This window comes from Petrocella sp. FN5, assembly GCF_029210395.1.
In the GTDB taxonomy this organism is placed as follows: Bacteria; Bacillota; Clostridia; order Lachnospirales; family Vallitaleaceae; genus Petrocella.
In genome coordinates, this window is the sequence record NZ_JARGDP010000005.1 from 57,672 (window position 1) to 102,203 (window position 44,532).

Here is a 44,532-nt window from a genome sequence, read left to right on the forward strand (position 1 = left end):
ATTCATGTAGGTGACTATTTTACCGGAATGTTTGTTTTTCAACATCTTTTGTCGCAGCTCTAGGTTCATGGTGTGAATGGATATATTAATTGGAGACAGATGATACTCTATAATTCTGTCCACTTCTCTACTGGTCATATTCGTTAGGGTAATATAATTGCCTTGTAAAAAAGATAGTCTGGCATCATCATCCTTAAAGTATAAAGTTTCACGCATACCTTTTGGCAATTGGTCAATAAAGCAAAAGACACATTTATTTCTACATGAACGGTATTCATCCATTAAATTGTTATCAAAGATCAGTCCAAGATCTTCATCTTCATCTTTTTCTATCTCATAAAGCCAAGGTTCATTGTGTTCTAAGTTATAAATCATCAAATCAATGAACTCATCTTGAACAAACAAATGATAATCCAAGGCGTCTTGAACTTTTTTACCATTAATACTTATCAGTTTGTCTCCCGACTTTATGCCCAGTTCGCCTGCAATACTGCCTTGTACTACGCCAAGAATCTCATGATAATGTGTTTCATCTTTGTTGTAATGCTTTAATTCCAATACTTCACCTTCTTCATCATGACAACTCAATCTTTACTCGGTCTTCGTTTTCAAAGCAATCATAGCCGCAAGACTGCCTCTTTGGTTCCCCATAAATCGATGAGAATAAAAAGTATCACTATGGCACTTTGTACACAAATCCGTTACAACCATATTTTTATCATCAATACCTGCATCTAGCAATAACAACCGGTTGGCTTCCCAAAGATCTAATTTATAGTGTTCATCATTTATTCTTGAGACAATCCGTACAATTATATCATGATTTAGATTTTTTTCAAACTCTTTTATAACATCCGTACCAACTTCATAACAACAAGACCCTATGGAAGGTCCAATCCCAACTAAAATATCTTTGGGTTTGCTGCCATAGGTCTGTTCCATGCGTTCTATTGTTTTTGGTCCAATGCCTTTGACTGTTCCTCTCCATCCTGCATGGGATAAGCCAATAACTTTTTTTATTGGATCCAAAAAAAACAAAGGGACACAATCCGCATAGAAGGTAGTGAGTGTGACACCTACTTGATTGGTTATTAAACCATCCACACTAATAATATCCGATGTTCTATAAAACCCTTTTCCTCGATCCTCTTTCCCAACCACACGTACTTCTACTTCATGGACTTGGTCACTAAAAACCAAAGTATCTGTATCAACACCAAGGGCATCACAAAATCGATTGAAGTTTTCTTCAACGTTATAAGGTGAGTCACCCCTGTTTTTCCCAAGATTCATGGATTCATAAACACCCTTGCTTATACCTCCAAGTTTTGTTGAGAACCCATGGTTCACCAAACCGGTAGCTTCTAAATGGGGTAGTTTTATAACCATAACTTCTTTGTGCCTGTCAATATATAAACTCTTAGAACGTATCATCCTGATTCCTTTCAATAATTCACATATCTTTTATCCATTTCAAAGGCGTTTTTGTAATGAGTAAGGGTTTCATTAAGAATATCAATAATATCAAAGCGCATAGACTGACCAAATAAATTCATAACCTTACAATAGCTTAAACTTGATTTCATTAATCTTTGTCTTTTTGCATAACCGACAGCTTCAAAAGGTTTACCTTTTTTATCTGAGGTTCTATATTTAACTTCAATAAAAATGTAAGTAGATGCTTTATAGGCTATGATGTCAATTTCACCATACCTTGTATAATAGTTTCTTTTAATAATCTTGTAGCCCTTTTTAATCAAATAGCTGACGGCCATTTCTTCATAGTGATGGCCCGTATCTCTTTTGTTCATAAGACCCCCTCGTCAATTGTAAAAATGTCTATTCTATTTTTATATTTTATCACGTAGTTTGTCCAAATCCGTCACAAAAACCAGAATTTCAGCCACTACTTTATAAAGCTCTTCAGGAATGTAATCGCCAATCTCCAGTTTAGTCAGTTCATCGGCTAGTTTAGCGTCCTGATATATAGGTAACGCTTCCTCTTGAGCTTTTTCTATGATTTTATCTGCAATGACGCCTTTTCCTTTTGCCACTAAATTTGGTGCTACTTCACCTTCACTATACTTAATGGCAACTGCTTTTTTTTTCTCTTTCATTATCATCACGCTCTCATATCAAAAGTATACCTGCTGATGTTGGCTTTTATATCCTGCCCATCAAGGAAATCGGTTACAATATCAAAAGATTTTTGCAAAGGTGATACCTTTATTGATAGCACATTAAAGTTCTTTCGATTTAATAGGTTATGAAGTTCATATAGATTTTCACTTACGACGGGAATTTGTTTTTCATCGGTCATAAAAAACTGAATATCCAAATTTTTACCTGTTTTTTTTATATGAATATCTGTATGACCAAGATTTAGGAGATCCAGACGTACAAGTGCGGTTACGGGTTTTTCTTTATCTCTATTTTTCTTTCGATCACCAATAACATAGAGTTCCGAATGCAAGAGTTGATCTTGTAATAGCATGGGTAGATGCATCAAGCTAAAGTCCTTACCAAGTGCATTAAGAAAGGATACTGAAGACTTGATATTTTGAGCTTCTTTTAAGACATTGTTACCATCATCTTTCAAAGCATATTCAGCTGTTTTTATTAATTCAGTCATTTTCTGATTTAAGGTCTTATAATAGTCTTTGACTTGTACCATATCCCCGAGTTCATCTTTTGACATAAGCATACCTTTGACCAGAGTGGCATAAGTGCTGTCCGATTTAAGTTGTATAAGAATATCTCTTAATTGTTCTATTGGTAACAGCTTCTCTTTTCCTATATTAACGAAGTCTAATAAATCCAATTGTTTACCGGATTCTAGTTTTTCAAACAAATGCTTTTGTGTTTCGCTTGGAGGTAGCTTTTCTCCTGAATCATTAAAATGCTCAATCACTTGTTGTCTTAAGTGACTTGTTAGCTTTTCTACATCTTTTATAAGAAGCATATCTCCAATGGGTGTTTTTGATGTTGGCTTAGGCCATGCATCTATGTTTGAGTTCGATGTGGCTTTTATAACTTGGTTTAGATTATTTAGAAAATCACTGCTATTTTTGTCCCTTGTAAGCAAGGTTAATGGCGTTGCGCTTTGTTCCAATGTTGGGGTGTTTTTGACCAGTAATGGGGAGAGCTCCGCCTTAGAGCCCATAGCGGTTGTCATGTCATCAGCTAAGGCCGTTATACTTTTCATCAAAGCATGCTCATTATTTTCTAACATAGTGAGCTGCTGTATGTTTTCCGACGTTACCGGTATGTCATGCTTTACCATGAAAATCAGCTGTTTAACCCTTGCTTCAGGGAATTGCTTGGTTAATTGTATAAAGTTCTTTAAGCTTTTGTCACTGACGGCCATATTATTTTCAATTAATTGACGAACCAAATGATGATTTTCTTCTGTCATAGGTAGTTTGGCATTTTCCAAAATATTTATCAATTTATCTTCCACCAATTGAGGTTCCTGCTGTAAAGTCGTAAGCAGTATTTGTTTTGCAGACGCTTCTTTAACAGCTAAAGCAACTTCATCACCAATAGAAAACATGGCCGGTTGTGCTAACTTTGCATCGAGTATTTGACCGTTTGTGAGCTTGATTTTTACACCGGTTAAGGTCGCATCAAGAACCTCGCCTTTGACAACCTGACCTTCTTTATAGGTTAGCTTCTCACCTTTTAAGGTATTGGTTTCTACTGTATTTTGAACCTGACCATATTTTTTATGAATCATGCTCGAATCTATTTTCAAATTCATCACTCCTTGAAGTGCTTATATGGGTTTATGTAACAAAGTTTTTTATAAAAGATCTACGGTGAATAGAACAAGGTCCTACTTTTTTTATGGCCTCAATATGTCTTGTCGAACCATAACCCTTATTTTTATCAAAATCATAGGCCGGAAAGATTTCATGATAATCCTTCATCATTCTATCCCTTGTCACTTTTGCTATTATACTGGCTGCGGCTATTGATATGCTCTTTTCATCACCTTTAATGATGGGTAGTTGCTTTAGTTTAATATCCGGTATGGTAACCGCATCCACTAGAAGTATATCCGGCTTGGTGTTAAGATTGGTGACCGCTTTTTTCATAGCTTTATAAGTGGCTTGTAATATATTAATCGAATCGATTGTCTCGACACTTTCTAAACCAATACTTACCGCTATGGCTTCATCCATAATCTGATCATAGAGCATTTCCCGCATTTTCTCCGATAGTTTTTTGGAATCATTAATATAAAGTAGCTTCGTGTCTTTCTTCAGAATGACAGCTGCTGTGACTACCGGACCGGCCAAAGGTCCTCGTCCCACTTCATCAATACCACAAATATATTCTAAATGGTCATATTTATATTCATAAGTGCGCATACGTTCCATTCTGTCTAATTCCGTATTATAAGCATGTATTTTTTTTCTTGAACAGTCAACCAAGTGTTTCACACCTGCTCTATCATCCTCTTTAAACCGTTTAATAAAAGCATCCAATCCATAAACGTCGGTTTCTTTGTATATTTTTTTAATGGTATTGATGGGCAAAGTATCCATAGTCCCCCCTGATTTGCTAGTGGTTGCATATATCTGTTTCCATTATAACCTATGACAAGGTTCTGATAAAGGTATTTTCTATTATATGCATAATATGGTTAAGGCGTCTAATCTGACTTTTGTATGTGCGTTTAGTAAAACTTTTTTTGTCCCTTTAACCATAATAAGAAATAGGTACTGGAATCAGCACCTATTTCTTATTTATACTCTAATACAGACTCTAAGGTCATTTTGCCTATTTTTCCATTTCTAAATTCATCTAGAAACATTTTAGCCATTCGTGAAACGTCTGGTTCACCACCTGGTTTTAAAAGATGTCTTGTTATGGTTACCGCTTCAAGTAACTCATGACCTTTTTTACCCGCCACATCTGTCATAGGGTATTTATCCATTAACAAATTCGGATATCGATCTCGCATGAATTCTAACGCTAACATTGCCAGACCTTCAGTGTCTAGTATTTCTTCCCGTATGGAGCCAATCATAGCCAGTTTGATTCCTACATTTTGATCTTCAAACTTAGGCCATAACACACCTGGGGTATCTAGAAGTTCAAACTCATTTTTTAACTTCAGCCATTGCTTGCCTTTTGTTACACCAGGCTTGTTACCTGTTTTGGCGCTGGCTTTACCAACCAGTTTATTGATAAATGTACTTTTCCCAACATTAGGAATCCCCACCACCATAGCGCGCATAGGTCTGTTGAGTAAGCCACGTTTTTTGTTACGTTCAATCTTTTCTTTACATGCTAGATTAATAGCTGCAGATACACTTTTTATACCTTTTCCATTTTGTGAGTTCACCTCAACCACAACGTAGCCTTGACCTAAAAAATACTCTGCCCATTTTTTTGTTTCTTTTCCATCGGCCAAATCTACCTTGTTTAGAACGATAATCCTAGGCTTATTCTGGGCAAGTTTAAGTACCTCCGGATTTTGACTGCTAATGGGCACTCTTGCATCTACCAGTTCAATAACCACATCAACAAGTTTTATGTTTTCTTCCATCATTCTTTTTGCTTTGGTCATATGACCTGGATACCATTGTATGTTCATAAAAAACCTCTTATTTCTCTGCATATATAAAGCATAATGAGTGATTACCCACTATGCTTTCCTAGTATCAATTAATTGAATAACTCCATTTCCCTAGGTGTAGGATTTCCAAATGCCTTGCGGCCAACTTGCTAGCCGAAAGCTTAGAACACATCTTGAAATGGTATCTAACCATCAATGGATCCAACTAGTTTTAGCGGCCAAATCCGTACCACCGCTTTTCCAATGATGTCCTTTTTATGTATGGTTCCAACATCTATATAGCGACTGTCTGAGCTATTATTACGGTTGTCCCCCAGTACGAAATATTCATTGGGTGGCACGACAATCGGTAAATTATTTCCATATTCTGTTATTATATCAAAGTTATATTCAGAATCTATTGCTTCACCATTCACTAAAAGCGTACCATTTTGTATGTCTACAGACTCCCCGGGAAGGGCAATGACCCGTTTAATATAATATAACTTAGGCTCATATGGAAAAACAATAATATCATAGCGTTCGATTTCACTAAAACGATAGCTTAATTTATCAACCACCAACTGATCACCATCATGGAGTGTTGGTTCCATCGATTTTCCAACGACATTCGTTTTTTGTCCCAAAAAATTAAAGATTATAAATACAACCAATAGTGCTATGGTAAGGTCCCTAGCCCAACCTATGAGTTCTTTTCTTAATTTGTTCTCTTCCAAGTTTTTACCTTCTTTCATACATTTAACATCGAACTAAAGAATATCTGCCCCTTGTTATGTCATTGTACACCTTTTTCACCTGACAACTCAAGTTATTTTGAAAAATGTAATAAACTTTTCATACAATATATAAGTTATGAAAAAATAAAAGGGCAGTACCAGATGTTGGCCTTACCCTTTTTACTCTCATATAAGATACTCTTATCGAATTAATTCCTTAACCTTAGCGCTCTTACCGATACGGTTTCTTAAGTAATTTAATTTTGCTCTTCTTACTTTACCGCGTCTGATCACTTCGATTTTTTCAATGTTTGGTGAATGTACAGGCCATGACCTTTCAACACCAACACCGTAAGAAATCCTTCTTACTGTAAAGTTTTCTTTGGAACCACCGTTTTGTCTACTAAGAACTGTTCCTTCGAACATCTGAACTCTTTCACGGTTGCCCTCTTTAACTTTTGCATATACACGTACTGTATCTCCAACGTTAAATGACTCTACATTTTCTTTTAATTGAGCTTGCTCAATACCTCTAATAATGTTATTCATTTGAGTATCCTCCTTCCGTCATAGATGTTCATAATATCCGTTTCATAAAAGCGGAACATCCGTAGTCACAGTAAATTACTATAGCATATTTACATCATAATTGCAATATTTTTTCAAGAATTGTTTGTCACTTTCTGTCAAATTAGCATGTGGTAATAAATCCGGTCTTTTTTTATGAGTTCTTAAAAGAGATTGCTCCCTACGCCAGATTTCTATGTTTTTATGATGCCCTGATAATAAGACTTTCGGTACACGCATACCCTTAAAGACTTCCGGCCTTGAGTATTGAGGGTATTCGAGGAGGTAATCATGGAAGCTTTCATGTTCACTAGAGCTATTGTTCTTTAGGACACCAGGGATTAATCTTGCAACAGCGTCAATAATAAGAACAACGGCCATCTCACCACCTGTCAGAACAAAATCTCCTATTGAGACTTCATCTGTCACAATACTGTCAATGATTCTTTCATCAACGCCTTCATAATGACCACATAGAAAAGTCAACTGATCCGCCTGGGCAAATTCTTCGGCCATTGCTTGGTTAAAGGTTTTCCCCTGGGGTGTCAGATAGATTAATCTCGAGGTGCCTTCTTTCTTGACAAGATCTTCATATGCATCTAGGACTGGCTGTGCTTGTATGACCATGCCTGCACCACCACCATATGGATAATCATCCACTGAATTGTGTTTTGAGTCACTAAAGTCTCTAAAGTTAATGGAATTGACTTGAATAATACCTTTTTCCATGGCCTTTCCAATAATGCTATGATTTAAGCTATCCATAACCATGTCTGGGAAAAGCGTCAAGACATTAAACTTCATCACATCAATCCTTCCATGACATAAACCTTCATTTTGTTACTTGCTATGTCCACATCCAGAATACAATCCTTAATGGCAGGTAGTAAGAGTTCTTTGCCGGTTTCAAGGGTAACCACATATACTTCATTACTGCCTGTAAAAAGTACGTCTTTAATAATACCCATATAGACATCTAAGTGGTCATAAACCTTTAAGCCAATTAAATCTTGAACATAATATTCATCTGTCTCCAGTGGCAAAGCTTCTTCTTTGGGAATCTTAATAATGCCTTGTTTTAGACTTTCGGCCATATTCATATCCATTACTTCTTTTAATTCGAGTAAGACGAACTGATGCAAATATTTAACCTTCACCACTGTATAATCAGCCTCTTTACCTCGTGCATCTTCGATCTTAACATTTTTTAACAATTCAAATCGTTTTGGGTCATCTGTGGTTGGAAGCACTTTAATGACACCTTTTACACCATGGGTGTTTGCCACACGACCAATATACATATATTCCATGTTACCACCTTTTTTAACCTTTAGTAAATAAGGCTGTCTCATAAGAAATATCGCTCACAGAACGTATCACTTATAAGACAGCCCATTGATTAGCTTAACTTAATCATTTTTGTAAAAAGTATCAAATGATTAAAGTATTTCTACAACCACACGTTTATCATCTTTGGTTGCAGCTGCTTTGACAACCGTACGAATGGCTTTAGCGATACGACCTTGTTTGCCGATTACTTTACCCATATCATCCGGTGCCACTTTCAATTCCAAAATCGTAGAACGTTCACCTTCAACTTCGTTGACAACAACAGCTTCAGGATGATCCACCAGTGCTTTCGCAATTGCTTCTACTAATTCTTTCATATGCCGACCTCCTACGTAAATGACAGTGCTTATTCGTCCCAAATAGGATCTTTAGACACCTTATTCAACGATACCAGCGATTTTCAAAAGTTTGCTTACAGTTGTCGTAGGTTGAGCGCCTGTGCTAAGCCATTTTTTAGCTATTTCCGCATCGATTTTAAGATCGATTGGATCTTTTGTTGGATCGTAGTAGCCTAATTGCTCAATAAACTTACCATCTCTTGGAGATCTTGAGTCTGCAACTACGATTCTATAAAAAGGAGCTTTCTTTTGTCCTAATCTCTTAAGTCTCATTTTTACCATGTGTTTCACCTCCTTATATTTAATGTTTGATTTTCAATGGCCAACTCATTCTTAGCCTATTTCTATCAATTGTATATAGAAACCACACCTTGGGTATGTACCCGATATGTAGGTATTCATGAATTAAAAGGGCAGATTACCGAACATACCTTTACCGCCACGTCGTCCTTTTTTACCCATCATGCCACTCATTTGTTTCATCATTTTCTTAGATTGTTCAAACTGCTTGATAAAACGGTTCACATCCTGGATTTTGTTCCCTGAACCCGCTGCAATTCTATTTTTCCTGGAAATATTAATTACATTTGGATCATTGCGTTCTTCTACAGTCATTGATAAAATCATAGCTTCCATTTTAGCCATTTCTTTATCATCGATCTGTACGTTTTTCATTTGGGCGCTCATACCCGGAATCATAGCCATCAAATCCGATAAAGAACCCATACTTTTTAGCTGTTGCATCTGTTCTAAAAAATCCTCAAAATTAAATTCTGCTTTTCGAAACTTACGTTCCATTTCAGATGCTTTTTTCTCATCTATATTGCTTTGGGCTTTTTCAATTAAGGTTAATACATCACCCATACCCAATATTCTTGAGGCCATACGCTCTGGATAGAAGACTTCAAGGTCGGACAGCTTTTCTCCCATTCCGGCAAATTTGATGGGCTTTTGCGTAACCGCTTTAACAGATAAAGCCGCACCACCTCTAGTATCACCATCTAATTTTGTAAGGATGACGCCGTCTACACCGATTTTTTCATTAAATAACTCTGCCACATGAACGGCATCTTGTCCTGTCATAGCATCTACAACCAACAATGTCTCTTTTGGTTTCATAACGTCTTTAAGTTCAATCAGCTCATCCATCATGGCTTCATCAATATGGAGTCTTCCGGCTGTATCTAATAGGATTAAATCATGATTGTTTTTATTTCCATGCTCAAGGGCTGCTTTTGCAATGTCAATGGGTTTGTTTTGATTGCCCATAGAAAAAACGGGTATGCCTAACTGTTCACCTACAACCTGAAGTTGTTTAATCGCTGCCGGACGATAAATATCACAAGCAACCAAAAGTGGTTTTTTGCCTTTTTTCTTTAATAAACCGGCCAGTTTTGCTGACGTCGTTGTCTTACCTGCACCTTGCAACCCAACCATCATATAGATTGTTGGTCCACCACCTGTAGTGAATGTGAGTTCAGATTCACCAGAACCCATGAGTGTAACCATTTCTTCATTCACTATTTTTATAACATGCTGTCCGGGTGTTAAGCTTTCCATAACTTCATCCCCGATAGCCCGTTCTTTTACTGTATTAACAAAGTCTTTAACAACTTTAAAGTTGACATCTGCTTCAAGAAGCGCCATTTTTACTTCACGCATAGCGGCTTTGACATCCGCTTCACTTAACTTGCCTTTTTTCTTTAAGTTGTTAAATATATTCTGAAATTTGTCAGATAAACTCTCAAATGCCATGTAAGGCCTCCATTTTTTTACATATCATCCATCATCGCTTGTGTGATGGCCTCAATCTCAGTCAAGCGTTCATCATCCTGACTTACTTTGAGCTTTGAAATGAGCTCATGAATCATCATGGCCCGTTTTTTATTTCTAATGAATCGATGTACAAGCTGTAACTTGCTTTCAAAGTGATGCAGCTGTTGATCGCATCGTTTTAGTGCATCAAACACACCTTGTCTGCTTATATCTAGTTGTTCTGATATTTCACCTAGGGACAAATCATCAAGGTTATAGAGTTGATACAATTGCTTTTGGCGTTCTGTTAGCAATTCTCCATAAAAGTCAAATAATAAAGTTTTTTCGAATACTTGATCCATCATCATCACCACTGTTAAGGTCTTTTCCTTTACAGTGGTATTATAGGACAATATTCATTCTATGTCAAGTTCATTTTTTGATACACTCATAACTATATTTTATGTAAAAGTTCAACTATATAGTTTTTACACTTTACCATGGTTTGTTATACGGTAATTTCCACACAGTTTCCATCCGGGTCCAAAACAAGGCTCTCGTAGTAATTGTCTCCGGTGACTCTTGGTTCACTGGCAATTGTATAGCCATCATATCTTAATTTTTCTGTTATTCTAACCACTTCCATTTCACTTCCGACAGATAAGGCAAAATGTGCCAATCCAAGACATGATAAAAGTTGATGCGCTTCAAGCTCAACAATATCTGGCATGGTCATTAACTCTATTCTGGCACCTTCATCAAAAGAGATAAAATAGGACTCAAATTCTTTTTTCTTATTATGATATTTGTGACCGGCTTTACCCTTAAAATACTGACAATAAAAAGTTTTCATGGCTTCAAGTTGATTGGTCCATATAGCAATATGATTGATTTTCAATTCAACACCTACTTTTCATATGAATACAGGATTAGATTCTTATTCTATCATAACCTAAAGGACTATAAAATTCATCCTTTATATTGAATTTATTTTGGTAAAACTAAGGTATCAAAAACTTAACCCTTATAGGCAATAATAATATCCCTAGTAATGGCTTGAGATACACGATGTACTAAATTGGACATTTCAAGATCTTTCATTACAATATAACCGTGTTCTTCGAATATCTGAATCAGACTCTCTCTTGAATCTGTGTAAGTATTCCAAGAAATGGCCATTGCGCCTCCTTTTTTCAAATAAGGATCCCATGAGGTTAAGCCTTGGTCTAACAGACCACTTAAACCAATTGTTTTTTCTCCTTTTTCTTTGCCACTATGTTGAACGCCATAAGGGAGGTCCGTTACGATTAAGTGGATTGAATTATGACGGAAAGCACCTTCAAAGTTCGTCGTATCGGCTCTTAATACCTTTAATTCCCTTAGTTTCCCTGATTTATATTGATCTTTGTCTTTAGCATATTGTAATTCAAAGGTTTCACCAATGGTCTTACGGTTATGAATTAATTTGCCTCTTTGATTGGTATGTTTAAATCGTGCATCCTTAATATAACGTGTTATGTAAGTACCAAGATCTGCCACGTGTTTTTTATCCTTTTCCACCCCATAGGCATCATAGCCGTTAATCATGGCCTCAAATAACGTTGTTCCCTTGCCACATAAAGGGTCAAGAAGCTTAAGATGAGTTTCATCATAGAAATCCGAATGATATAAGGCTAGATTCATCATCATGCGTGTAATGACCTCATTGGTTTTTCCGTTGTATTTAAGACGTATACTAAGGTCTTCTTCAAAATTCGGTACATACTCAATAAGAATCGGCTTAAATAGATCCTTATCTATAATTTGAAACAAGGCATAGAAAAAGGATAATCTACAGATAGATCTTAGTACATTTGCATTCAATACCATCTCTGACTCAAAGGTCATATAAGTGGCTTTATTAACATTTTGGACCGTCGGTTCACTTTCTAAGAAATTATAGGCCGTTAATAAGGATTTTAATTCAACCTGACACATTTTGACATAAGCATCATGGTAGGCAACATTATAATTGGGGCGCATTAATATGGTATATTTCATAATTCTCCTTAAAGTTACTCTTGTGAAGGCTTACGCCTTACTGTTTAAATAGGGCTTCAATAAATTCTTCAGGATCAAAATCTTGTAAATCATCAATACCTTCTCCTACGCCAATAAATTTAACAGATAGATTCAGTTCCGTCTGTATGGCAATAGCAATACCACCTTTTGCTGTTCCATCCAGTTTAGTCAAAATAATGCCAGTAATATTGGCAACTTCTTTGAATTGTTTGGCTTGTTGTAAGGCATTCTGTCCTGTTGTACTATCAAGAACCAGTAATACTTCTTTATGTGCCTCAGGAAACTCACGATCAATAATCTTATTGATCTTCCCAAGCTCATCCATGAGATTTTTCTTATTATGAAGACGTCCGGCTGTATCACAAATAAGCAGATCAGCTTTTCTGGCTTTAGCTGCAAAAACAGCATCATAAACAATCGCTCCTGGATCTGAATTGGCTTGACCCGCAATAATATCTACATTGGCTCGATTAGACCATTCGGTCAACTGCTCTATTGCAGCCGCTCGAAAAGTATCCGCTGCTGCAAGGACCACCTTCTTGCCTTGAGCTTTATAACGCATAGCCAGTTTACCAATGGTCGTGGTTTTTCCAACACCATTAACACCGATAATCAAAATAACGGATTTTTTCTCTTCGAAACTATAGGCATCATCGGATAAGCACATAATTTCCATTAATTCTTCTTTTAGTAGTTGTTTGACTTCCATTGGATCTTTGATATGCTGTTCTTTTACTTTTATTTTGATATCGGATATGATTCTTAGCGCCGTATGAATACCAAAGTCAGCCATAATCAGTGCTTCTTCCAGTTCTTCATAGAAATCTTCGTCAATATTTGAAAATCCACTTAAAACTTGATCCACACCACCTAGTATATTATCTCTTGTTTTAGTTAGGCCCTCGACCAATTTACCAAAAAAACCTCTTTTTTTATTTTCTGACATAATAACCTTTCTTTCCGGAATACCAATCAATATTTTATTCCAATATATCTTCTAATAATTTAACAGATACCTGTGTTGATATACCTTTTTCCTGCATTGTAATGCCATATAATGCATCACTCACTTCCATAGTGCCTCTCCTATGTGTAATGATGATGAATTGTGTATTGATAGTTAGTTTTTTTAAATACTTAGCAAATCTTTCAACATTAGCATCATCAAGAGCAGCCTCAATCTCGTCAAGTACACAAAAGGGAGATGGCTTAAGACTTTGTATAGCAAAAAGCAGTGCAATGGCTGTAAAAGCACGTTCACCACCTGATAGAAGCATCATACTTTGAAGTTTTTTGCCTGGAGGTTGTACATTAATATGTATCCCTGCATCCAGTACCTGTTCCTCATCAGAAAGTCTTAAAAAAGCCTTACCGCCACCAAAGAGTTCTTTAAAGACTTGTTGAAACTTAAGGTTAATGGCATTAAACTGTTCTCTAAACTGAGATTGCATTTTTTCTTCTAACTCTATAATGACTTTTCTAAGTTCTCTTTCTGCTTCAATTAAGTCTTCTTTTTGTTCGGATAAAAATTGATGCCGTTCATCAACCGCCTTATATTCCGTAATGGCATTGACATTCACATCACCTAGATCCTTAATCTGTGTTTTAAGGGTTTCAATGGATTTCTTGATGGATGACATACTGAGAAGCTGATTTTGTTCTTGCTCTATTATATGATTATAAGTTAACTCGTACTCATCCCACATATATTCCATGAGGCCTTCTTTTTGAGTTTCAAGTTTTGATAAGGTATTTTGAATTCTTACTGCCTCTTTTTCAAGTAATGTTATGTTTTCAGCCAATTCTTCTTGCTTTAGGTACAATTGTTCTTGTTCTTTATTCAGTTGTTGTTTCTCTTCATTTTTTTGCTGAATCTGATTTTGTACGTCATGAATACGCCCATCGAAAGAAGTTATCTCATAACCATAGGTCTTAAGAAGATCTACCTTATTCTTTTGACCGATTGTTGCAGCATGAACATCCGACTCTATTCTTTGGATATCGTCTGTCAATTCACTTATTTCTTCCTTCATTCGTTCTAGATTGCTTTTAGCATTTTGACGTTGTTCATTTAGGGACGCATGTTCAAGACGAATGTTGGTGATGGTTTCAAGTAAGTTTTCTTTTTCCTTCTTTAGATTAAGTGATTTTTCCATCATTTGTTTGACGGTAAATTCTGCTTCATCCTTATTAACCTCATTTTCCATAAGGCTTTTCTCGAGCTCTTTTAACTGAAGGTTCAACTCTTGTTCTTGAACCACAATCTGATCCACTTCAATTCTAAGTTCTTTTAGTTCTTCATCACTTTTAGCTACTTCACTATTTAATTGATGCATTTGAATGTTTTTCCCATTTAATTCAATAGATACTTTTTGGATGCTAGAGAGGATCTCCTCTAATTGTTTATCTAATCCACTTTTTTCTTTTAGCAAATTTTGATAGGTCAAATCCGTTTCCTTAAGTTGCTGGTCCATTTTTTGAATGCGTTCTTTTAAGGTCTCAAGATCCCTTTTTCTAGACAAGAACTGAGTATTATCATTCTTATATGCACCCCCGGTTAAAGAACCACCGGGATTAACCACATCCCCTGTTAAGGTAACAATTCTTAGGGTGTTGTTATATTTTTTGCCCATTGATATTGCGTCATTGATTTCTTCTACAATGATGGTTCGTCCTAGTAAAAAAGATAAAATATCTGAATACTTATCTGATGCTTCTACCAATTCATCCCCATAACCGATAAATCCTTTTTCCATTCGAATTGTTGGATTTTTTTGTACCTTGGGTTTGATATTAGTAATTGGTAAGAAAGTTCCACGACCTGCTTTTTGAGTTTTCAAATATTCTATAAGCCTTTTTGCTGTCGCCTCATCTTCTGTTATAACATTTTGATAATTGCCACCGAGGGCAATTTCAATGGCTTTTTCATATTTTTTTTCTACTTTTAGGATATCAGCAACGACACCACATATCTTATTCTTATAAGAAGGTAAATGTCTTTGTGACATGACTTTTTTAATGCTATGATTGTAACCTTCATATTGATCTGTGATTTCATTTAATGCTTTATGCTTAGACTTTAGATTCTGAAGCTCTGAAACCATAGCATTACGTTTGATTTCTATGCCACTGATTGCCTCCTGCAAACCTATTAAAGAGGCATTTATATCCGTTTTTTCTTCCTCTAGTTTGCGTATTTCAGCTTGATAACCCTCTCTTAAGTCTGTTTCGTCTTTCAAAGTCGTTTTTAATGCTTCTAATGATTTTGCCAATATACTTTGCCTAGCTTCAAGGCTTTCTTTTCTAGACAATGAATTTTCAGTCATTGTATGATACCGTTGCATTTTTGTTTTGATATTGGATATTTCATTAAGCCGCTCTATCATATTGGTTTGAATGATTCCAACAGCATCTTCATCCTTTTGTATAATATCATTAATTTTCTTAAGCTTCATTTCCTGCTCTTTTAAATTACTTTCGCTTTTTTCACTGGTTTCAAAAAGAGAGGCCATATCTTCTTGATATGCTTCAAATGCTTTTTCAATTTTATCTTTTTTTTGCTTTAGAGTACTTATATCCACTTCGAATCTTTTTATATTACTATTTAGATGTGTGATTTGTTCCTGTGTTAATTTAATTTCACTTTCTTTTTTTTCTTTTTGTACCGTCAATTGGGTTGACTGATTCCTTATGACATCAATCTCACTTTCAAGGTTTTCGATTTTTTTTAGAAATTCATTATGCTTTGATTTGTTGAGCTGATAATTTGAACGGACTTGTATGATTTGATCTTCAATGATTTTTACCTTTGCCTCATTTTCACCTAGTTGAACGTTGATTTTTTTTATTTCCATAACAAAACCACCAATCTCATAGGTTTTTAATTCTTCTTTATACTTGAGATAGGCTTTTGCTCTGGTAGCTTGTTCTGTTAAGGTGTCTTTCTGATAGGCTAATTCTGTAATAATATCGTTGATTCTATAGAGATTTTGCTTTTCTTCATCTAATTTTTTTTCTGCATTTTCTTTGCGCTTTTTAAACTTCACAATGCCAACCGCTTCATCAAATAAAGCCCTTCGTTCTTCCGGTTTGTTCGATAGTATTTTTTCAATCTGGCCTTGTCCTATAATAGAATAACCTTCTTGTCCAATACCTGTATCCATAAAAAGCTCTAGTACATCCCGCATCCTACAGGTAGTTCCATTTATTGAATATTCACTTTCACCTGAACGATAGACCCTTCTTGACACGGTTACTTCCGAATAGGCAATAGGAATTTTCATGTCTTGATTATCAATGGTTAAATCAACTTGACAATAGCCTAGGGGCTTTCTAGCTTCGGTACCGGCAAAAATGACATCCTGCATTTTACTGCCACGTAACTGTTTGGCACTTTGTTCACCCAGCACCCACCTAACTGCATCTGCCACATTACTTTTCCCACTGCCATTTGGACCAACAATAGCTGTGATACCTTTTTCAAACTTAAATACCATTTTATTGGCAAAAGACTTAAACCCGTACAACTCTATGCTTTTTAAATGCATGCTGATCTCTCCAAAATGTGATTGCACAGACTTAGCCATTACAATCACGATATTTTAACCATATTTCTTTCATTTAGTTGATTCTTATAATCCATCAATAAAAATTGGACAACTTATAATACGTTTATAAATTGTTCAGAAATTATTGTTAAACAATTTTTTTGATCGCATCAAACGCGGCTTCTTGCTCTGCAGATTTTTTACTTCTTCCAAATCCATGACCAATGGTTTTATCTTCGTGAACGACGATGACTTCAAAAAGCTTGGAATGATCCGGACCTTTTTCACTTACAATAACATATTCAACAGACTGATCACTATTTTTTTGGATGATTTCCTGAAGATGGGTTTTGCTGTCAACAAACAGCTTTCTTTTTTCTACATCCTTTAATAATGTAGATTCAACAAAAATGCGCGCTTCTTCAAGACCACCATCCAAATAAATGGCACCAATTAATGCTTCTACCGCGTCTGACAAAACAGAAGACCTTAATCTACCTCCTGAATTATCTTCACCCTTTCCTAATAGCAAATAATCACCAAGATTGATTTCTCTGGAAAAATTAGCCAGCGTTGGTTCACAAACAATACTGGCTCGAAATTTAGTCAACTCCCCTTCTAACATTTCATCGTACTTCCGAAATAAGAATTCTGATGTAATAATTTCTAGAACTGCATCACCCAAAAACTCCAGTCGTTCATTGTTTTCAAATTTGCTAAGTCGATGTTCATTCGCGTAGGAACTATGGGTTAAGGCTCTTTCAAGAAGTCTTAAATCAACAAATTGATACCCAATAATATCTTGAAATTCTTCAACATCTTTTACTTGGGACATATCTTTTCTCACTTTCTTAAATTGTAATCACAGTTAAATATTATAACATAAACTTATTTCTTTTTCTATTAAATAACAGATTCAAAACCGAATAAGCATCTGCCTATGTGCGGCAGTAATCATATATACTATGTAAGGGTTTTCATGGGACCACCAAATACAATCTACACTACTATAACAAAAAAGAAGCTTCATTAACTGAAACCTCTTTTCTTATATCATCAAATTTCCTTGTTTAAATCTTACCCGTTATTCTTAACCATATTAATTGCATCTCCAACAGTCTGAATACTGTCTAAGGCTTCCTCATCTAATTCAACATCATAGGCATCTTCTACAGCCATAATGATTTGTGCCAAATCAAGAGAATCAATACCAAGGTCATCTGAAAAATTCATATTTTCTTTTAATTCTTCCGGCCCATATGTCGTAAATTCTGCTATGATTTCTAATAATTTACTTTCATCCATAATTAGCTCCTTTCTCATTAAGTTCATCTTTTAGAACCCATCTGAAATGATTAAGATATAAAAACTAAGTTCAATCAAATAATCTTCATTTTAACCATATAATAAAACCATCTTACTATAATTTTTAAACATAATCAACCATAGACTTATAATAATTGTTGTTTAATTTTATCATTCACCTTATGATCTACAAAAGTTTTACATTGTATAATAGCATTTTTAAATGCCTTAGCATTAGAACTTCCATGGGCTTTTACCACTAATGCTTCTAAACCTAATAAGGGTGCCCCTCCATACTCAGTGTAGTCTAACCTTTTCTTCATAGACTTCATGGATTTCTTTATCAGAAGACCACCTATTTTACTCATGGTTGTGGACATAATTGATTCTTTTACCATCCCAAGTAAAGATGCAGCCAAGCCTTCTGTCAACTTTAAAATGACATTGCCTACAAAACCATCACATACAATGACATGGGCCTCACCGGTAGGAATATCTCTGGCCTCTAAATTGCCAATAAAATTCAAAGAAGAATCATTTTTCAACAATGGAAATGTTTCTTTTACTAAAGCATTACCTTTTTTGTCTTCTGAACCATTGTTAACTAAAGCGACTTTAGGGTGCTTAATATCTAGGATGTTCTCATAGTAAATGGACCCCATTTTTGCAAACTGATGTAAGAAATGAGGCTTACTATCCACATTAGCACCACAGTCAATGAGCAAGGTCATACCCTTTTCATTAGGAATCAGCGAACCAAGCGCCGGACGTTCAATGCCTTTCATCCGTCCAATGACCAAAGTTCCACCGGCCAACACAGCACCTGTGCTACCAGCTGATACCAGTGCATCTGCCTTTTTGTCTTTAACAAGATACAAGGCCTTAACTAAAGATGCATCTTTTTTTCTTCGTATGGCAAGGACAGGAGATTCATCATTGGTGATGATTTCTGTTGTATGAATGATTTCCATTCTGTTTTTGTCATAAGACTTATCTTTTAATATTGCACCAATCTTTGTTTCATCACCCGTTAATATCAGATGAATGTCCTCACATGTATTTAGTGCCCAAATAGCACCTTCAACCATGGCATTAGGTGCATCATCACCACCCATGGCGTCAATCACAATCTTCGTTAGTTCCATATTCCGCCTCCTCTTTCCTATGAATTTTCTTAATACTTAAAATAGCGTAACCATTATGGTTACGCTGTTTATATTCATTGGAAAAGTGTAGATTATTTTACCTCTAATACGACTTTGTTCTTATATGTGCCACATTTTTTACAAGCTCTGTGTGACATTACAAGTTCGCCACATTTTGTACACGTGGACAGATTTGGAGCTGTTAATTTCCAATTAGCTCTTCTGCTGTTTCTTCTTGCTTTGGATACTTTACGTTTTGGTACTGCCATGATCTACACCTCCTTAAATCTTTCATTAAATAAATCTTTTAGTCCCGCAAGTCTGGGATCCACATTATCATCTTCGCAATTGCATGCTTCTTGGTTAAGATCAGCACCACATACCTTACAAATGCCTTGACACGATTCATTGCAAAGAACTTTCATAGGCACGTTCATATAGATTTCGTCTAAAGCCAACTTTTTCACATTCAGAATTGAGTTTTTGTAATAATCCTTCATTTCATCGTTTTCAGGATCATCAATATTCTCATTCAATTCTTTTGTAAACCGACCTTCAATCCTAGATATGACTTCATTCATACAACGATTGCAGTACATGACCAACGCTGCTTCAACCTTGCCTTGGGTCAAATATTCGCCTTCACCTAATTGGGTAACTTCAAATTCGATTTTAATGGGCTCACTAATTTCAAAAATCTCTCCACCAAATTCAAGTTGATCCATTTCCAAGGTTCGCCGGATAGTAACATCTTTAACCGTTTGTGAAAACAGTTCCGTTAAATTTATCTGCATGATACCACTCCTTTAGCTGTAAAGCATAATCGCTTTATACCTCGAATAATAACCACATGTAATTATACATATGGCCAAATATTTTGTCAAGGGCAAAATATCATAACAGGAATAAAGCGGCACCTTGAGTTATAATACATAAAGGCAATAACCTAAGCCATTGCCTCTATACAGTATTTTATTTAGAAATACTCAAATTGACACATTAACATTGATATTTAATTTTTTTTGATGAGTTGCTTTGTTTCTCTTGCAATGGCCAGTTCTTCATTCGTAGGTATAACGAGCGATCTTACAGTTGCCCCTTCAGCTGAAAAGTCACGTTCCATAGAACGAACATGATTGAGTTCATCGTCAACCTTAACACCTAAGTAACCTAGGTAATTACATATTTCTTTACGCACTTCATGGTTGTTTTCTCCAAGTCCAGCAGTAAACACAACGGCATCAATGCCATTCATAGCCGCTGCATATGCACCTATATATTTAGCTACTCTAAGATGATAAACATCCATGGACAAAATTGCTTGTTGGTTGCCCTCAGCGATTGCATCTTCAATGTCTCTAAAGTCACTGGAGAACTGTGACAACCCTTTTATACCGGATTCCTTGTTCAGCACATTGATGACTTCATCTAAGGTTAAACCTTCTTTTTCCGCAATAAATTGAACAATAGCCGGATCCAAGTCACCACTACGGGTTCCCATTGCAAGGCCTTCAAGAGGTGTTAAGCCCATACTCGTATCTATTGATTTTCCTTTGTCGATTGCACACACACTTGCACCGTTGCCTAAATGACAAACAACAATTTTCATATCCTCAACATTACGGCCTAAGAACTCCGCTGTTCTATATGCCACATATTTGTGAGAAGTACCATGGAAACCATACTTTCTGATTTTATGCTTAGTATAATACTTATATGGAAGGGCATATAAGTAAGTTTTTGGTTCCATTGTTTGATGGAAGGCTGTGTCAAAAACCGCAACTTGTTTTGTATTTGGCATTAGCACTTCACAAGCATTAATACCAACTAAGTTGGCCGGATTATGTAAAGGCGCCAAGTCACTACATGCTTTAATCGCATCCTTTACTTCTTCCGTAATGATGATAGAAGCTGAGAAAGCTTCTCCTCCATGAACAACCCTGTGACCGACAGCGGCAATCTCATCCATAGAGTCAATAACACCATGTGCTGGATCTGTTAATGTAGCAAGCACAGATTTTACTGCATCCTTATGATCTTTCATTGGTATTTGTAATTTCAACTTATCATGTCCTTTTGGTTTATGCCCAATAAAAGAACCTTCAAAACCAATTCGATCACATATCCCTATTGCTAATACGTCCTCATTTTCCATATTAATCAGTTGGTACTTAACGGATGAACTACCACAATTCAAAACTAAAATATTCATATTTTTGCTCCCTTTTCCTTGGTCATTCTTATTGAGCCTGTACCGCTGTTATAGCAACGACACCGACAATATCTTCAGCTGTACAACCTCTTGATAGATCATTGACAGGTTTTGCGATTCCTTGTGTAATGGGTCCATATGCATCAGCTTTAGCAAGTCGTTCTGTTAACTTGTAACAAATATTCGCCGCATCAAGATCTGGGAATACAAGTACATTGGCTTTACCGGCAATCTCATTACCAGGTGCCTTTGCAGCACCTATACTTGGTACAATGGCTGCATCTGATTGGAATTCTCCATCAATTTTGTATTCCGGGTAAAGTGATTTTGCAATTCTGGTGGCTTCAACAACTTTATCTACATCTGGGTGTGAAGCACTTCCTTTAGTTGAGTGGGATAACATACCTACTATGGGTTCAACACCCACTAGATTTCGAAAAGATTTTGCAGAACTTCCCGCTATGGTAGCAAGTTCTTCTGCATCCGGGTTTTGAACCAATCCACAATCTGAATAAATAAAAGTACCTTGATGTCCAAATTCGCAATTAGGCACTACCATAACAAAGAAAGAAGAAACAAGTTTTGTGTTGGGTGCTGTTTTTAAGATTTGAAGGGATGGTCTTAAAACATTGGCTGTTGAATTAACAGCTCCGGCTACCATGCCGTCTGCATAACCCATTTTAACCATCATGACCCCTAAGTATAGTGCATCCGTCTTTAAGATTTCCCCTGCTTTTTCTAAAGTCATGCCTTTTTGTTCTCGAAGTTCCACCAACTTAGCAATATAGGTATCCATTTGCTCAAAAGAATTCGGATTAATAATCGTTGCGCCTGAAATATCAAGGTTCGTTGCCACGCTATTAATTTCATCCTCATCACCGATTAAAATAACATCACAAATGTCTTCGGTTAATATTTGTGCTGTGGCTTCAAGTGTTCTTATTTCCATACTTTCAGGTAATACGATGGTTTTTCTTGATTGTCTTGCTCTGTCTTTAATTGTTTCAATAAAACTCATTTTTTGCCCCTTTCAGATTGGCTCATTTATTACGTTATAATTGCAAAGACCATTGACTCTAAGCACTTAATCGTTGCTTACAGTTAATGATCATTGTTCACGTTGATGCATTCGTAATTGAATATCGTTTATAAAAGTTCAACTAAATAGTTTTGATGCCTTAACCATATATCTAATTATATACTTTGTGTTCATTGTATACAATCCTTTTTTAGGTTTTTGTTGTTTTTTTTATAAACATTGACAGGTTAATGGGTTAAACTATATAGCCATATAAGTCTGGACTATGATATACTTTTCTAAAGCGTACTTAAAAAGGATGGTAATTATGAATATATGTGGAATTGTCACCGAATACAACCCCCTTCATTTGGGCCATGCATACCAAATTCAAGCAGCTAGAACAACAACTGAAGCTCAAGGCGTTGTTTTGATTATGAGCGGCAATTTTGTCCAACGTGGTGAGCCGGCTATTATTAATAAATATGCAAGAACTCAAGCAGCGCTCCATACGGGTGTGGATTTGGTCATTGAGCTTCCTACTTATTTTGCCACTTCCAGTGCTGAGTATTTTTCACATATGGCAATCAAACTATTACAGGCAACAGGAATCACAACACATTTGAATTTTGGAAGTGAATCCGGGTCCATAGATGCTCTTGTTAAGATAGCAGAAGTTCTCTATAAAGAACCTATTGGATTTCGATTTCTTCTTAATGAATATTTAGGCAAAGGGGATGCTTTTCCTAAAGCAAGAGAAAAAGCCTTACTAAAATATGTTAAGAACCATCATCTGATGTCGACTGATCAGGCTTTATCTATTAAAACGCCGAACAATATTTTGGGTATTGAATACATAAAAGCTTTACTAAGGCAAAACAGCAAAATCATACCAACCACCATTAAACGTATTGGATCTGAGTACCATGATGATGACAGTAAGACAACAATCCCTTCTGCAACTGCTATCAGAAAGTACTTACGTGAGCATGACCATTACAAGCCTTTATCCAAAAAACTTCCTCTATATTCTTATAATACCTTGGAAAATGTTATCATTTCTAGCGAAGGTCCCATCTTCTACGATATGATATTCCCTTTTCTAAAATATAAAATTCTTACAAGTACACCTGAAGTCTTGCGTACTTATCAGGATGTAAATGAGGGTCTTGAAAATAAAATTATTGAAGCGGCTTTGCATGCCTATGATTATGAAAGTTTGGTAGATAGAATCCTATCAAAACGTTATACAAGAACTAAAGTTGCAAGAGCATTATTGCATATTTACCTGGGTCACGAACAAAAAACATTTGAAGTACTAAATACCGAAATGAAGCCCTATCTTAAGGTCTTGGGTTTCAATCCAAAAGGTCAAGAGATGTTGAAAGCTATTAAAAAATATGATGAAAATCTACCGATTATTGTCAACACACGCCAAGGCTGCAAGCAATTAGACGACCTACAACTGCTGTCTTATAAGGCTGATTTAAATAGCACACTGCACTACAATCATCTTATTCATTTTTATTATGGTACAAAAATGGAAAATGAATATGAGACACCCATTATTCGATTACCATAATAATAATGGTCTACCTATTCTTCTCATATGTGATATAATAAGTTGAAACATTAACTCAGATTATGGTATCAGAAATGCGTTTTGCTACCTTAATCAATTATAAGTTTAATTAAGGAGGTAACTAAATGAATCTATTTAAATGTACAGTATGTGGCTTTGTGTATGAAGCGGATGAAGCATTGGATTTTTGTCCAAAATGTGGTGCACCTAAAGAAAAACACGTTGTTTTATCTGAAGAAGATGCTAACAAGATTTACGCTTCTGATGAATCCAATGATCTTCATATGGAATTGGTAAATCTTGCTGCAACTATGATTGACTTAAGCGAAGCCGGAATTGAAATCGGCCTTGACCCAGGTTGTATTGATGTTTTTGAAAAAACCATTAAAATGGCATGGGAAATTAAAGCTCTTGCAAAAGCAGAACTTGGAATCCACATGAGCAAAGGTAAATGGTAGTCTATACTCTATAAAATAAGGCTCTATGTCAAAAAAATATGCGACAAAAAAGTCTCTAAGTGAATAAGCTTAGAGACTTTTTTGACAGCTGAAGTTGGATTCTCTTTTTGAAGACCAAACTAAAACGGACTCAACATCCTGAGCAGAGCTCATAACGAAGCAAAGCTTCTTTTCTTGTATTATACTGTTTTATAACGCCATCCCATCATACCACCAACCATATTATAGGTATCATAACCTTCTTTTCCTAGAAACTTAGAAGCGCTGGTACTTCTTGCGCCACTGGCACAAACTACAATCACTTTCTTATTCTTATCAACCTCATTAATTCGACTTGGTATCGTTGATAACGGAATAAGTTTGGCAGTTTCAATATGACCGGCTGCATACTCATATTGTTCTCTTACATCAATAATCTGTACGTCTTTATCCATCATGATTTTGTTTACTTCGTCTGATGAAATAGTCTGATAATTTTTCTTTAATAAATTCATAATACACCTCTATATTTGTTTACCTGCTTAACAGGTTTATTTTATATCTATATATTACAATATAAAGGTTTATATGTCAATACTATATTTATAATTTGTGATATAAGGTTCTTACTTACTTATTCATTCAATTTGTTTTTGCTCATAATCAATTCTTCTCTGTTGTTAGCCATAACTTTTACTTGCTGACTGATATAATTTTCAAACTTACCATAATGAATATTCGTCTGTTCTACTGTATCTCGCATTGCATATTCCATTTGCTCAACCAATTCTTCCACATACTCATATGCACCAACTTTAATCTCTTTGGCTGTTTGATTGGCTGCCTCAATGATTTCTTGCGCTTTTTTTTCTGCTTTTCTACTTATTTCATGATCATCGATCAACTCATTGACCCTTGCTGAAGCTTTGTTCAGGGCATGATCCGCTTCTTTTCTTGAATCTTCGATAATACGTTCTTTTTCCTCAAGAATTCTTTGTGAGCGTTTGATTTCTTCAGGTAACTTCAACCTTAAATCTGTCATGAATTCATATACCACTTCCATATCCACAATGATTTTATTGGAAAAAGGCATTGTTTTACATTCTTCAAAATAACCTTCCATTTCGTCAATTAAATTAAATACATCACTCATACTCATACCTCCATACTCTCATATTTATCTTTTAAATAGGTGACGGTTATTGGATGAACCATCTGACTAACATCGCCACCATACAAAGCAACCTCTCTTACAACACTGGAACTTAGAAACGAGTACTCATTTTTTGTTACAAAAAAAATGGTTTCAATATTAGGATTTAAACTATGGTTCGTTTGGGCTAACTGTATTTCAAATTCAAAATCAGATACAGCTCTAAATCCTCTTATTATAAGATTTGCTGATACTTTTTCCATAAAATCTACCAACAATCCAGAAAAGGACCTGATTTCTACATTAGGAAGATCCTGAGTCAAGGCTTCTAGTAATTTCACACGTTCATCTATTGTGAATAAACTCGACTTATTGACATTGTTTAACACACCTACTATCAAATGTTCCACTTGACAGGCACTTCTTTTAATGATGTCTAAATGTCCATTGGTGGCCGGATCAAAGCTTCCGGGATATACCGCTGTTTTCACTATGTCACATCCTTACATAATCTATGATTTTCTTATAAAGCTAAACTTACATGTATTATAGATTCGTTCTTTGAAGATTTCATAAGTTTTTAGACCTTCAATGAAAGACATATCCGTTTTCAAACTGCTTTCGCATACCATTATACCATCATCTTTTAACAAATCATATCCATGGATTTGCGAAATCGTAACTTCTTCTAGACCTTGGTCAAAAGGCGGGTCCAAATAGATTAAATCAAACTGGGTACCATGATTGCCTAAATCCATCAAAGCTTTGCTATAATCATACTTCATAATCTCCGCTTTTTCAAATAGTTTTGTGAAATTTAGATTTTTCTCAATACAAATTATGGCTGTTTTATGGTTTTCTACAAACACACAACCGGCTGCACCTCGACTTAGTGCCTCTATTCCTATACTGCCGGTTCCACTAAACAAATCCAATACGTTTGAACCAACTACATAGGGTCGAATGATATTAAAAACTGTTTCTTTGTAACGATCTGTTGTCGGCCTTATATCCTTACCTTCCGGAACACTTAAAGGTAAAGATCTAGCACTTCCTGCTATCACACGCATAAGATAACTCCTATAAAGCTATAAAGGACATATTGGTCTCCATATAGTTTTCTAATTTTTTTCTAAAGTTTTCGTAAGTTGCTTCTTGAAGTATATCACGTTTTTCGCTAATTGTCTTTGCAACTAAATGGGCTTGTTTTAGAATCTCCATATCTTCTACAATATTTGCTATTTTAAATGTCGGCATTCCGCTTTGACGAAGGCCTAATAGATCGCCATGCCCTCTAATCTCCAAGTCTTTTTGAGCGATATAGAAGCCATCTTGTGATTCTGTCATAATAGCCATACGTTTCTTGCCAAGCACAGATTGTGAATCTGAAATTAATATACAATAAGACTGATTGCCACCTCTACCAACACGACCTCTAAGTTGATGTAGTTGAGCAAGGCCAAATCGATGGGCATCTTCAATAATCATAAGAGTTGCATTAGGCACATTAATACCAACTTCAATAACGGTTGTAGATACAAGAATGTCCAGTTCACCCCTTGCAAATCTTTCCATTGTTTCATTTTTTTCTTTGGGACGCATTTGACCATGAAGATATTCAATGCGTATATGAGGTGGTAATTCTACTTTTAGTTTTTCAGTGTAGCTAAGGACATCCTTTAGATCATTTTCCTCATTTTCTTCAACCATGGGACATACTATGTAGCACTGTCTGCCCGCTTCTATTTCTTTAGCGATAAAGGCCTTCACCCTATTTCTATAGGAATCATTTACTACGAAGGTTTCAATGCTTTTTCTGCCGGGAGGTAATTCATCAATAATTGAAACATCCATATCTCCATAGAGTATAAGACCTAATGTTCTTGGTATTGGTGTTCCGCTCATGACAAGCACATGCGGATAATGCCCCTTCCCAGCCAGTAATTCTCTTTGTGCTACACCGAATCGATGCTGTTCATCTGTAATAACCAAAGCCAGATTCTTAAAATTAACCCCTTCCTGAATGACCGCATGAGTACCAAGCACCACATCTATTAAGCCGGCTTCAATCTTTTGATAGGTATCTACCTTTTCTTTCTTTGTCATTGATCCTACCAGCAATTCAATCCGAAGGTCTATACTTACAAACATTTTTTCTAAAGATTGAAGGTGTTGCTTAGCCAATACCTCTGTCGGTGCCATTAAAACACTTTGATAGCCATTTTCTGCTGCTAAGATTATAGCCAATGCAGCTACCACAGTTTTTCCCGAACCAACATCGCCTTGAATCAGACGGTTCATATTATAGGAACCATTCATATCCTTTATGATTTCATCTAGGACATTGTATTGAGCGCTTGTTAATGCAAAAGGCAGCTTTTTAAGTGTGTTTTCATACCCTTTTCGACACTCGAAATTATACTGATTTTCTATTCTAACTTGTTCATCTTTTAACATCATAAGCCCTAATTGAAAAAACAAAAATTCATCAAATACCAGTCTTCTTCTAGCATCATTCAAAACAACATCGTTTTGTGGGTAATGAACCTGATAAATTGCATCTTCTAAAGATATTAATTCATTCGCTTCTCTGATCATGTCTGGTAAATAATCTTCAATCCTATTGTTGATCGCTTCCATAGCTGAAGCTACTGCTAGGCGAATAGCTTTTTGGTTGATGCCTTTTGTCAAAGGATATATTGGAATAATGGTTTTGTCATCGTAATAATTTAAATCTGCTTGTGTAAGAATTTTTGGAGATGTTAGCTGTAACTTTTCGTATTTATAGGACGCTTTCCCCATGACTGTAATCATTTGGCCTTCTTTTAACTGTTTTTGCAGATAGGGTTGATTGAACCACGTTAAACCAATCTCACCAGTATCATCTTTTATGCGTGTAGATGTTAATATAACCTGTCTTGCCTTTTTGGAATAAGGTGCAACCATGATTTCCCCTTGAATAAGGTAGGTTCCATTCGGTTTAACCTCTTGTATTCTTGAATATCCAATTCCTTTTTCGTAAGTCGTAGGATAGTAGGTCACCAAGTCCATTAAACTCTTAATGCCTATCTTCTCAAATAATTGAGCCTTCTTTTTTCCTATACCACTTAATTCAGTAATTGGTTTATTTGTTTCCACATAGATCACCTTATTTCTGTAATTCATTTAGGGTAATAATACCATAATCATGGTTCAAGGGTCAAAACTAACTTTCTCTAATCAAAAAAATGTTCTCCTACCTACAGTATATTTTACACTGTAGGTTAGAGAACCTTAAGTCTTAATTTGAATTCTATTCAAGAGATAAAATATAGTAATACAAGGGTTGACCACCATAATGAACTTCTATCTCACAATTTGGATATGTTTCTTCTAAATCCTTGGATAATTGATTTGCAGTAGCCTCATCAACATCCATTCCATAGTATACAGAAATTAATTCGCTGTCTTCATCTATCAATGACTCAAAAAGCTTTCTGACCGCCTGTTCAACGTCAGCTTCTACCACATTAATCTTGCCTTTGCCAATCCCAAGAAAATCACCTTCCTTGATGATTTTCTCATCAACAACCGTGTCTCTAATGGCATGTGTCACCTGTCCAGATACCACATCATTAATGGCCTGCGTCATAGTCTCTTGATTCTCCTTGGGGGACTTATCCTCCTCAAAGTTGATTAAAGCACTGATCCCTTCAGGAATGGATTTGGTTGGGATAACTATGACTTGTTTGTCGTCTACAATATCTTTAACTTGTTCTGCAGCTAAAATAATGTTTTTGTTATTGGGTAAGATAAACACGCTTTTTGCATTTACTTTTGAAACAGCATTAAGTATATCCTCTGTAGATGGGTTCATGGTTTGACCCCCTTCTACAATATAATCGGCGCCTAGGCCTTTGAAAATCTCACTCAGTCCGTCTCCTATGGAGATAACCACAAAACCATTTTCTTTTACTTCCGTGGGGTGAAGCTTATCTAATTCCTCTTGAGCAATCAATCTATTAGCATGTTCTTCTCGCATGTTGTCAATTTTCAAGTTGCTGAGTTCGCCGATAGAGAGACCTTTTTGTAGCGCAAGACCTGGGTCATTGGTGTGAACATGTATTTTAATGATATCCTCGTCTGAAACAGCAACAATTGAATCACCAATCGTTTCAAGATAAGTCCTAAGAGCTAAAGCTTCTCGATCACTTTCCATGTCATTTCGTACATTTATTATAAACTCTGTGCAATAGCCGAACTTAATTTCTTCACCACTATGATCGTATATTAATTCAATCTCCGCATGTGTATCATCCTCTTCAAATTCAACAACATAATCATCACCGGCTTCAAGGGCCATCAAAGCACCTCTTAAAATATACATTAGTCCTTGACCACCAGAATCGACCACACCTGCTTGTTTCAAAACAGGCAGCAATTCAGGTGTATATTGTAAAGTTGCTTCTGCATGAACAATCACTTTTTTTAAAATGTCAACAATATCATCATTAACACGTGCAAGTTCTACAGCCTTTTCTGCAGCCTCTCTGGCTACCGTCAATATGGTGCCTTCTTTAGGCTTCATGACCGCCTTATAGGCAGTCTCAGAACCTCTTTGCAAGGCATTAGCCAAGACGACAGCGTCTAAGACATCATGACTTGATATTTCTTTACAAAAGCCTCTAAAAAGCTGTGATAATATAACGCCTGAATTTCCTCTTGCGCCTCTTAATGAACCGGATGAAATGGCTTTAGCCAAACCTTGCAAATCATCCGAATCCACCTTCTGAACATCTCGTACTGCCGCTAAAATGGTTAGTGTCATATTTGTTCCCGTATCGCCGTCAGGCACGGGGAAAACATTAAGTTCATCTACATACTTCTTTTTTGACTCTAAATATTTTGCACCAGCAATAAACATACTTTTTAAAGTCTTAGGTGATATGTTATAAGCAGTCACTGGTATTCCTCCTTAGTTTCTTATTCGTCCACTCTGACGTCTTCTACATATATATTTATATGCTTGACTTCCAAACCTGAAAAAGTCTCTAATTTATACTTCACCGTACTGACGAGGTTGTCTGTAACGGCTTTAATGTTAACACCATATTCAATTACAATATGTAGGTCGATTCGAATACAGTTATCATCCACTTTCAAGGAAATACCTTTTGTGATACTATCACCTTTTAATAGCTTGGCAATACCGCTGGTTACATTCACCATAGCCATACCGACAATGCCATAGCATTCGACCGCTGTTACACCGGCAACTTTTTCCAAGACTTCATCATCGATTGTCACTTCTCCATAACCAGTATCTAATCTACCAATCATAAAAATGCCTCCTTCATCTATATCGTCGTATAATAATATCATAGAACTTAACAAACTGGCTAAAGTGTCAAAACCAAATTTACTAATTCACCTAAATATTGTAGATGAAGTTCAATTAAGTCGTTTCCATGCTTTAACCTAGAAATATGAGATCATTGCTCATTGTATTATAACATCTTTTTCCTATGATTTATAGGTTTTTTCTAATTAATTGAAAGTTATTATAAGTAATGCTTGCATTCATTTAAATTCTTTGATAGAATTGATTTGTTATGAAGATATATATTAAGGAGGTGCAGTTGTGGCTAAATGTTCAATATGTGATAAAGGCGTACACTTCGGTAACGCAGTCAGTCATTCTCATAGAAGGTCAAACAAACAATGGAAACCTAATATCAGATCAGTAAAAGCTGTCATTAATGGGCAATCACAAAGAATCAAAGTTTGTTCAAAATGTTTACGTGCAGGCAAAATCGTACGTGCATAGTTCCATTTGATGTGTTAATAAGTGCACTTCTAATGAAATAAAACTAAAACATTTAATATAAATAAGCCAATAGCAAGTCTTAGATATCTAAGCATTGCTATTGGCTTATTTGTGGTTCAATCCTGAACTAAGATAAGTACAACTACTAATCCTTAGATTCAATAATCAATAGTTCCCCTTCTCCAACCAAAATCGTCGCTGCCTTCGATGTGATTTCATTACTGATACCATACGAACTTGAAGACTTTAAAGTCGCCTTATTCAAGGGATATTTGACACCGGAAATGCTTACATTATGTACATACTCACTTAAAGGCAATAAAGAGATATACTTATAGATGCTCTGATCGATGGTCTGACGGCTTTTTGCCAATCGGATTCTATTGTAAGGGTCTAAGAAGGTAATATTGAATGTTTTCCCATAATCTATCATAAGAAAAAGATTGGCTAGGGTATGGTCCATTCTACTACCCGTTCCACCTAAAACAACAACTTCATCTACAGAACGTTCTTCTAACCATTCAAAAGCTAACTGGGTATCGGTCATATCTTTTTTGTCCGGAAACACAATCTTTTCGATATGTCTTTTTTCGTAAGCACTCAATACATCCCTTTGACAGGAATCAAAATCACCTAAGATGACATCCGGTATAATGTCACATTCAGCCATATAGTCAATACCATGGTCCACACCTATTTTTAGATCAAATGAAGCGTTAGCTACCACTTCCTTTATTTGATTCAATGAAACTTGCCCACCTGTTATGACAAGTGCCCTTTTCATCGGATATATTCCAATGCTTTTAATCTCTTTTTATATGCTCTTGTAACAGAGGCAACGTCTTCTTGTGCGTAGATGGAAGACCCCATAACAAAGATATTAACACCGGCTTTTGCAACTTCTTCAATGTTATCAAAAGATAAACCACCATCCATCTGAATATCAAAGTTTAAGCCCAAAATCTTTCTTTTTTCAACGAGGTACCTAACTTTATCTAAAGTAGATGGCATGAAAGATTGTCCTCCAAATCCCGGTTCAACTGACATAATCAGTATCATATCCACGTCCTTAAGATATGGATCAAGTACGGTCACAGATGTTTTGGGGTTAATGGTCAAACCTACTTTTATACCATAGGATTTTATGGCCTTCATGGTTTCAGTAACATCCCCTTCTGCTTCTTGATGAAAAGTAATCATATCTGAACCAGCTTCTGCAAAAGCCTTAATGTAACGTAGCGGTTCTGTGATCATCAAATGAACATCAAGAAAGCTTTTCGTTGCCTGCCTAATAGACTTAATGACCGGGGGGCCTAGAGATATATTGGGCACATAGTGGCCGTCCATAACATCTACATGTATGTAGTCGGCACCTGCATTAATAACTGTTTCGATTTCTTCTCCAAGCCTAGAAAAGTCGGCTGAAAGAATGGATGGGGCTAACAAATTCATATTACCATCTCCTTATATCTTTTAATTCATCTATGAGCTGTTTATAACTGGTGTATCGGCTATGAGAAATATCGCCCTCTTTCACAGCATCTTTAATGCCGCAAACAGGTTCATTCAAATGATTACAGCCTTTAAATTTGCAATAGGGTTCATACTTGTAAAACTCTTTGAAATAAAGCTTAATATCTTCCTCAGACAAATGGTCAATATCCAGTGAAGAAAAGCCCGGTGTATCTACAACATAACTGTTTTCATGAAAACAAATCAAATCTGCATGACGAGTTGTATGCTTGCCTCGACCGATTTTTTCACTAACAATCCCTGTTTCTAAAAGTATCTCTGATTGTATGAGATTAAGTATGGATGATTTTCCTACACCGGAAGGTCCGGCAAAAACAGTTGTTTTATCATATAGAGCATCTTTTAGTGAATCAATACCTCTTTCTTCAATTGAACTGGTAGCAAAAACCTTATATCCGGTTTTTTCATATATAGCTTTAATCATTTCAACCTGCTCTTTGGTAAGTATATCTGTTTTATTAAAACAAATAATGGCTTCTATGCCTTTTTCTTCAACCATAACAAGAAAACGGTCTAGAAGATTATAGTTCGGTTCCGGATAGGCAACCGCAAAAACTATAACCGCTTGATCAATATTCGCAACCATCGGTCGGTCTAATTGGTTTTTTCTCTTTTGAATGGTTTCTATATTGCCTTTTTTATTTTCTTCATCTAAAACAACAATCTCGACGTTATCACCAATTAACGGTTTAATGTTTTCTTTCCTGAAAATGCCTCTTGCTTTACATTCGAAAATTCCCATGTGAGGTACATGTACATAGTAAAAACCAGCAATACCTTTTACAATTTTTCCTATCATTCAGCACGCTCCTCAGCGAAATCCAGCATTTGTGTATACTCGAGGCTACCATTTTTATAGACCTCTATGGTGGCAGATCCTAGTCCTGTTACAGGCACATTCAGTGGGGTGTCAAAATCCGAATGATAAACGACTTTATTATACACCTCTTCTGAAACACCCTCTTTTATTAATATTACTGAAATAATCCCAGAGTCTTCATCTTGTTCAAGAACATTATTAATGGTTATGTTTTTTGTTACAGGTCTAATCTCCTTACCAAGACTAATGGTTAAATCAACTTCATACCCTTCTTTTACTGTTGTGCCAGGCATAACTGTCATTGCAATAACCTGACCTTCAATAATATTATCATTATAGGACTCAGATATGTTTGAGCCGACTTTTAATCCTGCTTCGCTTAATATGGCCTTGGCTTCATCCAATGTTTTTTTACGAACATCCGGAACCACAACAAAAACATCTTCTTTTCCCAGGCTGACTTTCAGTTTGACTTCACTGCCTTTTTCCATCATCGTTCCAGCTTCCGGGTCTTGCTCAAAAACCACACCAACAGGTATGTTTTCGTTATACACTTGAGAGATTATACCTTCTAAGTTGGCATCTGCCAGTAAATCCTTTGCAATATCATAATTCAAGGCTACGACCTTTGGAACCTCGAATGATTCGACCCCTAATGAAAGTACGACTTTGACATTGGCCTCTTGACCTACAATAGTACCTTCTATTGGATCTTGGCTTATTATCGTATCTTTATCATGTGTATCTGAGTAGGCACTGGATGCCACTTCTATAGTAAGCGACAAATCTTCAAGTAACACGACGGCTTCATCGTAGGGTATATGCTCTAGGTTAGGCATTGGAATTTCTATAGGCATAAGGCTATCTCTAAAAATACTAAAAAGAAATGCAAGAATCAGCATTGTCATAATAATAGCGGAAATGACGGCGCCTACCGCAACCATTTTTTCCACTTTCGGTTTAGGTTCTACATCTGTATCCTTTTCATTCCATATCTGTCGCATTTGTGTATTGTTCAATATCATCGTGGGTGAATCAGGATCAAATTCATTAAGCTCTACAAAGTTTTCCGTCGGAAAACTTGTCGCTTTTTTCAAATCAGCTAGTAATGCTTCTGAAGCATGATACCTTAGTTCCGGTTTTTTTTGTGTTGCTTTAATAATAATCTGCTCCAAGTTCCGGTCAACATCCGGATTAAGAGATTTTATATCCGGTAGATCATCATGAATCTGCTTTAAAGCGACAGAAACCGCCGAATCTGCCGTAAAAGGTACAGATCCAGTTATCATCTCATACATCGTAATACCCAGTGAGTATATATCGCTTCTTTCATTTGAGTAGCCACTTTTTGCCTGCTCCGGTGGAATATAATGTACCGAACCGGATGCCATATCAGCTGCCGGTATGGTCGCACCTGTAGCGATTCTGGCAATACCAAAGTCAGCCACTTTCACCCTTCCATCCTTGGTTATGATGATGTTTTGAGGCTTAATATCACGATGAAATATATGGTTGGTATGGGCGCAATCCAAAGCTGAAGCAATACAAGCACTTATACGCAATGTCTCTTCATTACTTAATTTGCCTTTGGCTTTGATATAATCCTTGAGTGTAATACCATCTAAATATTCCATCACAATAAAGTGTGTTTTCTTTTCATTACCAACATCATAAATATTAACAATATTCACATGAGATAAACTGGCTGCTGCCTGAGCTTCAACTTTAAATTTTCCAACAAATTCATCATCATAAACATAATCATCTCTTAAAATCTTAATGGCTACCGTACGTCCCAGCTTGGTGTCTTTTGCTTTATAAACGATGGACATACCACCGGAACCGATCTTCTCTTCGATTGAATAGCGTTCATTTATAAGTGCGCCAAGTTGTATCATGACTGTACCTCGTTTCCACTATTTATTATAATAAGTGTAATATTATCAATACCACCTTTATCTAAGCATGCTTTCATTAAAGCATAGCCCATATCTTCTATCGTCTTTGCTTGACTCATAATTATACGCACTTCGTCATCACTTAACATTTTATTCAAACCGTCTGAACATAATAATATCAAATCCGAGCTACTAAGGGGTCTAACAAATCGGTCTACTTTTACATCTTCTTCCGCACCAAGGGCCCTCGTTATCATATTTTTATTCGGATGGTTGTATCGGTCTTCTTCTGAAATATGACCGGCTCTATACAATTCTTCAACGACAGAATGATCCAGTGTAACCTGTTCAAAACCATCCGCATATACATATAGCCTACTATCGCCTACATTGGTCACAAATAAAGTATCGTCTTTTATAACACAAGCTACGATGGTGGTTCCCATACCCTTCTGATTCTGATTCTCTTCACCTGCATCAAAAATTGCTTTATTAGCAACTCTCACTGCATTTTCTAAGGCCTGTACAACGTCCCAATCGCTATTTTTTTCTACATTTTCGACGATATGCTGAATTGCCTTTTTTGAAGCGATGTCGCCTGCCTTATGACCACCCATGCCATCTGCAATAATGTATAAATTCGGTAATTTTCCAACAGGTGTATCACTGACATAATAATAATCTTCATTATGATTTCTTACCAACCCTTTATCTGTTAACGCAAATGATCTCATAGCCCCTCCGTAATCTAACATCCAATGATTTCTATACCTATTCTAACATGATACAGGCACAATTAAAATAATTATAAAATACATTTCTATTCTTTCATGGTGTTAAGCCTAAGCTGTCCACAAGCAGCGTCAATATCTGTCCCTAAAGACCTTCTAATTGTGGTCTCCACTTTTTTGTCTAGCAATATATCTCTAAATCTAATTACATCTTTTTGATTCGACTTTGCAAATGATTTTTCTACAACATTGTTAATGGGGATTAAATTCACATGACATTTAAACTTTCTAAACCTTAGAAGATCTGCCAAGGCACGTGCCTGTGATGGATGATCATTATGTCCGGCTATTAATGCATATTCAAAAGTAATCCTTCTACCTGTTGATGTAAAGTAGGCTTCACATGCGGTTAATAGGTCGTCTATTGAATATTTTTTAGCAATCGGCATTGTCTGTTTACGTAGCTCATCATCACCTGCATGTAAGGATATTGCCAGATTTATCTGAAGCTTTTCACCTGCTAACCGATGGATACCATCTACCAAACCACAAGTTGAAAGCGTAATATGTCTTTGGCTGAGGTTTTTACCTTTTTCATGGGTTATAATCTTTATAAAGCCCACTACAGCTTCATAGTTATCAAGTGGTTCTCCTGTTCCCATAAGAACCACATGTGTGATGCGTTTACCAATTGCACTTTCAACAGCATAAACTTGACGCAGCATCTCACCTGTTGTTAGATTTCTTTCTAGCCCATTCAAACCCGATGCGCAGAACGTACATCCCATTCTACAGCCAGCCTGAGTTGAGATACAAACACTATTACCATAATCATAACGCATCAATACCGTTTCTATCATCTGACCATCGTGCAACTTAAACAGGAATTTTGTCGTACCGTCATGGTCGGATGTCTGCTTAGTGACCAATTGTATTTGTGTCAAGTAGGTATATTCTTCTAGCTTTGCTATTAAAGCTTTGGGCAGATTGTTCATGCCCTTCCATGTAAAACAGTCTTTTTGATGTAGCCATTCAAATATTTGTATGCCTCTAAACTTCTTTTCATTAAGTGCAATCATTTCATCCGCTATAGCGTTTAGCTCCAAAGACATGATATCTGTTTTGTTATTTGACATTTTCACACTTCTTTCTGAACTTAGCAATAAAAAAACCATCCGGTCCATTGGATATGGGCATCATAGTTACCATACCTGTTTCAGAATCACTATAACTTTTTTGTATCGGTTCTAAAACAAAGTCTTCATTTTCTTCTAAAAACCAGGCTACATTATCTTGATTTTCTGCTTTTGTCACAGTACAGGTACTGTAGATCAATACACCACCCGGTTTTACATAATTCTTTCCAACCATTAACATATCTTGTTGAAGTTTCTTCAGTGCTTCTATTCGTTCTATGGTTATATGCCATTTTATATCCGGTTTCTTACGAATGATTCCAAGACCTGAACAGGGTAAGTCCGCAACAACCAGATCACCCATACAAATATAATCCTGATTAAGGACACTTGCATCATTGATTGTTTCATTAATATTCTTAAGTCCTAATCTGGTATAATTTTCACGAATCCGGTCTAGTTTTTTTTCGGATATATCAAAAGCAACAACTTGACCCTTTCCTTCTAATTTATCAGCAAAATGTATGGTTTTTCCACCGGGCGCAGCACATAAGTCTATAATACACGTCATGCCTTCTTCATATCCTGCATCAGCCACCATCATAGAGCTTTCATCCTGAACAAGAAAATGACCTTTTTGAAAGGCATCTATTAAGCTTATTTTATCTATGTGTTCAAGGTGCATGGCTTCATCTAGATATTTGCCTTCAGAGACAGTAAGGCCTTCTGCTGTTAAAGCTTCCACTAGGGCCTTTTTAGATGTGTTCGTTTTCTGAACTCTAATAGTGAGTGGTGCTTGTTCGTTGCTGACACTAAGGAAGTTTTCTACCACTTCATCATCATAATCGTTTAATAGTAATTGAACAATCTCCGGTTTAAAAGAATACTTAACCGATAAGTAGGTCAAAAAATCTTCTTTGCTCGGCCAAATAATTGTATCTTTTTGACGTATAAGCGCTCTTAAAACACCATTGACAAAACCTGTCAAACGGTGCATTTTTCTTTTTTTAATCAGCTTAACCGCTTCATTACAAACCGCAGAATCCGGTATATTCTCCATATAGAGAAGCTGATAAACAGATAGTCTTAAAGTCAATCTAATGGCCGGTTTCATTTGATCGACTTTGATCTTACTGAATTGATTAATCACATAATCAATTCGAATTTGCTGTTCAATGGTTCCAAAAACGACTTTTTTGATAAAGGCGCGATCTTGTTTACTTAAGTCCTGTTCAACTGTAAAACGCTCTATAGCTTCGTGGACAAAAATACCTTCAAACTCAATTGTGTCTAGTATTTTCAGTACTACCCATCTTAAGTTCATCGCCTGCTACCCCTTGATAATAAGATGAATCTTATCAAGTTACCGGCTGCAACTGCTGCTGCTGCTATATAAGTTAAAGCGGCTGCATTAAGTACTTTTTTGGCAGGTATAAGTTCCTCACGGTCTAGAATACCTTCGCCTTCAAGTATTTCAATTGCCCTATTTGAAGCATTTAATTCTACAGGTAAAGTAATCAAATGAAAAACCAATACAGCCGCAAACATAAGTATGGCAAACTGAAGAATATAGTAGCCAATGCCAAGACCTGATCCTGTGAAATAGCCAAGCATTAATCCGGCAAAGGCAAGTGGCATTGCTGTGCTATTGGCTACATTAACAACCGGAACAATGGTTTGTCTTAACTTTAGAAAAGCATAGCCATCATAATCTTGTATTGCATGTCCACATTCATGGGCTGCAATACCTATCGCTGCTAATGATTTGTTTCCATAAACACCTGAGGAAAGCCTAAGTACACGCGCCTTCGGATCATAATGATCTGTTAGAACACCCTTGATTGGTTCTACCTTGACATCGTCGACACCATGACGTTCCAATATGCGCCTTGCTACATCTGCACCTGTTAACCCATTAATATTGGTGGTTTTACTGTATTTCTCATAAGTTGACTTCACTTTTGATTGGGCATACATGGCAAGTAGCAGTGGCGGTATTATATAAATAAAAAAACTCATATCTCCAAAATACATATCATCACACTTCTTTCTGATTTACTCAACAATTTGACACAGTTCCTGTCCAATCCGAATCTGATGGCCTCTTAGAAAATCCGGTGTGGACATCCTTTTTTTACCTTGTAATTGAAGGCTTTTTATCAATAGGCCCCCATCTTTACATTTTACTACAAAACCTTCTTCCCTAATTTCACATATAGACCCACAAGGGATATCCAATCTGTTACATGCTACAACATCGCTTTCCCATATTTTAAGGAGCTTACCTTCATAATGGGTATATGCACTGGGCCAAGGGTTTAACCCCCTAACCAAACGTTCAATTCTGTCCGCTGACTGATGCCAGTCAATATTACCCATCTCTTTATCTAACATGGGTGCATAAGTTGAAAGCGCATTGTTTTGAGGTTGCCGAATAAGACGTTCATCTGTTAGGGCTTCAATGGTCTTAAGTATTAAAGGACCGCCAATAAAAGATAGTTTGTCGTGTAAACTGCCGCCTGTTTCCTTTGGTTGTATTTCCACAGTTTCTTTAAGTAACATATCACCTGTATCTAAGCCAACATCCATATACATAGTGGTAACGCCTGTCGTCGCTTCACCATGAATGATGGCCCACTGTATCGGACCTGCCCCTCTATACTTAGGTAATAAAGATGCATGTATATTGATGCACCCATATTTTGGTAATTCCAAAAAAGCTTTGGGTAAGATTTGACCAAAGGCAATCACCACTGCCAAATCCGGTTCTAAAGCCTGTATAACTTCCATAAAATCCGGATTCTTAACCTTATTTGGTTGATAAACCGGTATCTCATTTTCTAAAGCCACCACCTTCACAGGTGGATATATAATTTGCTTTCCCCGTCCCTTAGGTTTATCCGGTTGGGTTACAACACCTATGATTTCATGTTCGGAATTAATAAGGTCTTCCAAAGTAGGGACTGAAAAATCCGGCGTTCCCATAAATAGTATTCGCATAACTCTCCTATATTTCCTCAATATTTTCTGCTTTATCAGTATATAATATACCTTCTAGGTGATCATACTCGTGACAGATGGCTCGTGCTAGAAAAGCTTCCGCTTCCATTTCGAATTCTCTACCTTCAATATTCATTGCTTTCACCTTTATTTTATAGGGCCTAAGTACATCACCTTGTTTCCCGGGAACACTTAAACAGCCTTCTAAGCCATATTGCTCCCCTTCTAATTCTTCTATAACCGGATTAATGAAAGTAATAGGGCCATCACCAATATCCACAATAAAAACCCTTCTTAGAACACCAACTTGTGGTGCTGCTAGACCAACACCTTGACTTTCATACATGGTCTCAATCATGTCTTCAACGAGTTCTTTGATACGTTCTGTTATTTCATCAACGGTCTTTGACTTCTTTCTGAGAATATCATCTCCGTTTATTCTTAGTTTTCTTAGGGCCATAATATGCCTCCTTCTAATAAGTATGTCAATATGACATCATCGGGTTCAGATCAATTTGCATATGACTTATATGTTTATGATCTTCTTGTTCATTTATATTATATAGATGATTGGCCAGTGCCGTCAATGCTTTATATGAATCTGCTTTGATGTAAATGACCCATCTGAAGTTATTTCTGATTTTTGACAAGGTTGCAGGTGAGGGCCCAAGAATTTCTACTGCTTTGTTATCTTCATAGCTACTTAAACGCTCTTTAATTCTATGACAAAGTTGAATTAAATATTTTTCATCTGTTGAAATAATCAAAACACTCATCATTTCTTTAAAAGGTGCATAGCCCATCAACTTTCTATATTGAATCTCATTACTATAAAAATGCTTATAGTCCTGATTTTTGGCGCTGACAATACTGTAATGATCCGGGGTATAGGTTTGGATAATTGCTCTACCGGCTTTGTCACCACGACCGGATCTTCCTGTTACTTGAGTTACAAGTTGAAATGTCTTTTCACTGGCACGAAAGTCATTAACGTACAAAGACATATCTGCTGCCATAACTCCGACTAATGTTACATTCTTAAAATGATGACCTTTGGCCACCATCTGTGTTCCAATAAGTATATCTGCTTCTTTGGCCTCAAATGCATCTAATACTCTTTTGTGTCCGTCCTTGCCGGTGGTGGTGTCATAATCCATACGTAAGGCTTTTGCTTTCGGAAATATTTCTTTGATATAAGCTTCCACTTTTTGTGTTCCAATACCAAAGGCTTTTACATGCTTAGAACCACAACTGGGACAGATTTGAACCATTGGTATGCTTTCATTACAATAATGACACTGTAGTCTATGATTGTACTTATGATAATTATAAGCGACATCACAATGATTACACTTAAGGACATATCCGCATAGCCTACAGGATACAAAATTCGAGTGGCCTCTACGGTTCAAAAATAGAATAATTTGTTCCTTTTTTTCAAGTGTCGACTTTATGGCTTTATAAAGATCACAACTCAAAATACTGGTGTTGCCTTCTTCTAATTCTTTACGCATATCCACCGTTTCAACCCTAAGCGGTGAAAGCGCCTCAGCTTTTTGTTCCAGCTCAACAAGTGTATATTTTTCTGTTATAGCTTTATAATAGCTTTCCACTAAGGGTGTGGCAGAACCTAATATAACCGGACACATATGGTATCTGGCTCTATAGATTGCGACTTCTCTTGCATGGTATTTAGGCGGCATTTCAGATTTGTAGGAGGTTTCATGTTCTTCATCTAGAATAATGAGGCCGATTTTTTCAAAAGGTGCGAAAATAGCCGACCTTGGTCCTATCATGATTTTTAGACGGCCTTCTTTTGCTAGACGCCATTGATCAAAACGTTCACCTTCTGACAGTCTAGAATGCATGACGCCCACAACTTCCCCAAAACGTTCAACAAACCTTTTGACCATAAGGGGTGTTAAAGCTATTTCCGGTATCATTACGATGGCTGACTGCCCCATAGCAAGCACTTGTTCAATCGCCTGCATGTAGACCTCTGTTTTGCCACTTCCGGTTATCCCATGAAGTAAATAAACCTTGTTTTCCTTTTCTTGTATGCTATTTATAATACTTGTAAGTGCCTTGTCTTGTTCCTTATTAGGTGATAGGTTTATACTGGTCTCATATGCCTCCAAATCATATGGCATACGTATCCGTATATTTTCTTCTAATTCAAGAATACGATGTTTAACCATCGTTGTTATAATGCCACGCGTTACATCTGCTTCTTCCATGATTTCTTTTAAGGATACATGAGGCTTTACTAATAAAACTTCTAGTGCTCTTACTCTAGGTTCATATGTTTTTTTACCTTTAAGTGTTCTAATCATGTCCATGAGTTGATCCTGATCTATTAAAGACCGCACCCATTTCTCTTCTTTTTTCCGAACATTGGGTCTTGAAGGTAATAACGCGCCAAGGGCTGCTTGCATCGTTGAAACATATCTGTTCTTCATAAAAACGGCTAAATCTAGTAATTCAGACTCAATACCTACCTCTTCATACTCTTTAATAATATACTTCACTTTTTCTGGGTCAAAATCGATTTCCTCACAAAACCCAAGAATGTAGCCTCTAATGATGCGATTGCCTGCACCAAAAGGAATCTCTACGACGGATCCTATCCTGAGATTTGGTCTTAATACCTCAGGTACACCGTATGTAAAGATTCTTTCTAGGCTTTTTACAGATATGCTTATTATGATTTGGGCATATTTTTGCGTCATATCTCTATTCCTTAATTGCAATAAGTGGTCCAATCCTAAACACTGATTGACCACTTATATTGGATTTCTTTTAGGATTCAAGTAAGGTGTTGATTAAAGAGAATCGATATCGATTGTGCCTTCATACAATTCGTTCACCGCATAAGACAATGGTTTCGGATAGGATTTATTTACCCTAGGTTCAGCACCGTCAATGATTTGTCTAGCACGTTTAGATGTTGCAATTACAATTGAATAACGGCTTTTAAGTGTGATATCGTCATTTCTGTCATTAATTCTTTCCATTAGATCTGAGTAAGATGGATGTAACATAGTTATTCTCCTTTCAACACTTCATTGAATTGACTCTCAAGAACCTGTTCGATACCGCCATAATGGGCCGCATGATGTTGTTCTGCGACCACAATACTATGTACGATTTCAGCACATGCTTCAAGAACATCATTTTCAACGATATAATCATAGTCTTTAATGTAGGCTGTCTCTTCTTCGGCTCGTTTAAGCCTTTTGATGATCACATCCATAGATTCAGTACCCCGTCCAACAAGTCTTTCTTTAAGCTCCTTGATGGAAGGTGGAACGATAAATATCATAACGGCACCCGGATATTGCTTTCTGACTTTCATGGCACCCTGTAGTTCAATCTCCAAAATGATATTTTTACCTGCTTCAAGTTGTTCAAACACATATTTTTTGGGGGTACCATAGTAATTATTCACATAGGTTGCCCATTCTAATAGTTCATCATTCTCTATCATTTGTTCAAAGATTGGCTTCGATAGAAAATAATAACTTTCACCTTCAACTTCTCCGTTTCTAGGTGCTCTCGTTGTGGCTGACACCGACAAAGAATAGTTTTCCTTCGTTTCTAATAATCTCTTTACAACGGTTCCTTTTCCGGCACCAGAAAATCCCGAAATAACCGTTAAAACTCCTGGCTTATGCATGACCCACCATTATTCCTTTTTCTAGTTGTATGATTCTATGATTGGTGAAAATTCAACTAAATAGTTTTGACCCTTAACCATTTATGGTTAATGATTATAACTAAGTTTCATTACTTTCACCTTCAATATATAGATTACGTTGATACATTCGTAACTACA

49 protein-coding genes (1 of these 49 cut by a window edge) are annotated in these 44,532 nt (G+C 36.3%); 3 read left to right on the forward strand and 46 right to left on the reverse strand.

The features are described 5' to 3' along the window. The 26 genes from P0N36_RS02750 to pta all read right to left on the reverse strand — a co-directional run. Positions 1–558, reverse strand: the start of a protein-coding gene (locus tag P0N36_RS02750) for a DUF512 domain-containing protein (RefSeq protein ID WP_275841302.1). The gene continues 804 nt to the left of window position 1, outside the view; the window shows 558 of its 1,362 coding nt (coding positions 1–558); the start codon lies at positions 556–558; its stop codon lies beyond the left edge, outside the window. Positions 559–591: 33 nt separating this feature from the next. Beyond that, positions 592–1,434: a peptidoglycan editing factor PgeF gene (pgeF, locus tag P0N36_RS02755; RefSeq protein ID WP_275841303.1), complete on the reverse strand. Its 843-nt coding sequence runs from the start codon at positions 1,432–1,434 to the stop codon at positions 592–594. An 11-nt stretch (positions 1,435–1,445) separates the two neighbouring features. Next, positions 1,446–1,811, reverse strand: coding sequence for a YraN family protein (locus P0N36_RS02760; protein ID WP_275841304.1), 366 nt, complete (start codon positions 1,809–1,811; stop codon positions 1,446–1,448). A 39-nt stretch (positions 1,812–1,850) separates the two neighbouring features. Beyond that, positions 1,851–2,123 (reverse strand): EscU/YscU/HrcU family type III secretion system export apparatus switch protein, encoded by a 273-nt coding sequence (locus P0N36_RS02765; RefSeq protein WP_330683933.1) that lies wholly within the window; start codon positions 2,121–2,123, stop codon positions 1,851–1,853. Beyond that, positions 2,123–3,754, reverse strand: coding sequence for a hypothetical protein (locus P0N36_RS02770; protein ID WP_275841305.1), 1,632 nt, complete (start codon positions 3,752–3,754; stop codon positions 2,123–2,125). The genes P0N36_RS02765 and P0N36_RS02770 overlap by 1 nt, the downstream gene beginning before the upstream one ends. A 31-nt stretch (positions 3,755–3,785) precedes the next feature. Continuing rightward, positions 3,786–4,550 carry a ribonuclease HII gene (locus tag P0N36_RS02775; RefSeq protein ID WP_275841306.1) on the reverse strand — a complete coding sequence of 255 codons (765 nt, stop codon included), beginning with the start codon at positions 4,548–4,550 and terminating at the stop codon, positions 3,786–3,788. Between the two features lie 197 nt (positions 4,551–4,747). Next, the gene (ylqF, locus tag P0N36_RS02780) at positions 4,748–5,605 is read right to left on the reverse strand and encodes a ribosome biogenesis GTPase YlqF (protein WP_275841307.1); all 858 of its coding nucleotides are present in this window, start codon (positions 5,603–5,605) and stop codon (positions 4,748–4,750) included. A 167-nt stretch (positions 5,606–5,772) separates the two neighbouring features. Next, positions 5,773–6,303, reverse strand: a complete 531-nt coding sequence (gene lepB, locus P0N36_RS02785) for a signal peptidase I (protein WP_275841308.1) — start codon at positions 6,301–6,303, stop codon at positions 5,773–5,775. Positions 6,304–6,504: 201 nt separating this feature from the next. After that, the gene (gene rplS / locus P0N36_RS02790; protein ID WP_275841309.1) at positions 6,505–6,852 is read right to left on the reverse strand and encodes a 50S ribosomal protein L19; all 348 of its coding nucleotides are present in this window, start codon (positions 6,850–6,852) and stop codon (positions 6,505–6,507) included. Between the two features lie 78 nt (positions 6,853–6,930). Further along, the gene (gene trmD, locus P0N36_RS02795) at positions 6,931–7,674 is read right to left on the reverse strand and encodes a tRNA (guanosine(37)-N1)-methyltransferase TrmD (protein ID WP_275841347.1); all 744 of its coding nucleotides are present in this window, start codon (positions 7,672–7,674) and stop codon (positions 6,931–6,933) included. Next, positions 7,674–8,180, reverse strand: a complete 507-nt coding sequence (gene rimM, locus P0N36_RS02800) for a ribosome maturation factor RimM (RefSeq protein WP_275841310.1) — start codon at positions 8,178–8,180, stop codon at positions 7,674–7,676. Before rimM ends, trmD begins: the two co-directional genes overlap by 1 nt. Positions 8,181–8,309: 129 nt before the next feature. Further along, entirely contained in the window at positions 8,310–8,537 is a 228-nt protein-coding gene (locus P0N36_RS02805) for a KH domain-containing protein (RefSeq protein WP_125135491.1), read from the reverse strand. A 60-nt stretch (positions 8,538–8,597) separates the two neighbouring features. Further along, on the reverse strand, positions 8,598–8,840 hold the full coding sequence (gene rpsP / locus P0N36_RS02810; RefSeq protein ID WP_275841311.1) for a 30S ribosomal protein S16: 243 nt from the start codon (positions 8,838–8,840) through the stop codon (positions 8,598–8,600). Positions 8,841–8,963: 123 nt separating this feature from the next. Further along, positions 8,964–10,313 (reverse strand): signal recognition particle protein, encoded by a 1,350-nt coding sequence (gene ffh, locus P0N36_RS02815; RefSeq protein WP_275841312.1) that lies wholly within the window; start codon positions 10,311–10,313, stop codon positions 8,964–8,966. A gap of 17 nt (positions 10,314–10,330) precedes the next feature. Further along, on the reverse strand, positions 10,331–10,726 hold the full coding sequence (gene ylxM / locus P0N36_RS02820; RefSeq protein WP_275841313.1) for a YlxM family DNA-binding protein: 396 nt from the start codon (positions 10,724–10,726) through the stop codon (positions 10,331–10,333). Between the two features lie 95 nt (positions 10,727–10,821). Next, on the reverse strand, positions 10,822–11,211 hold the full coding sequence (locus P0N36_RS02825; RefSeq protein WP_275841314.1) for a VOC family protein: 390 nt from the start codon (positions 11,209–11,211) through the stop codon (positions 10,822–10,824). 119 nt (positions 11,212–11,330) lie between these two features. After that, entirely contained in the window at positions 11,331–12,353 is a 1,023-nt protein-coding gene (locus P0N36_RS02830; protein WP_275841315.1) for a TRM11 family SAM-dependent methyltransferase, read from the reverse strand. A gap of 37 nt (positions 12,354–12,390) precedes the next feature. Further along, positions 12,391–13,320, reverse strand: coding sequence for a signal recognition particle-docking protein FtsY (gene ftsY, locus P0N36_RS02835; RefSeq protein ID WP_275841316.1), 930 nt, complete (start codon positions 13,318–13,320; stop codon positions 12,391–12,393). A gap of 34 nt (positions 13,321–13,354) precedes the next feature. Further along, complete coding sequence (gene smc / locus P0N36_RS02840; protein WP_275841317.1) at positions 13,355–16,921, reverse strand: chromosome segregation protein SMC; 3,567 nt, start codon at positions 16,919–16,921, stop codon at positions 13,355–13,357. A 148-nt stretch (positions 16,922–17,069) separates the two neighbouring features. Then, on the reverse strand, positions 17,070–17,756 hold the full coding sequence (gene rnc, locus P0N36_RS02845) for a ribonuclease III (RefSeq protein WP_275841318.1): 687 nt from the start codon (positions 17,754–17,756) through the stop codon (positions 17,070–17,072). Positions 17,757–17,998: 242 nt separating this feature from the next. Continuing rightward, a complete protein-coding gene (locus P0N36_RS02850; RefSeq protein WP_275841319.1) occupies positions 17,999–18,226 on the reverse strand; it encodes an acyl carrier protein in 228 nt (75 codons plus the stop codon). A 146-nt stretch (positions 18,227–18,372) separates the two neighbouring features. Next, entirely contained in the window at positions 18,373–19,371 is a 999-nt protein-coding gene (gene plsX, locus P0N36_RS02855) for a phosphate acyltransferase PlsX (protein WP_275841320.1), read from the reverse strand. 92 nt (positions 19,372–19,463) lie between these two features. Next, entirely contained in the window at positions 19,464–19,640 is a 177-nt protein-coding gene (gene rpmF / locus P0N36_RS02860; protein WP_330683934.1) for a 50S ribosomal protein L32, read from the reverse strand. Positions 19,641–19,643: 3 nt separating this feature from the next. Further along, complete coding sequence (locus P0N36_RS02865; RefSeq protein WP_275841321.1) at positions 19,644–20,165, reverse strand: YceD family protein; 522 nt, start codon at positions 20,163–20,165, stop codon at positions 19,644–19,646. A gap of 218 nt (positions 20,166–20,383) precedes the next feature. Further along, a complete protein-coding gene (locus P0N36_RS02870; protein WP_275841322.1) occupies positions 20,384–21,583 on the reverse strand; it encodes an acetate kinase in 1,200 nt (399 codons plus the stop codon). 28 nt (positions 21,584–21,611) lie between these two features. Further along, positions 21,612–22,601 carry a phosphate acetyltransferase gene (gene pta, locus P0N36_RS02875; protein ID WP_275841323.1) on the reverse strand — a complete coding sequence of 330 codons (990 nt, stop codon included), beginning with the start codon at positions 22,599–22,601 and terminating at the stop codon, positions 21,612–21,614. A gap of 328 nt (positions 22,602–22,929) precedes the next feature. On the opposite strand from pta, the gene P0N36_RS02880 reads away from it, so the two are divergent. Then, complete coding sequence (locus P0N36_RS02880; protein WP_275841324.1) at positions 22,930–24,183, forward strand: nucleotidyltransferase; 1,254 nt, start codon at positions 22,930–22,932, stop codon at positions 24,181–24,183. A 125-nt stretch (positions 24,184–24,308) separates the two neighbouring features. Then, entirely contained in the window at positions 24,309–24,641 is a 333-nt protein-coding gene (locus P0N36_RS02885) for a rubredoxin-like domain-containing protein (RefSeq protein WP_275841325.1), read from the forward strand. Positions 24,642–24,820: 179 nt separating this feature from the next. Here P0N36_RS02885 and P0N36_RS02890 read toward each other — a convergent pair whose 3' ends face one another. The 7 genes from P0N36_RS02890 to P0N36_RS02920 form a co-directional block, all read right to left on the reverse strand. After that, complete coding sequence (locus P0N36_RS02890; protein WP_275841326.1) at positions 24,821–25,135, reverse strand: rhodanese-like domain-containing protein; 315 nt, start codon at positions 25,133–25,135, stop codon at positions 24,821–24,823. A gap of 119 nt (positions 25,136–25,254) precedes the next feature. Next, positions 25,255–25,773 (reverse strand): hypothetical protein, encoded by a 519-nt coding sequence (locus tag P0N36_RS02895; protein WP_275841327.1) that lies wholly within the window; start codon positions 25,771–25,773, stop codon positions 25,255–25,257. Positions 25,774–25,775: 2 nt separating this feature from the next. Continuing rightward, positions 25,776–26,264 (reverse strand): pantetheine-phosphate adenylyltransferase, encoded by a 489-nt coding sequence (gene coaD / locus P0N36_RS02900; RefSeq protein WP_275841328.1) that lies wholly within the window; start codon positions 26,262–26,264, stop codon positions 25,776–25,778. A gap of 21 nt (positions 26,265–26,285) precedes the next feature. After that, complete coding sequence (gene rsmD, locus P0N36_RS02905; protein WP_275841329.1) at positions 26,286–26,843, reverse strand: 16S rRNA (guanine(966)-N(2))-methyltransferase RsmD; 558 nt, start codon at positions 26,841–26,843, stop codon at positions 26,286–26,288. A 10-nt stretch (positions 26,844–26,853) separates the two neighbouring features. Then, positions 26,854–28,911: an ATP-dependent DNA helicase RecG gene (recG, locus tag P0N36_RS02910; protein ID WP_275841330.1), complete on the reverse strand. Its 2,058-nt coding sequence runs from the start codon at positions 28,909–28,911 to the stop codon at positions 26,854–26,856. Positions 28,912–29,065: 154 nt separating this feature from the next. Beyond that, a complete protein-coding gene (locus P0N36_RS02915) occupies positions 29,066–30,676 on the reverse strand; it encodes a DAK2 domain-containing protein (protein ID WP_275841349.1) in 1,611 nt (536 codons plus the stop codon). Positions 30,677–30,735: 59 nt separating this feature from the next. After that, positions 30,736–31,092: an Asp23/Gls24 family envelope stress response protein gene (locus P0N36_RS02920; protein WP_275841331.1), complete on the reverse strand. Its 357-nt coding sequence runs from the start codon at positions 31,090–31,092 to the stop codon at positions 30,736–30,738. Positions 31,093–31,393: 301 nt separating this feature from the next. Here P0N36_RS02920 and rpmB point away from each other — a divergent pair, with 301 nt between their 5' ends. Next, positions 31,394–31,579 carry a 50S ribosomal protein L28 gene (rpmB, locus tag P0N36_RS02925; RefSeq protein ID WP_125135468.1) on the forward strand — a complete coding sequence of 62 codons (186 nt, stop codon included), beginning with the start codon at positions 31,394–31,396 and terminating at the stop codon, positions 31,577–31,579. Between the two features lie 145 nt (positions 31,580–31,724). On the opposite strand, the gene P0N36_RS02930 is transcribed toward rpmB, so the two are convergent. The 13 genes from P0N36_RS02930 to gmk all read right to left on the reverse strand — a co-directional run bounded on the left by P0N36_RS02930 (position 31,725) and on the right by gmk (position 44,373). Beyond that, positions 31,725–32,363: a thiamine diphosphokinase gene (locus P0N36_RS02930; RefSeq protein ID WP_275841332.1), complete on the reverse strand. Its 639-nt coding sequence runs from the start codon at positions 32,361–32,363 to the stop codon at positions 31,725–31,727. Further along, on the reverse strand, positions 32,360–33,031 hold the full coding sequence (gene rpe, locus P0N36_RS02935; protein WP_275841333.1) for a ribulose-phosphate 3-epimerase: 672 nt from the start codon (positions 33,029–33,031) through the stop codon (positions 32,360–32,362). The genes P0N36_RS02930 and rpe overlap by 4 nt, the downstream gene beginning before the upstream one ends. 1 nt (position 33,032) lies before the next feature. Continuing rightward, positions 33,033–33,911: a ribosome small subunit-dependent GTPase A gene (rsgA, locus tag P0N36_RS02940; RefSeq protein ID WP_275841334.1), complete on the reverse strand. Its 879-nt coding sequence runs from the start codon at positions 33,909–33,911 to the stop codon at positions 33,033–33,035. Beyond that, positions 33,908–35,830, reverse strand: a complete 1,923-nt coding sequence (gene pknB, locus P0N36_RS02945) for a Stk1 family PASTA domain-containing Ser/Thr kinase (protein ID WP_275841335.1) — start codon at positions 35,828–35,830, stop codon at positions 33,908–33,910. Before pknB ends, rsgA begins: the two co-directional genes overlap by 4 nt. Further along, entirely contained in the window at positions 35,827–36,564 is a 738-nt protein-coding gene (locus tag P0N36_RS02950) for a Stp1/IreP family PP2C-type Ser/Thr phosphatase (protein WP_275841336.1), read from the reverse strand. The genes pknB and P0N36_RS02950 overlap by 4 nt, the downstream gene beginning before the upstream one ends. An 86-nt stretch (positions 36,565–36,650) precedes the next feature. Then, positions 36,651–37,697: a 23S rRNA (adenine(2503)-C(2))-methyltransferase RlmN gene (rlmN, locus tag P0N36_RS02955; RefSeq protein ID WP_275841337.1), complete on the reverse strand. Its 1,047-nt coding sequence runs from the start codon at positions 37,695–37,697 to the stop codon at positions 36,651–36,653. Next, positions 37,687–39,021: a 16S rRNA (cytosine(967)-C(5))-methyltransferase RsmB gene (rsmB, locus tag P0N36_RS02960; RefSeq protein WP_275841338.1), complete on the reverse strand. Its 1,335-nt coding sequence runs from the start codon at positions 39,019–39,021 to the stop codon at positions 37,687–37,689. Before rsmB ends, rlmN begins: the two co-directional genes overlap by 11 nt. Beyond that, positions 39,018–39,731: a zinc metallopeptidase gene (locus tag P0N36_RS02965; RefSeq protein WP_275841339.1), complete on the reverse strand. Its 714-nt coding sequence runs from the start codon at positions 39,729–39,731 to the stop codon at positions 39,018–39,020. The genes rsmB and P0N36_RS02965 overlap by 4 nt, the downstream gene beginning before the upstream one ends. Before the next feature lie 21 nt (positions 39,732–39,752). Then, positions 39,753–40,697 carry a methionyl-tRNA formyltransferase gene (gene fmt, locus P0N36_RS02970; RefSeq protein WP_275841340.1) on the reverse strand — a complete coding sequence of 315 codons (945 nt, stop codon included), beginning with the start codon at positions 40,695–40,697 and terminating at the stop codon, positions 39,753–39,755. A gap of 7 nt (positions 40,698–40,704) precedes the next feature. Continuing rightward, entirely contained in the window at positions 40,705–41,157 is a 453-nt protein-coding gene (gene def, locus P0N36_RS02975) for a peptide deformylase (protein ID WP_275841341.1), read from the reverse strand. Between the two features lie 25 nt (positions 41,158–41,182). Beyond that, the gene (gene priA / locus P0N36_RS02980; protein ID WP_275841342.1) at positions 41,183–43,426 is read right to left on the reverse strand and encodes a replication restart helicase PriA; all 2,244 of its coding nucleotides are present in this window, start codon (positions 43,424–43,426) and stop codon (positions 41,183–41,185) included. A 93-nt stretch (positions 43,427–43,519) separates the two neighbouring features. Beyond that, a complete protein-coding gene (gene rpoZ / locus P0N36_RS02985) occupies positions 43,520–43,738 on the reverse strand; it encodes a DNA-directed RNA polymerase subunit omega (protein ID WP_125135456.1) in 219 nt (72 codons plus the stop codon). Between the two features lie 2 nt (positions 43,739–43,740). After that, positions 43,741–44,373 carry a guanylate kinase gene (gmk, locus tag P0N36_RS02990; RefSeq protein ID WP_275841343.1) on the reverse strand — a complete coding sequence of 211 codons (633 nt, stop codon included), beginning with the start codon at positions 44,371–44,373 and terminating at the stop codon, positions 43,741–43,743. Between the last annotated feature and the right edge of the window lie 159 nt (positions 44,374–44,532).

What these genes read in the sequence shown, in the direction of transcription:
- pgeF (WP_275841303.1), bottom strand. Translation starts at nt 1,434, where the DNA reads ATGATACGTTCTAAGAGTTTATATATTGACAGGCACAAAGAAGTTATG.
- P0N36_RS02760 (WP_275841304.1), bottom strand. Translation starts at nt 1,811, where the DNA reads ATGAACAAAAGAGATACGGGCCATCACTATGAAGAAATGGCCGTCAGC.
- P0N36_RS02765 (WP_330683933.1), bottom strand. Translation starts at nt 2,123, where the DNA reads ATGATAATGAAAGAGAAAAAAAAAGCAGTTGCCATTAAGTATAGTGAA.
- P0N36_RS02775 (WP_275841306.1), bottom strand. Translation starts at nt 4,550, where the DNA reads ATGGATACTTTGCCCATCAATACCATTAAAAAAATATACAAAGAAACC.
- ylqF (WP_275841307.1), bottom strand. Translation starts at nt 5,605, where the DNA reads ATGAACATACAATGGTATCCAGGTCATATGACCAAAGCAAAAAGAATG.
- rplS (WP_275841309.1), bottom strand. Translation starts at nt 6,852, where the DNA reads ATGAATAACATTATTAGAGGTATTGAGCAAGCTCAATTAAAAGAAAAT.
- trmD (WP_275841347.1), bottom strand. Translation starts at nt 7,674, where the DNA reads ATGAAGTTTAATGTCTTGACGCTTTTCCCAGACATGGTTATGGATAGC.
- rimM (WP_275841310.1), bottom strand. Translation starts at nt 8,180, where the DNA reads ATGGAATATATGTATATTGGTCGTGTGGCAAACACCCATGGTGTAAAA.
- P0N36_RS02805 (WP_125135491.1), bottom strand. Translation starts at nt 8,537, where the DNA reads ATGAAAGAATTAGTAGAAGCAATTGCGAAAGCACTGGTGGATCATCCT.
- rpsP (WP_275841311.1), bottom strand. Translation starts at nt 8,840, where the DNA reads ATGGTAAAAATGAGACTTAAGAGATTAGGACAAAAGAAAGCTCCTTTT.
- ffh (WP_275841312.1), bottom strand. Translation starts at nt 10,313, where the DNA reads ATGGCATTTGAGAGTTTATCTGACAAATTTCAGAATATATTTAACAAC.
- P0N36_RS02830 (WP_275841315.1), bottom strand. Translation starts at nt 12,353, where the DNA reads ATGAAATATACCATATTAATGCGCCCCAATTATAATGTTGCCTACCAT.
- ftsY (WP_275841316.1), bottom strand. Translation starts at nt 13,320, where the DNA reads ATGTCAGAAAATAAAAAAAGAGGTTTTTTTGGTAAATTGGTCGAGGGC.
- smc (WP_275841317.1), bottom strand. Translation starts at nt 16,921, where the DNA reads ATGCATTTAAAAAGCATAGAGTTGTACGGGTTTAAGTCTTTTGCCAAT.
- rnc (WP_275841318.1), bottom strand. Translation starts at nt 17,756, where the DNA reads ATGTCCCAAGTAAAAGATGTTGAAGAATTTCAAGATATTATTGGGTAT.
- P0N36_RS02850 (WP_275841319.1), bottom strand. Translation starts at nt 18,226, where the DNA reads ATGGATGAAAGTAAATTATTAGAAATCATAGCAGAATTTACGACATAT.
- plsX (WP_275841320.1), bottom strand. Translation starts at nt 19,371, where the DNA reads ATGGAACTAACGAAGATTGTGATTGACGCCATGGGTGGTGATGATGCA.
- rpmF (WP_330683934.1), bottom strand. Translation starts at nt 19,640, where the DNA reads ATGGCAGTACCAAAACGTAAAGTATCCAAAGCAAGAAGAAACAGCAGA.
- P0N36_RS02865 (WP_275841321.1), bottom strand. Translation starts at nt 20,165, where the DNA reads ATGCAGATAAATTTAACGGAACTGTTTTCACAAACGGTTAAAGATGTT.
- P0N36_RS02870 (WP_275841322.1), bottom strand. Translation starts at nt 21,583, where the DNA reads ATGAATATTTTAGTTTTGAATTGTGGTAGTTCATCCGTTAAGTACCAA.
- pta (WP_275841323.1), bottom strand. Translation starts at nt 22,601, where the DNA reads ATGAGTTTTATTGAAACAATTAAAGACAGAGCAAGACAATCAAGAAAA.
- P0N36_RS02880 (WP_275841324.1), top strand. Translation starts at nt 22,930, where the DNA reads ATGAATATATGTGGAATTGTCACCGAATACAACCCCCTTCATTTGGGC.
- P0N36_RS02885 (WP_275841325.1), top strand. Translation starts at nt 24,309, where the DNA reads ATGAATCTATTTAAATGTACAGTATGTGGCTTTGTGTATGAAGCGGAT.
- P0N36_RS02890 (WP_275841326.1), bottom strand. Translation starts at nt 25,135, where the DNA reads ATGAATTTATTAAAGAAAAATTATCAGACTATTTCATCAGACGAAGTA.
- P0N36_RS02895 (WP_275841327.1), bottom strand. Translation starts at nt 25,773, where the DNA reads ATGAGTGATGTATTTAATTTAATTGACGAAATGGAAGGTTATTTTGAA.
- rsmD (WP_275841329.1), bottom strand. Translation starts at nt 26,843, where the DNA reads ATGCGTGTGATAGCAGGAAGTGCTAGATCTTTACCTTTAAGTGTTCCG.
- P0N36_RS02915 (WP_275841349.1), bottom strand. Translation starts at nt 30,676, where the DNA reads ATGTTTATTGCTGGTGCAAAATATTTAGAGTCAAAAAAGAAGTATGTA.
- P0N36_RS02920 (WP_275841331.1), bottom strand. Translation starts at nt 31,092, where the DNA reads ATGATTGGTAGATTAGATACTGGTTATGGAGAAGTGACAATCGATGAT.
- P0N36_RS02930 (WP_275841332.1), bottom strand. Translation starts at nt 32,363, where the DNA reads ATGAAAAGGGCACTTGTCATAACAGGTGGGCAAGTTTCATTGAATCAA.
- rpe (WP_275841333.1), bottom strand. Translation starts at nt 33,031, where the DNA reads ATGAATTTGTTAGCCCCATCCATTCTTTCAGCCGACTTTTCTAGGCTT.
- rsgA (WP_275841334.1), bottom strand. Translation starts at nt 33,911, where the DNA reads ATGATAGGAAAAATTGTAAAAGGTATTGCTGGTTTTTACTATGTACAT.
- pknB (WP_275841335.1), bottom strand. Translation starts at nt 35,830, where the DNA reads ATGATACAACTTGGCGCACTTATAAATGAACGCTATTCAATCGAAGAG.
- P0N36_RS02950 (WP_275841336.1), bottom strand. Translation starts at nt 36,564, where the DNA reads ATGAGATCATTTGCGTTAACAGATAAAGGGTTGGTAAGAAATCATAAT.
- rlmN (WP_275841337.1), bottom strand. Translation starts at nt 37,697, where the DNA reads ATGTCAAATAACAAAACAGATATCATGTCTTTGGAGCTAAACGCTATA.
- rsmB (WP_275841338.1), bottom strand. Translation starts at nt 39,021, where the DNA reads ATGAACTTAAGATGGGTAGTACTGAAAATACTAGACACAATTGAGTTT.
- P0N36_RS02965 (WP_275841339.1), bottom strand. Translation starts at nt 39,731, where the DNA reads ATGTATTTTGGAGATATGAGTTTTTTTATTTATATAATACCGCCACTG.
- fmt (WP_275841340.1), bottom strand. Translation starts at nt 40,697, where the DNA reads ATGCGAATACTATTTATGGGAACGCCGGATTTTTCAGTCCCTACTTTG.
- def (WP_275841341.1), bottom strand. Translation starts at nt 41,157, where the DNA reads ATGGCCCTAAGAAAACTAAGAATAAACGGAGATGATATTCTCAGAAAG.
- priA (WP_275841342.1), bottom strand. Translation starts at nt 43,426, where the DNA reads ATGACGCAAAAATATGCCCAAATCATAATAAGCATATCTGTAAAAAGC.
- rpoZ (WP_125135456.1), bottom strand. Translation starts at nt 43,738, where the DNA reads ATGTTACATCCATCTTACTCAGATCTAATGGAAAGAATTAATGACAGA.
- gmk (WP_275841343.1), bottom strand. Translation starts at nt 44,373, where the DNA reads ATGCATAAGCCAGGAGTTTTAACGGTTATTTCGGGATTTTCTGGTGCC.